Here is a 57,671-nt window from a genome sequence, read left to right on the forward strand (position 1 = left end):
GGTGGCCGATGCCGGGGCAGATGTTCTGGTGGCAGGGTCCGCAGTGTTCAAGGGCGGATCAGTGCAAGCCCCTGAGGTTTATGGCGCGAACATGCAAGCGATCCGCGACAGCATTTCTAGCTGATGATTTGTGCCTGCCGAAAAGCCGCGCTCAGTCGCGGATTTCGTCAGGCATAACGCCCCAAAGGTGATCTTTGGGCGTCCAGCCCTTGTACCCGCCTGCATTGAGCTTGCACCAGTTGATGGTGCATTCTTCCAGTCGGGCAATCACGCCCAACTCCAAGTTCGCAGTGACCGGTGTGTTTTCCGCCGGGCGCGCCTTGAGTGGCAGCATGTCTGCTTGCACGATCACGGTGCGCACGCCCGATAGAAGTGAATAATGCACCCAGCCGCCCGCGCCTTCGATGTCGCGTACGCGGCGCCAATGTTGGTATTCAGCGGTAATCTGAAGTGGCATGTTGCGTCGGGTAAACACCCAGTCGATGCGGTGGGTGCTGGACGGGCCGCGCCGCACGTTGGCTTTGGGAGCTTTGAGCGACACATAGCGCGGCAGGGGCAGGTTTGTGATCGGTCCACGTTTTTCCTCTGCCGCCACGGCAGAACAAAGCGCCGAAATCAGCGCCGCACTTAGAATTGTGCGCAATATTCGACCTAACAAAACCATCCTGCCTGACATTTTCTGCTCTGGACCTCGCGGGGGTTCTTGTGCCCCGTCGATGTGTGGGGCACTGTGACAGCAACGCGCTGATTTGGAAAGACCGGGAGGCCAATCTATGCCCAAGCAACGTCTGAGTGTTGTCGTGACGCGACGCTTGCCAGAAGCGGTTGAAACGCGGCTGAGTGAACTCTTTGACGTGCAATTGCGCGACAACGATGTCCCGATGAGCCGCGAAGAGTTGGCCGAGGCCATGCGCCGGGCCGACGTATTGGTGCCGACGCTGAGCGACAAGATCGACGCAAATTTGATCGCGCAGGCTGGTGAGCGGCTTAAGTTGATTGCCAACTATGGCGCCGGGGTGGATCACATCGATGTGGCGTCGGCTCGGCAACGTGGGGTTCTGGTGTCCAACACGCCGGGGGTCTCGGCGGATGACACGGCGGACATGGCGCTGGCGCTGATCCTTGGGGTCACAAGGCGGATTGGCGAAGGTTTGTTGCGGATGCAAACCGGCGAATGGGACGGCTGGGCGCCAACTGCATTGCTTGGTGGACGCGTCAGCGGCATGCGGTTGGGTATCCTTGGTATGGGGCGTATCGGCACGGCGGTTGCGCGGCGCGCGCAGGCTTGTGGGATGCAGATACATTACCACAATCGGCGACGTTTACGTCCTGAAATTGAAGAACAATTTGACGCCACCTATTGGGAAAGCCTTGATCAGATGTTGGCGCGGATGGACGTGATTTCGGTCAATTGCCCGCATACACCGTCGACCTTTCACTTGCTGAACGCGCGTCGACTGAAGTTGATGAAACCCGGTTCGGTGATCATCAATACATCGCGCGGTGAAGTGATTGACGAAAATACCATGGTGCGCCTGCTTAAATCCGGCGAGATCGCGGGTGCTGGGCTGGATGTTTATGAACATGGTGCGGAAATTCATCCTGACTTGCGCGGGCTGCCCAACGTGGTGTTGATGCCTCATATGGGGTCCGCAACGATCGAGGGTCGGGTCGAGATGGGTGAGAAAGTGCTCATCAATATCAAGACCTTCGATGATGGGCATCGCCCGCCGGACCTTGTTGTGCCGGCCATGCTCTGAGCCTTTGCGGGCCTTCGTTGCCATTGACCTCAGCGGGCCGGAAGCGGATGCGTTTCTGGACTTGCAGGAGCGGATGGCCGTGGGGCGCGCGGTGCCGGTTTCCAATTTGCATTTGACGCTGGCGTTCCTTGACGAGCAGCCCGAAGCGCTTCTTGAGGCGTTGCATGAGGAGCTCGAGGACTTGCGCTATCCAGCGTTTGATCTGGCGTTTAAAGGCGTGGACCTTTTTGGCGGGGTACGTACCCGTGCGCTGGCGGTTCTGGCGGAACCAGACCCGGTTTTGCGCGACCTGCAATCGGCCGTAAAACGCTGTCTGCATCGCGTCGGTATTGCGTCTGCATCGCGTCGGTGGCGTCCGCACGTCACGCTGAGCCGCCTGAAGGACAGCGGACAGTCGCCCGAGAGGCTTCAGGCCGCTATTTCGCGTGGGGCCACAGCGCAGATTGGGCCGCTGGATGTCACGCAGTTTTCGCTGTTCCGCTCAACGCTCACACCGTCCGGCGCGGTGCATGAAGCGTTGTGTGACTACCCGCTTTTGTCGTTTGAGAATGAAGGTTTTGAAGACGGCTGATCCTGATCTAAGCTGGCCGGGTATTCTTCAGGAGCTTTGTCATGATTTTACGAATTTCAGCAATTGCTGCAGCGCTGGCGATGGGCGCGGTGGCTGCCACGGGCGTGTGGGCGCAGGAGGCGGCAGACGGTGTCGCGCCGGAGGTGTCGACCCAGTTGGGGGCCAATGTGCCGCCGATGCTCAGAGGTTCGGCTGAACGCAAACTAAAAGGCCAGCCGAAGAGTGCCGCGAAGTGGATGATTTCTGCAGCGCATCCGTTGGCCGTTCGGGCAGGTTCAAGAGTGTTGGAGAAAGGCGGCAGCGCGGCGGATGCGATGGTCGCTGCGCAGGCCGTATTGGGTTTGGTTGAACCGCAAAGCTCGGGGCTTGGCGGCGGGGCGTTTCTGGTCTGGTATGACGCGGCCACAGGCGAAGTCACCACGCTTGACGGGCGCGAAACCGCGCCGTTGGCGGCCACGCCGCGCCTGTTTCAGGACGACAAAGGTGAACGGCTGAAATTCTTTGAAGCCGTCGTTGGCGGGCGCAGTGTTGGTGTTCCGGGCACGCCGATGTTGATGCAGGAAGCGCATCGAAAATGGGGGCGCAGCGCGTGGCCAAGCCTGCTTACACCCGCCATTCGTCATGCGGAGAAGGGCTTTCCTGTGTCACGCCGAATGGCGGCCTCGGTGGCGCGGGATGCGGAGCGTTTGGCGTCCCATCCGGTGACGGCGGCCTATTTCCTGCCCGGTGGCACGCCATTGGCGCAGGGCGATATTTTGTTCAACTTGGATTATGCCAAGAGCTTGCGGATTTTGGCCAATGAAGGCGCAGCCCCGTTTTACTCTGGCGAGATTGCCGCCGACATTGTGGACGCGGTCCAAGAGGCCAACAATCCCGGCGTGCTGAGCGCGGTTGATCTGGCGCTGTATCAAGTCAAGGAGCGCGCCGCGGTGTGTGCGACGTATCGCAGGCATGACGTTTGCGGGATGGGGCCTCCGTCTTCTGGTGGTCTGACGGTTGGGCAAATTCTTGGCACGTTGGACAGTTTCAACCTGACCAAGATGGGTCCGGACAGCGCCAAAGCGTGGCGGTTGATCGGGGATGCGTCGCGTTTGGCGTTTGCAGATCGGGGGCGCTACATCGCTGATAGTGATTATGTGCCGGTGCCGGTCAAAGGTCTGTTGGCCGCGGAGTATCTGGAGGGTCGGGCCGAGCTGTTGAAACAGCCAAAGGCCTTGGAGAACGTTGAGGCGGGAACGCCGGAGTTTGATCATGCTTTGAACTTGGCGGACGGTCCAACCTTTGAGCAGCCGTCGACCTCGCACATTTCTATTGTGGACAGCTATGGCAACGCGTTGTCGATGACGACCACAATCGAGAACGGTTTTGGCAGCCGCGTGATGGCGCGTGGGTTCCTACTTAACAACGAGCTCACGGATTTCTCGTTCAGATCCCATATGAAAGGTGTTCCGATCGCCAACCGCGTTGAGCCGGGCAAGCGGCCACGCTCGTCGATGGCGCCGACGATTGTCTTGAAAAACGGCAAGCCGGTTCTGGTTGTCGGGAGCCCCGGTGGTAGCCGGATCATCGGCTATGTTGCCAAGACCATCATTGCCCATCTGGATTGGGGTATGGACGTGCAGGCTGCGATTGACCTGCCCAATAGGGTGAACCGGTTTGGCACCTATGACCTTGAGGATGAGGCGATGAAAGCCGCGCTGGAAGAGGCCGGTTTCGAGGTCAAAGTGCGCGGGTTGAACAGCGGCATTCATGCGATTTCTATTGGAGAAACGCTGCTGGGTGGCGCGGACAATCGGCGCGAAGGGCTTGCCTTTGGGCAGTAGCCTGCTTGACCCAGAGTGAGCGGACGCTTACCCCTTTCGATGAAGCATCGAAAGGGGAGGTTGGCCATGGGGTCTGCAGGGAATTTGCCGCGGAACGAAGACGGCATAAGCGCTGCGCTGGGCGTGTTGAAGCAACAGTTCGGCGAGGCCTTTCACACCGGTCAGTCGATCCGCGAGCAACACGGCCACACCACCACCTGGATCGAGACGCAGGCGCCGGATGCGGTGGTCTTTGCCAAGTCGACGGAAGAAGTCGCCTCTATCGTCAAGGTTTGCGCTGCGCATAAGGTTCCTGTGATTGCCTATGGCACCGGCACATCGTTGGAGGGGCATGTGAATGCGCCAGCGGGGGGCGTGTGTATCGATCTGACCGAGATGAACGCCATCAAAGAGGTGCACGCCGAAGATCTGGATTGTGTGATCCAGCCGGGTGTGACCCGTGAGCAGCTAAACACGTATCTGCGCGATCAGGGGCTGTTTTTCCCGATTGATCCGGGTGCGAATGCGTCATTGGGCGGCATGGCGGCGACGCGGGCCAGCGGTACCAATGCGGTGCGCTATGGCACGATGAAAGACAACGTTCTGGCGCTTGAGGTGGTGTTGCCGAGCGGTGAGGTGATCCGCACAGGCACGCGGGCAAAGAAATCGAGCGCTGGCTATGATTTGACCCGTCTGCTGATTGGGGCCGAAGGCACGCTTGGGGTGATCACCGAGGTCACATTGAAGCTGCAGGGGATTCCTGAGGCGATGTCGTCTGCGCGGTGTTCGTTTGAAACCATCGATGCGGCCTGTCAGGCGGTGATGATGACGATCCAGTACGGCATTCCAGTGGCGCGGATTGAATTGCTGGACACGCTGGCGGTGCAGGCGGCCAATGCCTATTCCAAATTGGATTTGCCAGAGGAGCATTTGTTGTTGCTGGAGTTCCACGGATCAGAGACCGGCGTGGCGGAGCAGGCGGAAATGTTTGGATCTATCGCCGAGGAGTTTGGCGGCAGCGGGTTTGAATGGACCACCAAGGCGGAGGACCGCAATAAGTTGTGGCAGGCGCGGCACGACATGTATTGGGCGGCCTTAGCGTTGCGGCCTGGCACCAAAGGGATTTCCACAGACGTTTGTGTGCCGATTTCGCGGTTGGCTGAATGTGTGACGGCTGCGAAAGACAAGGCTGACGCGCTGGGGTTGATTTCGACCGTGGTGGGCCACGTCGGGGACGGCAATTTTCACATGCTGCCGTTGGTGGATATGGACAACGCCGAGGAAGTGGCGAGCGCGCAAAGCTACGTCAGTTGGCTTAATGAACTGGCAATTTCTATGGGCGGCACTTGTACTGGCGAGCATGGCATTGGTCAGGGCAAGAAGCCGTACCTGCGCAAGGAACTTGGTGGGGCTGTGGACGTGATGGCGGCTGTGAAAGCAGCGATTGATCCGGATGGGATCATGAACCCGGGCAAAATCTTCTGATTGGCGTGATGCGCAAGTCGCTTGGCGCGATTGGCAATTGGCTCGAAGCGCAACCGTGCAATATTGGCGTTAAGAAGTAAAACCAAGGAGCGCCGTTATGTCCGGACGGACGTTTACTGTGAACACCACCAAACCCGTGCTTGTGACAGGCGCGACGGGCTATGTCGCTGGCTGGATTGTCAAAGATTTGCTGGACGCTGGCGCACCCGTACATGCGGCCGTGCGCAATCCCGACAATGGCGCGAAGGTGGCGCATTTGATCGCCATCGCAAAGGACGCGCCGGGGACCCTGAAGCTGTTCAAAAGCGATCTTTTGACAGAGGGGTCCTATGCCGAGGCCATGTCCGGGTGTGAGGTGGTGTTTCACACCGCGTCGCCATTCACGACCTCGGTCAAAGACCCACAGGCAGAGTTGATTGAACCGGCGGTGACCGGCACACGCAATGTGCTTGAGCAGGCCAATCGGTGTGACAGTGTGCAGCGCGTGGTCCTGACCAGTTCCTGTGCTGCGATATATACCGATGCGATTGACACCCAGAACGCGCCGGGTGGGCCGATCACCGAGCAGGTGTGGAACAGCACGGCCACTCTGGATCACCAACCTTATAGCCTGTCAAAAACCTTGGCTGAAAAGGCCGCATGGGAGATTGCCGAAGCGCAGGAGCGCTGGAAGCTTGTGGTGAAAAACCCGTCGTTGGTGATTGGTCCGGCGCTGCAGAAAAGCCCGACGTCGGAGAGTTTCAATCTGGTGAAAATGCTGGCGGGCGGTGCCATGAAAAGGGGTGCGCCGCGCATCGGGATTGGTGTTGTGGATGTACGCGATCTGGCGCGGGCGCATTTGGCGGCGGCGTTTGTGCTGCAAGCCGAAGGGCGGCATATCATTTCAGGATATGACACCGATTTTCTGGAGATGGGTCAGGCGTTGATGGCACGTTTCGGGACGGAGTATGCGCTTCCGAAACGGGCAATGCCGAAATGGCTGGTCTGGTTGGCGGGGCCAAGTCAGGGGATCAGCCGCAAGTTTGTCGCTGGCAATGTGAATGTGGTGTGGCGCGCGGACAATTCAAAAGGCAAAGCGGCGCTGGGCGTTCAGTATCGCCCGATGCAGGAAAGCATGGAAGATATGATGGCGAAGATGATCGAAGACGGAGCCTTTGGCGACCCGTCTTGATGGCACGAAACCAGAGGCGCATGGATCGGGCAGGCGCCTCCGGCGGAGGTATTTTCAGGAACAGAAAAGTGCGGGCGCAGGGCTGGCGGTAGATGTGGTCATCGCTTAGAAATCTGCGCGACTTGGCACGTTAGCCAAGCGTGGCGAGGTATGCGTTACACTCCTCGGCGGTCAATTCAGCCTTCAGCGTTGTGTTGGTGTAGTTGAACTCATAAGAGATCGCCTTTAGCCCTGCCTTGAAGTAGCCTTCCAGATCGACGCAGATCTCTCGACTGGAGTCTGTTTCAGTGGAAAAATCCCAGTCCAAGTGTTCCTGCATCAAGTCATCCGCCTCAAACTCAACGCGTACAACATAGTTCAAAACGTCCTCTCTCAGATCGACGTCAGTCATAATAGTGGTGTCGTCCATGCGTTGGGGGAGTTGCTTTTTGAACTCTCGCAGCTCCGCTTGGAGCATGGACAATGGCGCATAGGTGCTTGGAAAATACACCGTGATGGCAGCGTAAGAAGTGTAGAGGACATTTAGCGACGCAAGAGCAATCGCAATCCAGCCCCAGCCGCCGGGCGTGCGGTTGTTGTAGGCGGACTTCACAAGCGCGCGAAGAAGAATGCAAACCCAAAGAAGGTTCACAGCAATCAGCGCGTAGTGGGCGGTTTCGACCCGATCCCAATTGTCGCCTGGCGTCGTCAAAAAAAGCGTGTTGATGTGTTTGTAGGCTGCAGTGAAGCCAAGGCCGGTTAGTACAAAGCCGAACCAGTAGACTTGAGCAACACTGAATTGCCCATTCAAAAATCCGCGCATCTATCTCTCCCACCTCAGTTTTTTGGAGACCATAGGCGAGAAAGACGGATTTCTAAACACTTTTTACGTGTGCTGATAAAAAACGCCATTACACTTTAGGGCTTAGCGGTAAACTTCGTCGTCGCTCGGAAAGCTGCGGGATTTGACGTCTTCGGCGTATTCGCCAACGGCGCGTTCAATGGCGGGGCCCAAATCGCCGTAAACTTTGACAAACTTGGGTGTCCATTCGTTCAGACCCAGCATGTCCTCGAGCACCAGAATTTGGCCATCACAATCAGCGGATGCGCCGATGCCGATGGTCGGGATTGGCACCTGTTTGGTGATTTTGGCCGCCAGCGGTTCGACCATGCCTTCGAGCACAATGGCAAAGGCGCCGGCCTCTGAGACTTCGGCGGCGTCCGCTTCGTGGATCGCCCATGTGTCCTCATTGCGGCCTTGGGTTTTGAAACCGCCCATGACGTGGCTGGATTGGGGCGTCAGGCCGATGTGGGCCATGACGGGGATGCCGCGCTCGGTCAGGAAGCGGATGGTTTCGGCCATGCGTTTGCCGCCCTCAAGTTTCACCGCGCCGCAACCGGTTTCTTTCATGATTTTGGCGGCGTTGCGGAAGGCGACGGCGGGGCTTTCCTCGTAGGTGCCAAACGGCATGTCCACGACCACCAGCGCTTTTTGCGTGCCGCGCACCACCGCTTTGCCGTGCATGATCATCAAATCAAGCGACACGCCAACGGTGCTTTCCATGCCGTGCATGACCATGCCGAGGCTGTCGCCAACCAAAATGAAATCCGCGTATTTGTCGACAATGGCCGCAGTGTGTGCGTGATAGGAGGTCAGCGAGACAATCGGCTCGCCACCTTTGCGGGCGGCGATCTGGGGCACGGTGGTGCGGCGGATGGGGGTCTGTTTGCTCATGGTGTGACAACCCTTTGGTCAATCAGGAGAATGTCGCCAAACGCGACGGAGATCATGATGGCGGTGGGGCCTTGGAGGGCCCCGTCGATGGCATTCAGCGTTTCGGCCTCGACAATGTCCAGCCCTTTGAGAGAGGCGCGCGGCTCGGTGCCGATGGTGTTGGCGATGATGCTGTGTAGATCGGCGACAGTCGCACCGGTGGCGGCCGCTTCGGCGGCGTCGAGCGAGTGCGAGAGCACCAGAGCGGCGGTGCGGTCCGCGGGTGTCAGGCGCACGTTGCGCGAGGACATGGCCAGCCCGTCGGCCTCGCGCACAGTGGGCGCGCCGATGATGGTCAGGGGCATGTGCAGATCAGCAACCATGCGTTTGATGATCTGGAGCTGCTGGTAGTCTTTTTCGCCAAACACGGCGACATCAGGCGTCACGATGTTGAAGAGCCGCGTCACAACTGTGGCCACGCCGCGAAAATGGCCGGGGCGGACGAGGCCGTGCAGCATGTTGGCCATGCGGGTGGTTTCCACGATGGTTTCATCACCCGCCGGATACATGGTGTCCACGTCCGGCATAAAGACCAGAGCGACGCCAGCGTCCTTTAGCATCGCCAGATCGCGTGTCTCGTTGCGCGGATAGGCGTCAAGATCGCCGGTGTCGCCAAACTGGCTGGGGTTCACGAAGATCGACACCACTACGGCGTCGGCATTGTCTTGCGCGGTGGCCACAAGGCGCATGTGGCCTGCGTGCAGGAACCCCATTGTGGGCACCATGCCGATGGTCTGGCCTTTGGCGCGCAAATCCGCGATGGCGGCGCGGCAGTCTGCTACAGAGCGGCAAATCAGCATTCTCGCCTGTCTCCCTGAAAGTTGGTTTCGGGGTCTAGCGCCCACGCCGCGACGCAGCAAGGCTTTTTGCTGCAACGTGGCGTCGCAATTGCGATATCAAGCGTCGGCTGGACCCTGAGATTTTGCGCCAATCCGGTAATGTCGGCCCAAAGACCACTTTGCGGGGAGTCGCCGAAGCGATGAAAACCAATGTAAAAGCCCTTGTTGTTGGCGGCGGCGCCGTTGGCACGTCGATTGCGTATCACCTTGCCAAGGCGGGTTGGGATGATGTGATGTTGATCGAACGCGACGAGTTGACGTCCGGCTCGACGTGGCATGCTGCCGGCTTGCTGCCGCTCTTTAATATGTCTTATGCGACGACCCACATTCATCAGTATTCTGTGGATTTCTATAAGCAACTTGAGGCGGAGACCGGGTTAAACGCGGGCTTTGCTGTTGTGGGAAATCTGCGCATGGCGCAGACGCAGGAGCGGATGGACGAGTATATGCTGTATGCCTCGACCGCCGAGACCTGTGGCGTGGCCTATGAATGGTTGACGCCCGACCAAATCAAGGGCCGCTGGCCGCTGATTGAGACCGGTGATCTTAAAGGTGCGATTTACCACACAGAGGACGGGTATATTAACCCCGCCGATGTGACGCAGGCGATGGCCAAAGGCGCGCGCCAGCGGGGCGTGATGATCGAGCGTAAGTGGCAGGCGGACGGGTTCCATTGGAACGGTGATGCTTGGGAAGTGACCCTGACCAAGATGGTCGAGAAGGGCGGCAACCTGATTGCCAGTGACGAGCAGGTTGTTGTGACGGCAGAGCATGTTGTGACCGCATCCGGTAACCACGCACAGCGTACGGCGAAGATGCTGGGCGTCAAGATGCCCGCCATTCCGGTAGAGCATACCTTTATCGTCATGGACAAAGACCCTGAGTTGGTGAAATGGCGGGAGGCGGGCAATCCGGAACATCCGGTGGTGCGCGATGCCGACAATGAATCCTATGCCCGCGAAGAGCGTGGCGGTTGGATCCTTGGCATCTATGAAAAAGGCGCGCCTGCGCGGTTTGAACACGGCGTGCCGGACAGCTTCCGTGCCGATTTGTTCCCGCTCGATCTGGACCGGATTGCAGATCAGTATATGGCGATGGCCGAACGTGTGCCGTCTTGTGCTGATAGCGGTCTGAAAGACGATTTCAACGGACCGATTTGTTACACGCCCGATGGCAACCCGTTGGTTGGACCTGCACCGGGCTTGCGCAACATGTGGCTGGCGGAAGGATTCTCGTTTGGCATCACCGCGGCGGGCGGCACAGGCTATTACCTTGCGCAGATGATGGTGGATGGCGAAGCTGAAATCGACATGGCGTCGCTTGACCCCAAACGGTATTCGCAGGGCTGGATGACCACCGAATTTGCGGCGCGCAAGAATGAAGAGTGCTATGAGCACGTTTATATTCTGCACCACCCTGACGAAGAACGCCCAGCGGCGCGGCCGTTGCGAACAGCGCCGGCGTTTGATCGGCAAAAAGCGCAGGGCGCGCAGTTTGGCTGGGTGAACGGTTGGGAGCGTCCGAACTACTACGGGCCGCTTGATGCGCCATCAAATTTCGACCATGACGCGCGCAGTTTCCGCCGTGGCGGATGGTGGCAACACGCCGTTGATGAGGCGAAAGCGATCCGTGAGGGCGTTGGTCTGATTGATGCGACGGCGTTCACCAAACACGTTGTCAAAGGCCCCGGTGCGACGGCGTTTCTGGATTGGTTCACCTGCAACAAACTGCCGAAAGTTGGACGTATCAACCTGACTTATGCGCTGACCAGTCATGGCACGACGCGCACGGAATACACCATCGTGCGCAACGGCGAGAATACCTATTACCTCGTGTCTGCGGGCGCGTGGACGGAATATGACGCGGATTTCCTGCGCAAAGCTGCCGAAGATAAGATGGAAGAGTTCGGTTACATCGAAATTCAGGATGTGACGACGCAGTGGGGTGTGTTTGCCATTGCTGGCCCCAAAACCCGTGATGTACTGAATAAGGTGATTGTTGATGCGGACCCCGCAACAGCGCTGACCAACAAACGGTTTCCTTGGTTGTCGGCGCGCCAGATCGAGTTGGGCATGTGCCCAGTGAATGCGATCCGCGTGGCTTACACCGGAGAGCTTGGCTGGGAGTTGCATCACCCGATCGAGATGCAGAATTATCTTTGGGATCTGCTGGTTGAGGCCGGTGCCGAATTTGACATGAAACTTGTTGGAGCGCGGGCACAGAACTGGTTGCGGCAAGAGAAGAGTTATCGTGCGTTTGGCAACGAACTGGGCCGTGATGCGACCCCTGCCGAGGCTGATTTGCCGCGGTTTATCGACCTGTCCAAAGAGTTCCACGGCAAGGCCGAGATGGAAGCCAAAGGCATCCGCAGCAAATGCATGACGGTGCTGATCGACGGGCCAGAAGACGCGGATCCGTGGGGGCGTGAGGTGCTTTATACCGAGGACGGCACGCGCGTAGGACGTTTGACATCGGGCGGCTATTCGGTGGCGTTCGAAAAATCCATCGGCATGGGTTATGTGCGGCCTGATCTGGCGGTGGAAGGCACCAAATTGAAGGTCAAGATGCAGGACCAGCTGTGGGATGCGGTTGTGACTTGCGACAGTCCGTATGATCCGAAAAACGAGACCATCCGCAAGGACGGGTGATGTTGTTTTTAAAGACTGAAAAGGCGGCCTTGAGGGTCGCCTTTTTTTGTGGGGTTGAGGGAGGGCGCCGCCAAGGCTCGGCTTTGGCGCTGGCATACAGCGCGACACCTAGATGAGAGGGGGGTAGCTTTGCGGGGCAAAGCTGCCGTTCCAAAACGAACAATCAAGGACCGCTCCCAGCCCTCTTGAGACATTCACACCAGGCTCAGCACGCACTCCGCTGCAGACGCAAAATGAAGGGGCGTATTCCCGGAAGCGGACCTTCGGTGAGGCAATTTGGATTTTTCTGATGCCGCAACCTCACCGACGTCAGCTCTGCGCAGATAGCGGAGTTTGCAAAGTCGGGTTTAGCAAGAGCCTGGATCAGGTTGATCGGCCCACTTCGGACCTTGGCGGTCACCGCAACGAATGACGGCTTGAGCCTTTTCTGACTTCCTGCGATCTGCTGGCCTCGAATTGATGCAGTCCGCGGCGAACGCTATTTGGACTGCCGTGAGCTTGTCTTCTGATCAGGACTTTTTCTCGTCCGCATGCTCGGCGATGAACGCGTGCACTTCTTCGAAGAATAGTTTGAAGCAAGGCTCACTTTCCAACGCCACGTGGCTGTTTCCCGGCAGTTTTACAAACTGGGCACCGGGGATTGCCCGGGCCAAAAGTTGACCTTCCTCAATGGGTGCGACCTGATCGCCCTCGATATGGAGAACGAGTGTAGGTACGTCGAGTTGGCGTGCCACCTCGAGAAGGTCCATTCGACTATTCATGTCTGTTATACGTAGCGCGTTTTCGCTGGAACAACTCATCCGTTGTAATTCGTCGAAACTATCGCGAATATCTTTAGAAGCATCGGGCACAAAGCCTGATGCGAAGAATTGGCGATAAATTGGATTGGGCGATCCCCAACCTTCGCGCATCATCATCCGCGACGTTTCGCGATAGGTTTCGTACTCAGGGTTACCGCGCATCGCCGTTCCGCGGCCAAACCCGCCAAACAAGACGAGGCAGGAAACCCGTTCCGGGTGTTTGGCCGCATAGTTGATAGAAAACCCCGCCCCCTGACTGATGCCGAAGAGCGCAAACCGGTCTAGGCCAGATGCCGCTACAACAGCTTCCATGTCCTGCGTCATTGCCTCAAATGAGATCGTCTCGACGTCCCAATCCGACAGCCCATTTCCACGTTGATCAAAACGAACCATCTGGTTCTCTTGTGCGAACTTGGCAAGAAACGGTCCCCAGAACGGGCTACCCCATTCATATTCGATGTGATTGAGATAGTTAGGCGCCTTCAATACTGGTGGTCCTTCGCCAACACAGGCCCACGCAATCTGCGTTCCGTCCTCGGAACTGCAGTACTTCACACGCTGTTGCAGGGCGATCTCAGGCTTTTTGCGCTCTATTGGCGCATCTGGCGTCCACTGCCAGACCCGAATGGGCCGCGAGATGTTCTTGACTCTTTGTCCACCCATGTCCCGAAAAATTTCTGACCCTGCTCGTTTACGGCCTGATGGACTATATAAGAAATACACACGCCGCCCGGCTCTGCCAGCCCCTCAAGGCGTGCGGCCACATTTACGCCATCCCCGAATATGTCATTGTCATCGAAAACAATGTCACCAAGATATATGCCGACCCGGTATTTGATCCGCCGCTGTTCATCTGCATCCGTTTCTCGCTGCGTCATTTCCGTTTGGATATCGATGGCACATCGCACAGCATCCTGGGCCGAGGAAAACTCTGCTAGCATCCCATCGCCGGTCGTTTTGATGATCCGGCCCCGGTGGCGTGACATTTCTGGATCAATCACTTCCCGTCGGTGAGTTTTCTGTCGGGCAAGAATGCCATCCTCATCGGTTTCCATTAGGCGCGAGTAACCGACCATATCAGCTACAAGTACTGCGGCTAGACGACGTTCCATATGAAGCCTCCGAATTTCAGATAACAAAGGGCGTATGCAAAAAGAAAACAAGGCATGATAGCAGATCTCCCGCGGTCGAGCACGCTACTGCTGCGTAAACCGCTCTTCAGAGCGTCGGCGGCTGAGTTCCACACCGGGCATTCGTGCTGACCGCAGCGAATGTCTGGAAACCGCCCTTTCGTGCTCGAAACGCCCACCATGCTGCACTCCGAACCGATGTCGTAGAAGGGCTGGCACCTGCCGGTCGGTGTAGCCGCGCCAGCACGTCCAAGACGAAAATTTAGTGCTGCAGCGCCGCAAGGTAACTTCGAGCCCATGTTGCCAACTTGATCCTTGTTACACGCCGAAAAAAACGGTTGCAGTCACCGGTCGATCATTGCCCTTGGCAAATAGAAAGCAACCTCTTGGTCATTGCAGATGTATCATCATGGCGAACACATCTTCGTTGCCGATTACCTCCGCAGTATGCCCCTTTCCAACGGTGTCCTCCATCAAAACCACATCACCTGGTTTCAAATTCATGCGTGTGCCGTCGCTGGTGCAGCCACTAAAATCACCAGACAACGTGACAAACAGTTGGCGGCGCGGTGTGGGATGCAGTTCGCTCGTCCATCCCGCCGGAAAACGCACGTAAATAGTTCCAGTGACTTCTGTCCGATCAGAAATTCCAAAGGCTGGGGCGGGCGGCGCGTAGTCAACGGGATTGAAATCTACAGACATTTCTTCGACGCAGCTTTCGCCATTTTCGTCTGCGTACAATCTTAAATACTTCACTGGACCTCTCCTTTAATAATTCTCTAAGTTGGGCGCAGGACGAGCAGTTCGGGATCAACCGGACATCCCCCTTTGGCACCATTCAATTGAGACTAGCAAAGTATCGTTGAGAGGTCGCGGCTTGATCCGCGGGCCATTCCTCAAACGGTGTTCCGTCCGCACTGCTGCTCCCCAACCCCCAAGTTTCGCTGCAACTCCCATCGATGACCGCTTCTCACGCGGCATCGCAGCGATCGCGAGCTGTGCTCCCAGGCCGTTCGCCAGACTTTGCAAAGTACGCTATCTGCGCAGAGCCGCCATTAAGGCTTGTCGCAGCTAATGGCCGCTAACCGCCCAAATGTCGCTTGGCCATGTCCGCTTCGGGCTGGGAGCCGCCATTAGACGAGTTTTGAGCCATCGTCAGTTCAGGGCCGTTCGCGACGTCCGGGGTCCTTGACGTAGATGGCGGCTATGCGCAGCAAAGCTACCTTTGCAGAGTTTCGCAGGCGGCCCATTCCGGACCTGGGTGGGCGTGTTGTCTTGTTCTCAGCAAATGGATTGAATGAAGGGCGTTATTATTCGCTTCAGTTACAGGCGGCTGCGGCCGTCCTCATCACCTCATCGGCGATCGTTGAAACCTTGTCACGTAACCAAATGTGGGCCGGATCGTTGGTGCTGCATTGATGCCAGCTTATGTATATTGTCATTGGATCTGAAGACTTTGGTAAAGGCGCCATTTCGAGCTCGCTCAGGACACTCAGTTTCATGAGGTTCATTTCCGTTGCAAGAAACTCTAACCCTTTGACGAATGAGGGATTGAGTTGAAGTTTGGCACTGATATGCGCGTCGCGAATTCCTGATTTATCTATTCCGGAAAGTGCCCTTAAAGATGTCCCACCATCCGCAAGCCGCGCTGCAAGGTGGTCCGCCTGACAATACGCCTGCCATGTCCCAGGAGCATTTCGAACTGACCCGTCGAAAAAACACATCATCTGTCCGTGCAGAATCGGCTTTTTCACAATGTCCGTTGCGTCGGGTGGGAACGGTGTCAGCGCAAGATGACAGCGACCTTCGCGCACCACACCCGCAGTTGGATGACCGGAGAGTATAATCTCGAACGCGGCCGACACACCGTCACCACGCAGTTCGCGCAACAACTGCGGAAAAATCAAATCGCGTTGCATGTCATTTGCCGCCACTATGAAAAAGGGGTCTTCAGTCTCTGGTTTGAAGTCGCGCTCGAAAGTGAGTTTCTGGAGGGTCTCCAGTGCATTTTGCACCGGAATCCCTAAAGAGTTCGCGGGTTTCGTTGGCTGCATTGCCTGACCCGAACGTACAAAAAGAGGATCGTCAAAAATTCCCTGAGGCGAGCGAGCGCATGGCTGATCGTTGATTGAGCAACCCCAAGGTGATTGCATTCTTAGGAAAGTTCAACGTCCTCATACGCCATTACGGACCCAGCCAAATGGTCAGCGACGGCGAATACGGCCACGATTTGACCCAGTCTATCCGAAAGGTGGAAGAGGTGCGTCAAGCACAAGCTCTGCCATGGGGATGTTCAACAATCTCAACTCGGGAGCTTGAGCCTTTTTAGGCCTCCAAGCAAAGTTTAAAACTAATGTTGAGCAGGTTGGAACGCATAGGAGACCTTGCTGCAAAACGCGGCGAATTCTCACTTACCGCCCGTTTTGCAGAGTGTCACGAACGGCCCAATCCAGAAGTCCAATTCCGCGACCTGCGCTGCGGATTCACTGTAGCGGACATTGAAATTACCTCTGTTTCCGCAAGGATCGCAACTCTTTCGCCAGAAAGTCCACAAATCGTCTAACGCGGACGGTTTTTCTCAAATCCGAGTGCAACAAAATCCACAGAGACGGACCAGACGTTAATGCTGTTCCGGGCATTCGACGCAGGTTTGGGAAAACCGTTTCGAACAGTACCGGCATATGGGCCATGCCTAAGCCCAGCGTCACCAAACGCGTGCGCATGTAGCCGTCGGCGACTTCGTGGCGGATGGTCGCATTTGGGAATGGCTCAGCAGACAATCCACCAAATGCGGCGCCACTGGCTGGCAAGCCAATCCATGTAAGGCCCTCGCCATCAAGGCCGGCGTGCGGAACGACCTGTTCGAGATACTCCTTGCTGGCATATACGCCCAGATCAAATTGAAGGACCTTTTGCGCAACGACGTCATCAGCCACATCACGGGCGGCCCGCAAAGATACATCGGTTTCATCGTTCAGGATCGACTCGACCTCTGTGGTTAGGCGGAGTTCGATGTCGATTTCCGGATAGCGATCACTGAAACGCGTGATCATGGGGGCAACGATGTCGTAAGCCAAGGTGGGGGTCAGGGAGAAGCGGATCTTGCCCGTTTCGCTTCGGTCCAATCCTTCCACATGCTTGCGGGCCGCGATGACCTCGCGTTCTGCGGCCTCTGCCATAGGCAAGAGTGCCTCACCAAACTCGGTCAGCGTGAACCCGCGTCTGGACCGGTGGAATAGGCGCACGCCATAACTTGCCTCCAGCGTCTGGATGTTGCGGTTGATTGTGCCGTAATTCGCGCCGATCAACTGTGCGGCGGCCCGTAGGCTTCCTGCGCGCGCCACAGCAAGAAAGTGGGGTAGGAGTTCCCAGTCAAAAGTTCTCATGTTTCTCTCATGTAACATGGTGTTCAATCTGTTTCATATCAGGTGTGATTGAGGCTTGATATAGAAAGCTCAAATGTCCCGTCGCGCACGGGCGTGATCCCTTCAGGAGTTGAGATATGAAACGCTACCATCCCGTTCTCGTTGGTCTACATTGGCTTGTTGCGGCCATGATCATCATCGCCTTGTTCATTGGCGGTCCCGGATTGGTCGCCTTGGAGAACGACGACCCCACCAAATTATTTGGGCTGACAGGTCACATGATCTGGGGGCTGGTCGTCGGAGCGTTCATGCTTGTTCGATTGACCATGCGGCTGCTCTCCAGCAATCCGCCCGCTGCGGATGCTGGAAAAAAAGTGCTGAACTCAGGCGCGAAGGCGGCCCATCTCGGCCTCTATGTTCTTGTCCTTGCCATGGTCGCCAGCGGTATTGGCATCGCAATATCAGCTGACTTGTTTGAAATCGCTTTTGGTCAATCCGGCGCGCCTTTGCCTGCTGATTTCAGTGTGTTCAAGGCCCGGATGGTGCATGGGGCCATCGCGACGTTGCTGATGATCCTGATCGCTATGCATGTTGCGGGTTGGGCCTATCACCAGTTCTATCTGCGTGACGGCTTGATCCGCCGGATGTGGTTCGGGAAACGTATGTGACACACGACACCGATCCATTCCGGCCGGTTAATGCGTCGCAGAGCTCGTCGGTGCTGGCAGGGACTTTCGAACAATGTCCTTGAAGCGCCGGACGACTTCATGTTCACGTTTGCGATAAAGCGGGAGAAATAAAATGGAAATATTCCAAATAGTCGTACTGGTTGCATCGGGGGCGTTGTTGGTCTTTGCGGGGATGGGACGCCTTGTAAAGCCTGAGGGGTCCGTTTGTCTGGACACCTATCTTGCGGATGCTGCGAACGATCTGCGCAGTGACCCGGACCTTATTAGTGAAATGCGCGGCGCGGGTGTGATTACCGCAGTTTTCGGCGCAATCATCTTGCTTGGCGTGGTGAGCCCGGATTTCAGGCTGACATCGTTTGTTTGCGCAACGGTGTTTTATCTGGGCTATGCTTTTGGACGAGGCTTTAGCTGGATCAAAGATGGCAAGCCGACCAAACGGACTAGATTGGGATTTGGTTTTGAAGCTGTCCTGGGCACCCTCAGCGCAATTTGCCTCATCAACATTCTGGGCTGACTGACCTATCAGCCGCGGGCGTGGTCTAGAACGGCCTGCGCTGGTTAAATCGACGCCACATTTTAGCTTCGTCGAAGCCGACATCCGCGTGTTGCGCGGAAATCCCAACCGTCGAAGGTTTGCTATTTGGGCGACTGCAGCCCGGGCCAATGCCAGCGATGCGCATTGCTTTTCTGCTTCACTAGCCCCGTGTGTTTGATGCCAGGGATGGGCCTCTTACGGTTCATCTGGAATTGGTTTTGGAGGTCCCGTGGGTGCTCCTGCTGCTTCTTGTGCCGCACCTGCAACCGCGGCTCTTTGATCTTCGGTCAAATGTTCGCCACCGTCGATTTCGACTTTAACGTTGCGCTCTGCCATCCGAATTCCGTTGGCCTCAAACACATCTCTGACTTTTTGATAGGCGTCGCGGCGGACCAGCCATTGTTCCCCCGGTTTGGTCATGAACTTCACGCCGACCACCATGTTGAACTCTTCCATACGACGCACGCCCTGCGATTTCAGCGTGCTCAGGATCGATTGGCCATAATGCTCGTTTGCCTGCAGTTCTGCGCCCACCTTTTTGACCAGCTTTTTGACAAGCTGTAGATCGGTGTCGAATGGCACCCGGAATTCGAGCTTCATGATCACCCAGTCGCGACTGTGGTTTGTCAGGCTTTTGAGCTCCCCATAGGGCACCGTGTGTACCTTGCCACGGTGGTGGCGGATTCGCATGGAACGCACCGAAATGCTTTCGACCGTGCCCATCAGGTCTCCGACTTCGATGTATTCTCCGAGCCGGAATGCGTCGTCGATAAGAAAGAAAATGCCCGCCACAATATCGCGTACCAATGATTGGGTGCCAAAGCCGATGGCGATGCCGACAATACCGGCGCCGGCAAGGATTGGCGCGATGTTCACGCCGGACGCGCTGAGCACGCTCAGGACGACCATGATCAGAAGTGTTACCATCAGAATGGTGCGCAGTAGGGGGAGTAGTGTGATCATGCGGGCTTCGGGACCGGGGGCTTGCCCGTCCACCGGCGGCTCGTAATCCGCGATCCGCTTGTCGATCACTGTCTTCGCCCATGTCCATACGAGATCAGCCAAAAGCAGCGCCACAATGCTGTCGATCAATACTTCGAGCGCACGCCCAACGAAGCTGCGGTCTGAGGACAGATCAAAGATGTTAACGCCCCATGCATTGGAAAGCGTCAGAACGGCCGTCATGATGAAGACGAAGCGCGCGGCACGTTGCACGATTGGGCGGGTGGCCACGTATGGATCGGCAAATTCGGGGACGTTGGGCTGGGGCTCCCCCTCCAGCGTCTCGCTGGCGCCTTCGGCAGCTGCGAATTCATCCAGAGCTTTCTGAGCCTCTTCCATGTGTTGGGAGTGCAGGGCAGCGGTTGACTGATCAAAGAAATGATCAATCCAGCCTCGCAATAGCTTCAATCCGGGAACCGTGAGACCGATGACAAGCACGGCCCACATCAGGGCAAATAAACCAGCCAGCCAAAGTGCGAAGACAACGCCGGTCAGGATCAGAAGGAAGTTGCGCCAAAGCAGGACGGTTTTGGGGGGCGTCTGGAGATCGCACATTGACGGGATACGCTTGAATGCGACCCAAATGCAGGCCCAAACCACCAAGACAACAAACAGCGCCAATACGATGGTCTGCGCCAGTGCGACCGTGGCAAGGCTGCTGTCTATGTCCATGCCATGCTGTTCAACAACGCGGTTCAACAAGAAGGACATCGCAAAGGCCAGCACGACAGCGAAAGATAGAATGCAAACCAGTCTATGCAGGAACATCGCGGCTTCTGTGCCATAGGGCACGAGCCTTAGTTCCGGGGCCCGCGGGGCCTGAAAAAACAGCGATATGGTTATCAAAATTCGGAACATGAGCACAGCAACCAACAGGTCCAGCACGACACTTTCCAGCAGCGGGTGCCAGTCGAAGCTGTCAAAGGCGCCGATACTACCGATGGCGAAGATACCGAGGCCCGCAAAAATGATGGCGGCCCGGATCGACGCGCCGAGCAGTTTCTCGGAAGGGGCGTCTTTTGGGGACTGTTCCAGCCGCAAAAGCGGATAGCGCAGGAGCTGACGATACAGCCATTCAACCCCAAAACCAATCAGCAGGAAGATCAGAATGTAGGTGACGGTTCGAACTTTTTGTCCATTGGACAGTTCAGTGTTCCAGACATCGGCCAGCACAGCCGGCATTTGAGGCAATACTTCCCACGCCAGCACCAACGATCGGGCGCGGGTGGCAATCCGTTCCAGCTGTGCGTCAACTTGTTCTCGTAATGTCAGGGCCGGTCCGGCGTCGAGTGTCCCATCCGAGTTGGCGCTTTCGCTTATCCATGTCTGAATGGTGGGGTCACCCAATAAGCGAAGGAATTCTTTCACGTCATTGGGGGAGGGGTCGGGAACCACGGCGGACTGGGAACTGCCGGAGCTTGGCACAAATTGAGCGTGCGCGGTTGCCGCGAAACCAGAGAGGACAAGAACAGAAAGTGCAATTCGAAGCCACCCCATCAAACTGTCCCCTCCGATTGCTCAAGCGGGCGTCGTTTCTCCGAATAGTCCAAATTCGAATAGTCCGGCTCAATGACCCGTTCGACCTCTAGTGCGCCACCTGTTGGCTTTATCTGACATGCCAACCGTTCGTTTGGTCCGGCGTTCCAGTGGGCCAGAACTTTGGCCTCCATATCTGTGGGTGGCGCAAGGTTCTCTGCCCCCGCGAAGACTGTGACACGACAGGTGCCGCAGCGGCCACGCCCGCGGCAGACGCTCGCGTGTGGCAGGTTGTTGTTCCTCGCCGCCTCAAGAAGGGTTAGTCCGGCCTCCGCCTCAAAAGTCTCAGTGCGCGCGCCTCTGTAGGTTACCTGTGCCACGCCTTTTTTCAGGCTGCGCAAACGGAGCCAACGTGCGAGGAACGCCAAAGCGATGAAGCCCAGAGACAGGCGGGTTGCAAATTTCTGACTGTCATTTGCCTTATCAATGATTGCCTGGATCGCTTCGGGCGCAGCCGTGGGGCCAGCTGCATTTGGGTCAGTCGTGAGAACAAAGCCCATGCCACCTTCGCTAACCGGAATAATCTGGCGACCTGCTTCAACATAACCCAGCATCGCGAGCGTCGGCAGAGCGACAACAAATGGATAGAAAAACCGCATTATCCGCGTTGATCCGTCCCGCGACTGAAGCCAAGTGTAAACTCCGATCGCGCCGTGTATCCATGCAACGACCAGCATGACCACCTGTTGCAATCCGTCAAAGGGCGAGACCACCCAGAATTGGCCGAGCACCAGAGCGTAAGTTGGCTCAAGACCAATTTCTTTCGCAGCCATCACGCCAAAAACATGCTTTGCCAACAGGGGGATGATCAGAATGCCCGCGATCATCTGCGCCATATCATAAGCGGGAACACGAAGAGTGTTACGCCAGTAAAGCGACAACAAAGCCAGCAGGAAATGCAATATCAGCGACACTTGCAGCAGGATCTTGAGCGGCAAAATACTTGACCAAACACCGCTGAGTGCCCACCGCCAATCTTCCATGACTTGAACTGAAATCAGTCCCAGAGCCAGATTTGCAAGGTGCATGGTGATAAATACGAACATCACAAGGCCTGTGACGATCATTGCACGCAACCGGAATGCAGCGAGCCAGGGAGTGGCGTTAGTTGTCGTGGCCATGATGGCATCCTCTGGTGTGCTTAAAGCTACGCGGTCAAGCATTTCAGTGGATTAGGAGCTTCTATAGGTTATACATTTTCGTCAACCCAACTTCAGTGTTCGGGTATGGCAGTTTTGTCAGTCAAGGCGGTCTTGTTCATGTGCGTTCTTGGTCCGGAGCCTGGGCGAGAGTAGTGCCAAGCGACATCCTTCACGTTGTCGGACCTGTCCCGCTCTTATGCGGCCCAAGTGCGCATTAAGCCATTTTTCGGTCGAAGGCGACAGAGCTTTTCCAGCCTGTTTCTTAGCGCGATCCGTACGGCATCCTGGCAGAATTCGCTCTTCCTTTTCAGTCCCATAGTCTGTCTCCTTTGCTGTGGTAAAATCACTCAAAGGAACGGCATCAAACCGCGACAGGTCCCGTTAGTTCAGCTACGCCGATCTGCCTGATTGGATCAATACGGGGATTGCTTTGCCTCATCGGCATTTCAATTTGCCGTAACTTCACGACAATCTCTTCGGGTTTGGGTCTCTTAATCGCCATCTATGGTCCGCCCCGATTTTCCAATCCTCGGGGCGGACCATTTCAAAGGGAGAGGCTCAAGCCATTGCGCTATGCGATGTCGGTCATGAGATCACTTCAATCCGCGCGTCAGGAAACCGTTTTACCATGTCTTTCGCCAGTTCGGTGGTCAGCAAACAGGCAGCAGTAGACAGCCCGTCAGCAAGCGCGGCGGAGTTCGCTGAGATACAAGCCAGAGAGTGATGCGATGCGGCCCCGATCGGGTGGAGGATGTGGCTAGAGCCATCGGGCAACGTCATGCCAGCAGGGGATGAGGTTGCAATCGCTCTGTCATTTAAGGCAATGCGCCGGAGTACAGTGCCAGAAGGTTCGGCGATGCCAACCCGCCACGCCGCCCCATCCATTCGCCGACCTATTGCGGTAATTTCACCCATATCAATCAACACATTGCGCATGCCTTTTGCATGCAGCAGGCGACTTATCCTGTCAGTGATGTAGCCCTGAGCGATGCCGTTGAGAGTTAGCGCCATGTCAGGTCGTTTGAACCTGACTTCTGAGGCGCTAAACGCAACGTTTTGCCAGCCGACATTTGATAGCGCAGCTTTTGCGTCCCGGTTTTCGGCATGGGCCCGCCACAGTGGTTGCACGCTAGGATCAAACACGCCGCCCGAGGCGTCATGCACGCGCGAACACAAACTTAGAACCTCAAGCAATTCGGGTGGCGGCGCAGTTAGGGACCCGATGCGATTGAGTTTTGACAAGGCGCTGTCGCGGTAAAGAGAGAAAATATCTTCGAGCCGCCGAAGTTCTGCTTGGACATGGGCGTAGAGGTTGCCCGCCTTGTGGTCCGGCAAGTCGGCAAATTGCATGCTGGCGGCAGCGCCAAGGGCCTGACCACGCCAAACAGCGGTGTCTGCCCAAGCGCGGCCAGCCGGCATGGCAACGGCTGCGCTGGCTGCAATTGACAGAAATCGACGGCGGGTCACGAGTGTCATGTCGGGCTCTCTAGGTTTTGGGTCAAGTCGGCAGGGCCAAGCGCTGCGCCGTCAGGGATTGTATCCAGAATTTCAATGGTGCCCCCCCATTTGCTGGCGAACGCGACGGCGTCCTCTGATGACAAAAAGGGAACGATTTCTTGCGCGCCCATGCCACCGGCCACCTTTGCGCCAACAACGAAGTGGGCCGTGTCCGCTGGGATCCAGTTTTCGATGCCCGGCTGCGCCCAAGTGGCAGCGGCCCCCATGTCGCTGACGTAAACGCCGACAATTTGGGCATCCCGTTCGGGGCTTTTGAGATACGCCACCAAATCACGGACTTGCGCAAAAAACAGAGGCGCAGGGAAACCATCAAGATGAATTTGTCCTTTGGGCCCGCCATGTTCCGCGACATTCATCTGGCAAAAAAAGCTAAGCGCCTCTTGGGTGAGTGGTACCGGAGGCGGCGGGGCCTTGGCCTGGTCTTCCTTGCAGGCGGAGAGAGCCAAAGCCGAACACAACAGAAGCGTCGATGTCTGTTTCATGGCTCAACCCGACGAAACGCGGCCCGCGCTAGGCCGAAGCCCAGAAACGGCCAGACCAAAAGCGACAAAGGCGCCGCCCAGATCGGCAATGCGGAGGCTGCGCCGACCATGCCGGAGGACAAAGCGACGCCTTCCGAGCCTGCGATGTTCCACAACCGAAATGCGTCAGCTGGATTTGCAACCATGATCCAGGGAAATAGGGTCTGGGTGAACCATCCCCCGCCGTCCATGACGACCGCGCCCAAAAGGCCCAGGTCAAACAACACAACAAAAATCAGCCACAGACCAGCCGCCATTCCGGCCGCTGCGGTGGCACTGTTGGCGAGAGACGACACCAAATAGCCAAGTGTAAGAAAGACCCCTCCCAAAACCACCGAGGTGAAGATCAACCGGAAAAGCGCAACCAGACTGGCCGCCCCTGCGCCGCCACTATAGGCCGCCACAGCACCGGCCGATCCAAATCCCACAATCATGGCAATGGTCAAAGCACCCAGATGTGCCGCGAATTTTCCCAACAGGATTTCGCCCCGTCCGGCAGGGTATGTCAGCAACAATCCAAGGCTGCCTCGTTCGGCCTCGCCCGCAACCGCATCAAATGAAATCATCAACGCCAAGAGCGGTGCGAGGTAAACCGAAAGTGTTGTCATAGAGGTGACCGAAACCGTCAGCATATCCACACCCAAAGTACCGGTGGGTGCGCTACCGGCAAAGGTCAGCGCCAATGCAAACAACACCATGATCATGGTCGCCATCGCCAACCAGCGGTTTCGTTTTAGGATGCGCATCTCGGCGCCCGCAATCGCTAGAAACCGGGTCACTGGCTGTCCTCTCGTGCGTAGTATCGATACAGGTCTTCGAGCCGAGGCGGTGTGATGTCGATGTCCGACACACTGTCGCCCAACTCAGTGATTTTGCGCAATGTCCGCATTTTGTCTGCGGCATCGATTTCCAATTCGACGGATGCACCGTTGATACGCTGACCACCGGTTTGCAGGGCAATTGCGCTCGCATTTTCCGTCGCGCGAATGCGCAGACGTGTGCGCAGTCCGGCGCGGGCGCTGAGCCCTTGCAGCGTGTCATTGGCGACCAACTGGCCTTTGCGCATAATGGCGATACGATCGGTGCGCGCCTCCATCTCCGTAAGCGCATGGCTGGCAATCAGAACCGCGCAGCCTTCTGCGGCGAGTTCGTCGATGATTTCATAAAGGTCCTGACGCGAAATCGGGTCGAGGCCGCTGGTCGGTTCATCCAGTAGAGCCAGTTTCGGCCGCCCCAACAAAACTTGCGCCAAGCCAAGTCGCTGACGCATGCCTTTGGAATAGGTGCCGATACGGAGGTCCAGCGCATCACCGAGACCCACCCGCTCAAGCAGTTGAGTGATATCGGGCTTCTGCCCGGCCAAGCGGGCAAAAAGCGCCATTTGCTCGCGTCCCGTTAGCGCGGGATGAAAGCTGACAGCTTCCGGCAGAAAGGCGGTGGCGGCGCGCGCTGCGGCGGTACCTGGCGTGTGGCCGGCGATGTGCACGGATCCGCCATCCATCGTAATCAGCCCCAAAACAGCTTTGATCAAGGTGGATTTTCCGGCGCCGTTGTGACCCAAAAGCGCAACGCGCTCGCCGGACTGCACCGCCAAGGATACGTCGTTCAGCACGCGGTTCTTGCCGCGGTCTTTGCAAAGCGATTGGATGTCTAAAACTCTATCCGTCATTTTCTACCTTTCCGGCGGCGGCCGGTTTGACGGGTTTCATGAGGGGAAAACTGTCAATAACCCCCCCCGGTAACAGGGCCGGGAAGGTGGACTGTGACCAGCGAAGCAATTGTACCGCGGGCGACCCAAGAAGCAATTTTGCGGAAGGCTGGCTCCATAAAATGTGATCCATGCTGTCATTTGGCCGATACGGGCTGTCTGCGATTCCGTCACCGTTCACGTCATAGGCGGCATTGTCGCTCCAATAATTGCCACGGCCTTCTTCGGACCATTCGTGCCATTTTGTGCTCACCAGCTTCACTTGCGTTCGATTGCCAACAAAGGCATTGCCGACGATCTGATTGTTGGCGCTGCCGGCGGTGAAATGTATGCCGATGCCGCAGCTTTCAAACCAGTTGCCGGAGAACTCATTTCGATTGGAGTTGTAAAGGAAGCTGCATTTTTCCTTTGCGCCGCGTACGTAATTTCCGGTGACGACGCTGCGGTTGGTATAGTTGAAGGCCACGCCGTGTTCGCGGTCGTTGATTGAAACGTTGTCAGCGACAACCACGTTTCTGGAAAACATTACGGCGTAGCCCAGATCATTGCCGATTGACGTGTTGCCGATGACCTCGGAGTCATTGGCGTACATATAGTGCACTGCGAAACGGAGATCGCGAAACAGGTTGTTGGTGAAGCTGTTGCGGCGGCTGGAGTTTACAAAGATGCCGTCTCGTCCATAGCGAATGTCGTTATTATCCACGACCGCACCCGGGGCGTTCCACACGTAAACACCGTTGCCTCTCGAGTTTACATGGCGATCAAGTCGGCCTTCAATACGATTGCCAGCCACCAGCGCATCTTTGGCGCCGTGAATGTCGATCCCGTAAAGGTTACCAAGAGAGACATTGTCCAAAATCTGCGGTGCGAACGCGGTCTTTTTTAGCTGGATGCCGCTGTCAATTGTCTCGTGGCTGCTGCCAGAACCGATGACGGTGATCCCTTTGACCGTCACATCGTCCGCGGTCACGGTGATCACGCTGCCAAAACCGTTGGCATCGATGGTCGCATGACCTTGCCCATCCAGAACCATCGGGCGATCCAGTACCACGTTTTCACGATAAATGCCGGCACGCAGGCGGAGGGTGTCCCCATCCGCCGCCTGCGCCAATGTTTTGGCAATGGCCCCGTCCTGCAAAGGCACGTCCCATTCCGCAGCCCATAGAGCCGAGGAAAACAGGCCGAAAACCAGAGAAAGGGGCCAAAGCTTCATCGTTATGCGTCCCGAGGTTCGACAAACATACGGCCGCGCATTTCCATGTGCAGCGCGTGACAGAACCACTGGCAATAGTACCAGTGTACGCCCGGACGTTCCGCAACGAAGGTCACAGAGGCGGTTGCCTGAGGGCCAATCTCCATCGCGACACCAAAGTTTGCCATACACAGACCGTGGGTCAAATCGTCGATGTCATCGAGGTTGGTCACGATGATCGTCACCTCATCACCTTGCTTGACGGTGAAGCTCTCCATCGAAAAGGTCGGCGCCTGGCTGGACATATAGACCCGGACTTTGTTGCCGTCGCGGATGATCTCTTCTTGCCAGTCATCCAGATCGACCCCGTCGGCTTCGGCCTGTTTCCGCGTGTCGGCCCAGATTGGGTCGTTGCGGTCATAGACATCAGACGGGTTCACAATATCGCGCCGCACAAGGATGCTGTCATGTGGTTCGGCAAATGTCGGACCGTCATGCACAAGGTTCATGCTACCATCAGAGATGTCGATGAGCTGTTCGTTCTCCGGCTTGAGCGGGCCCACGTTCAGGAACCGGTCTTTGGAGAATTTGTTCATCGAGATCAGCCACTTGCCGTCGGCCTCTTTGGTTTCACCCATAGAGGTCGAGTTGTGGCCCGGCTGATAGTGCACATCCACTTTCTCAAGGATCGGATCGACATCTTCACCGGCGTACTGTTTCACAGCCGCTTCGAGGTTCCATTTCACAACCTGGCTGTCGAGGAACAAGGTGGTGAAACAGTTGCCCTGACCGTCATACGCAGTGTGAAGCGGGCCAAGACCCAGTTGAGGTTCGGCCACAATTGCCGAGCGTGGATCGGCGTCGCTGTCAAACAGAGCGTCCAGTTTGGTGACGTCCATCACCGACACGGTTGGCGACAGTTTACCAGCAATACAAACGTGTTTGCCGTCTGGTGCGGTGTTGATGCCGTGCGGGCTGTTGGGGATCGGGATGTAGCGGGTGTATTTCTTGTTGGAGCCTTTGCGGCCGTCCAAGACTTTCACACCGTTCAGTTCCTGATAGTCGCCTGCGGCCACACCTGCTTCGATTTCCTTGAGGTTGAACACCACCACGTGGTCGAGTTCGTTCTCGGTCATCTCGGCGAGGTTCATGCCCATTTCGGAGTTATACGACGTCGAGAAGGAATACTTCCCCTGATAGTCACAGTCCGTGTTATCGAGGTTGCCCGAGACCATCACCTGCCAGGCGATCTCCATCGTGTCGCCGTCAATCGCGGTATAGATGTTGGTGTACTGGCTGGGATCGTCCAGGATTTTCCCGTCGTTAACCAGCGGCGCTTCGTGTTCGCCATTGGCAAAGACATAGCCGGTGCGTGGGAATTTTTGCGGACGCAGGCCGTGGATGTCATGCGCGTTCGGGATCTCGATGATTTTGTCGCATTTCATCACGTCACAACGCACACGTGCCACACGGGTGTTGGCTTTGTCGTTCATGAACAAATAGCGCCCATCATAGGTGCCATCCGTGAAAGACATATGCGGGTGGTGCAAATCGCCGTTGTCATAGGTTTTTTTGCCGTTGGCTGCGAGGAACGCTTTGGTGTCCTCTGTCAGGCCTTCGGTCAAAACCTTCAGCGATTCATTGGTTTGCCCCCAACCGGTTGCAGAACAACGGTTGAACACTGGAACCCGCATGAATTCGCGCATAGACGGCACGCCCAGAATGCGGAGTTCGCCGGTCTGGCCAGAAGACCAGAAGCCGTAATATTCGTCCAACTCGCCAGGCGCCAAATGCGCATTCGCGGCGGCCATCGCTGGCTTGGCCGTCAGCATCGATGCGCCAATACCAGTTGTCGCCAGAACGGCGCCGGTGGCGGTCGCGCCCAGCATGCCGCGCCGGGTGAGGTTGAGAGTGTTTCTGGTTTCTTCAGACATTGTTCCCTCCTTCAGAGTTTATGTCGTCTTAGCGTTGGGATGGTTCTTGGGAGCGTCCTTTGTGGGGATCTTGATCTCCGCTGAGCCGGTTGATGCCCGCCGTTTAAGTTGGCGGATGATAACGGGACATTTGTCTTCACTCTGGTAGAGCACCTGACAGTGAAGACAGTTCACGCATTCGTTTGGGTTGATCTCACCTGTTGGGTGAATCGCCTGCACGGGGCATTCGTTGGCGCAGGTCTGGCAGGGGCTGCCACATTCCTTGTAGCGGCGCAGCCAATCAAACATTCGCATCCGCGCCGGGATCGCCAGTGCGCCTCCCAGAGGGCAGAGATAGCGACAGTAGAACCGTTCGATGAACAGTCCAGCCACCAGAAGCGAGACTGCAAAGACCACAAACGGCCAGTCGCGCACAAATTTGAGGATGATCGCGGTCTTGAACGGCTCGACTTCTGCCAGCTGCTCTGCGGTTTCCAGTGACGCCAGAGACACGCCGAACAGCCCGAGGAAAATCATGTATTTGATCGGCCACAGACGTTCGTGCAGGCCCCAAGGCAGGGTCCATTGCGGCACTTTGAAATAGCGGGCGATCTGATTGGTCAGTTCTTGTAAGGCGCCAAACGGGCAAAGCCAGCCGCAATAGGCGCCGCGTCCCCAAAACAGCAGCGCGGCGGCGATGGCGAACCATTGGATGAACACCAGAGGATCCATTAGGAAGGCATCCCAAGTGAAGCCCGAGCGCATGCTATTGGCCAAAGCCATCACGTTCACCACCGACAGTTGCGCGTTGGCATACCAGCCAATGAAGACCAGGGTCAGCGTGAGATACCCGATGCGGAACCAATAGAACCGGCGCGCTTTCCAGGTGGCTTGGAATTGAAAGAAGAAGGTCGCGGTCAGCACCAGAAGCATGCCACAAAGTATGGTGATTTCTACAGTCTTGGCCTTCCAGATGCGTTGCCAAAGCGCTGCTTTGGCAGCGGCCTCGTCGCTCGCGTTGTCTACCACTGTTGCAACCGGCAACGGCAAAAGGAACCTTTCGGGCAGGCGATAGCCCAGATCCCATGTCAGGAAGACGCGGTCCAGCGCCCCAACTGACCGTTGCACCAACAGTTGCAAACGGAATGGCTCTGCCGGGTCAAAATCTGCATCCGCAGGGATCTTGAACAGGTCGAGTTCGACGAAGGACGGGCTGTCTGTGGTTGCGAGCGCGCGCACACGACGGTGCTGTTTGTCAAAGAAACGTACGGAATTGTCGCCTTGAATCAGTTGAATGCGATCGAAAATGCCGCCACGTACATAGCCGGATCCCTTGAAGCTGTATTTGCCGCGCCCCACCACCAGTATGGCGTGCTCGCCCTCATCTAACCAGTCGACAAGGTTTTGGTATTCGTTGTCACCCAGCAAAGAGCGCCCGATCGATGGCACGCTAACCAGCGCCATGTTCATGTCGATGAACGTGTCACCGGGTTCGCCCTTTTCCGGGCGTTTGGCTGCGCGTTTATCGCCCATTCCGGCAAAAGCTGCGTTCACTTGCCCGAGGTCCAAGGTCATACGTCGAACCGACCCGTCGCCGGCCAACGTGGTCCAGCCCTGAGCGTCTTGAATTTCCATATTCAGTTCGCGTTTCGGCCCGACCTGCAGCGGCGCCAATCCGCCCAGACCCAGCGCGCGGGACACACGGATACCGCCCCTTACAAGGCTGTCGTCAATCACCATAATGGTGACCGTCGCGCCGGAAATGATATCCAGGTCGTGGCCCTCGCCACCAGTTTCAGCCTCAACTTTTAGGTCAAGCCCTGCGTAGCCTTCGGTCAAGGCAACCATTTTGGAATTGGGAATGCCGATTAAGACAATTGGTTCGCTGTGCTTGACCAGTTTTACGCCAGTCAGAACCGCGTCGGTATCAATGGCGGCGACAACATGGATTGGCTTACCGGAGTAGCCAGTGGTCCCGACAAAATCAGAGGTTAGAAATGCCCATGCGACGGTTTCGCCTGCTTTTAAAACCGGAGCGACCGGAACATCTTCGCGGATCGGGCCGTAAGCATCGGCGCCGGGGACGAGTTCGTTTGGCGGAATTTCAGGAAGGAAACTGGCGAGGCTATCTGCATGCGCTGCGCCACCCAAAAGAGTGCAAAGCACGAAGAGGGAGGCGGTCAGATGGCTGAGTACTGCGCGCTTTAATCTCACAGCGCACCTCCTTTGAGCGAAGGAAACGCCGACGAAGCGCGGAAAACGCGGCCCATTGTTTCGAGTTTGGGGGCGATTGGCGGGCCACGCGTTTGCGGCCTTTCAAACGAACGTTCGATCGAGGGGCGGGCCCAAGAAGGCAAGGTAGCACGAGCCAATGCTTGGCCGTCAGTCGCTGCCGCAGGCACTACGACCCAATCCGCGCCACTCTGGCCTGTACAGGTGATGCAGTCCGGGCAATCTGCGCAATCGCTGCGTTTGCCGTCATCAGCCGGTGCCAAGAGATCCTCAAGGCCAGTGCCAATTTCGATTTGGACGCGCTCAACGCCATCCTCTGCGCAAATTTCTATCCAAAAGCCATTGACCTGAGTGGTCGCATGGATTGGCGCAGTGTTCAAAAGCTGCAGCACCAGTGCGCATATGGCAAACGTCCCCTGAATCGGGAGGCGAAAGTGGCGCGGTAAGGATTTGTGGTCCATCAGATCAGGACTCTGGCATGTGACATGCTTGCCAATAAGCGTGCCTTGGCCGTTTGCGACCATGATCGAAATCAAGGAATTTGGAAAAAGATCGACCGTTTCAGTAAGAGTGTGGTGGCAGGTCTTGTTATCGCTCTCAGGGTTTGGTGGCGCGCTGAAAAGATCACAGCCCGACCCGTGCTTTAGTCACGATCCTGCTCACGCAGGAGAATCCCCCGACACGTCGCAAATTGCGAAAGCTTGGATAGCGATTGTCCCCGCACAAGTTGGCCGAAATCCAGGTGGTACCTTGGTTTGGTTATGATTTGCGTTGAAAGACAATCATCACGAGCGCGAGACAGGAGGAGCCGACCATGAGCAGCAACGACACCGCGTTTAGCAATGGGGTCGAGCCTTCCTTGAGGCGGTCGAACATGGCTATGGTTAGCGGTGCGTCAGAGCCCACCAACATCAGGGTCGTGTTGAAATTCTCAAAGCTCATCAGGAATGCGACCACGAAGGCACCGATCATGGCGGGGGCCAGATAGGGCAGGGTCACAGTGCGAATGGCGGTCAAACGTCCGGCCCCGAGGTTCAACGCGGCTTCCTCTAGTGTGCGGTCAAACTTTTGCAGGCGCGCGCCAATCACCAGCGTGGCGATGGTTGTTATGAAGGAAAACTGCCCCAGTATCACCAGCCACAGACCCGGACGCAGGGCCTCGACGTCGATTGAAAAACCGTCCCAGAGGCCGTTTGCTACCCGGCTGGAAAACACCAGAATGGAAATGCCCAAGACGATGCCCGGAATGACCAGCGGCAGGAGCATGAGGACATACAGCAAGCTTTGGCCGCGGAACTTGTAGCGGTTGAACAGGAAGGCGTTGGTCATGCCCACAAAGACAGACATGGCCGACACGATCATGGCCACCAGCACAGAAGTGCCGATCGCGCTCAGGATACCACGTTCATGAAACACACCGATCATCGGGCGTTCCGAGCCAAAGAACCAGTTCCAGGTGAACCCCTCCCAAGGTAGCGAGGGGAACTGGCTGTCGTTGAAGGCAAAGACAGCGACCACGATCAGCGGCAAAGCCAGAAAGACAAAAAACAGGGTCACGTAGGCCGTGTAGGCGGCGGTCACAAACCGTGGTTGCGGGATTGAAGGGATCATATGCTGTTTCCTTATCCCATGGTCTTTTCAAGCGATTGTCCGGTCAGCTTGAGCATGCCCCAGACAATTGCGGACGACAGGATCAGCAGCATAAAGCCAAAGGCGGCACCGAGTTCCCAGTTAAAGCGCACGATGAATTGGGAATAGATCAGTTCCGTGAACCACAGGCTTTCCTTGCCGCCAAGCATCGTGGGCGTCAGGTAGTTGCCGAGGCTCAGCATAAAGACAACAATACACCCCGACACGATACCTGGCATGGCGTGGGGAACGATGATTTCGCGCAGCACGCTGATGCCATTGCCGCCCAGATCATAGCCGGCCTCGATGACTTCGTCGGGCAAACTTTCGAGGGTCGTGACGAGCGGAACCACCATGAACAACATCGAGGTGTAGACCAGCCCGATCATTATGGCGCCGTCGTTGTACAGCATCTCGACCGGGCCATCGACGAGCCCGAGATATTGCAACACGTTGGAGATCACGCCGGTTTCACGTAGCAAGATCATCCACCCGAAGGTGCGCACGAGTTCCGACACCCAAAACGGCACCAGACATAGCAGGAAAAGCGCCGACTGCGCCCGTCCTTTGATCATTTTGGCGATATAGTAGGAGACCGGAAAGGCGATGATCAAGGTCATCACTGTGGCAAGTGAGGACATGACGGCCGTCCGCAGGAAGGTCCACAGATAAAGTGGTTCCTGAAAGAAAGTCAGGTAGTTGGCAAAGCTGATTTGATACTGTCCAACGCCCACGCGCTCGCGCAGCGAGACGAGAAACACGTCTACATGCGGAATGAAGATCAGCAGGGACAGCCACATCAAGAGCGGCGTCAGCAGAAGGGCGAGCCCCAATTTGGCCTCGGCGCGCATTCAGCTCGCCTCCGCAGCAAAGCAGTTGCCATGATCGCTGCCCCAGCCGATGTGCACATCAGAGCCTTTGACCAGATCGGCAAACTCGCCGGATTGCGGCAGGTTCACTTCGACTTCGCCGTGGCCGGTGTCGGTTGCGACGATGACGCGGCTGGCGGCCCCGTTGAACAACAGCGAGGTCACCTTGCCGGAGAGTTGGTTGTCAAAATGGGACAGATCGTCTTTGGCGTGAGCGATTTTGATCGCCTCGGGCCGGACGAACACGTCGGCCACATCGCCGAGATTCAGGGTGCGGCCCTGTATGGCGCCCCGCAGAGGCATGCCGGTGTCGGACTGCAATTCAAGGTTCTGGCCGTCAAGTTTGGTGACGCGTCCGCGCCAGCGATTGCTGTCGCCGACAAATCCGGCGACGAAAGCCGTGTCGGGGCGATAATACAGGTCGCGCGCCGTGCCGACCTGTTCAAAGCGGCCTTCGTTCATAACTGCGATATTGTCGGACATCACCAGAGCTTCGGACTGGTCGTGGGTGATATAGACAAAGGTCGTGTCAAAGGCGGATTGCAGCGCTTTGAGTTCGACTTTCATACGTTCGCGCAGCTTTAGATCAAGCGCGCCGAGGGGTTCGTCCAGCAACAAGACATCGGGTTCAAGAACCATGCAGCGGGCAATTGCCACGCGCTGCTTTTGGCCACCGGATAGCTCGTCCACTTTGCGTGCGCCGATCCCGGGCAGGCCAATACGATCAAGCGCTTCGTCAACTTTGCGGCTGATCTCGGCTTTGCCCATGCCCGCGCGGCGCAGGCCGTAGCCGATATTGTCGGCAATGTTCATCATCGGGAATAAGGCGAGGTGCTGAAACACCATGTTCACGGGCCGCTTGTTCGGGGCCACGTCGAGCACAGATTTCCCTTTGATCAGAATGTCACCGTCGCTGGGGTCTAGAAATCCTGCGATCATCCTCATGATCGTGGTTTTGCCGCAGCCCGATGGGCCCAAAATGGAAAAGAAGGACCCTTGCGGGACAGAAAACGAAACACGGTCCACAGCAGTGGTGTCTCCGAACCGTTTTTCCAGGTCGATGCATTCAAGATCTGCTGTCACGCGAGAACTCCCAGATAGACAAGAGCGCCCGCCGTTGGTGGCGGGCGCTCAATTGATTTTCAGCGCTTAGTTGGCTGCTTTTACGCGATCAAGAACACCACCTTCGATGGCTTCCAGACCGGCAGGTACTGGTGGATACCATTTGATGTTGTCGATTGCTTCCTGCGGGAAGCTGGCCTGATACTTGGCTTTCAGCGCATCATCGGCAAACTCGGCGGCGCCATCGGACGCTGTGAAGTTGCCCGCAGCTGCGGTGATCATCGCAGCGACTTCGGGCTGCATCACAAAGTTGATCCAGGCGTAGGCTGCATCGTCGGCTTTGCCTTTGGCTGGCAGCACGAATGTGTCTACCCAACCCAAAGCGCCAGCTGCGGGGGCAACAAAGGTGATGTCAGCATTGTCGTCGTTCAGTTTCCACCCGCCGGTGTCCCACGCCATAGAGGCGACAACTTCGCCGGAGCGCAAGAGGCCCATCAGCTCGTCACCGCCACCCCAGTAGGTTTTGACGCCGGGCTTACATTCGATCAGCTTGGCCTCAACCTGCGACATGATGTCGGTATAGGCGGCTTCGTCGCCATAGGCGGCAAACGGGTCAAGACCCATCGAGAAAGCAAAACCGATCAGCGTTGGGCGCTTCAGTCGGTAGGAAACTTTGCCCGCGACGTCTGCGCCGCAGAGGTCGGTGTAATCCTTGACCATACCAGCGTTGGCCGTGTCGACCACCAGACCGCTGGTGCCCCAAACGTGTGGAACGCCATAAACGTCACCGCCGACGGTGGTGTTGCCTTTGGTGGCTTCCAGCATCGAAGGAATGAACAGACTCATGTCGATTTTGGACATGTCCATCGGCTTGTAGATGCCGAATTCTTCCTGAGGGCCCGCGATCCGGTCCTGGCTTGGCTGCGCAAGATCGAAACCGCCGCCGCCGGTGGCGCGCAGCTTGGCGATCATTTCTTCGTTGTTGGATTTGGTGACTTTGACTGTGTGGCCGGTTTCGGCTTCAAACTTGGCCACCACATCTTCGGGTGCATATCCGCCCCACGTCAAAAGCCGCAACGTGTCGGCGTTGGCAACTGTCGCGCCGCCCATGAGAGCGACGGTAACCGCCGCCGAAATTGCAAAGGATTGTTTGGTCATTTTCTAATTCCCCGTTTTTGATTGATTGGCTAAAGTGCCAGTTTCCTAGAGTTTGATCGTTCGGTCAAAGGTTCTGTGTTAAACTTTGGCCGAACGCGTGATCGCGGAGTTTTGGACCCTGTCAGGCATTCCTGTTTCCGCTTTATTGATGTTAAATAACAACGGCTTACGTAGAATTTGTGACAGGCTTCTTGACCCGTCACACAATCTTTAACAACAGCTCTCGTGTGTTGTCTTGTGTCATCTCAACGGGGTTTCCGCCTGTGCTTGGGTCCTTCAGAGCGCCTTGAACGATGCGGTCAATGTCCGGGTTTTCGATGCCGAGGCCTTTGAGAGTCTTCGGAATTCCAAGTGAGTCGTTCAGCTGGTCGACATAGGCGCAGAAGCCGTCAAAGCCACCCTCGATGCCAAGGTAGGCCGCAGCTTGGGTCAGCACGCCTTCGGCAGCGGGCCTGTTGAATTGCAGAACAGCTGGCATGCAAACGGCGTTCGTTGTGCCGTGGTGGGTGTGATAGATCGCGCCGATCGGGTGCGACAGTGCGTGGATGGCCCCAAGCCCTTTCTGGAAGGCGGTCGCGCCCATGGCGGCAGCGGACATCATGTGCGCGCGGGCCTCGATGTCGGTGCCATCCGCATAGGCGCGGGGCAGGTAGTCTTTGACCAAACGCATACCTTCGAGCGCCATGCCTTGCGACATCGGGTGGTAGTGCGGCGAACAGAAGGCTTCGACGCAATGGGCAAAGGCATCCAGACCTGTGCCTGCGGTGATGAAGTTGGGCATTCCCACGGTCAATTCCGGGTCACAAATCACCACGGACGGCAGGAATTTAGGGTGGAAGATGATCTTTTTCTCTTCAGTTTCGGAATTGGTGATCACCGAGGCACGCCCGACCTCTGATCCGGTGCCAGCCGTTGTCGGCACGGCTACAATGGGCGCAATCGCATCAGCATCCGCGCGTGTCCACCAATCGCCGATGTCCTCAAAATCCCATAACGGGCGTGTCTGGCCGGCCAAGAAGGCCACCAGTTTGCCAAGGTCAAGACCGGAGCCGCCGCCAAAGGCGACGACGCCATCGTGGCCGCCGTCGTTGAAGGCCTTAACGCCAGCTTCGGCGTTCTTCTCGTTGGGGTTGGGGTCGACGTCGGCAAAGATCGCGCGCCCCAATCCGGCCGCTTCCAGCAAGTCCAGAGTGCGGGTGGTGATCTCCATGTCGGCCAAGCCGCGATCAGTGATCAGCAGCGGCTTGGAGATACCGGCAGCGGCACAGGCGTCGGCAATTTCCGAGATGCGGCCAGCGCCAAAGCGCACGGCGGTAGGATAGGACCAGTTGGCAGTAAGTGACATGGGTCAGCCCTTTTTCAGGTGGTAAGATTTTGGACGGGTCAGGTTGTGGTAGCCAATGACCGAAAGGCCACCGCCGCGTCCGGTGTCTTTGCAGCCGGTCCAGCACAGGCCGGGATCAAGATAGTCGGCGCGGTTCATGAACACGGTGCCGGTTTCGATCTGATCGGCGATGGCTTCGGCGCGATCAGCATCTTGGGTCCACAGCGACGCGGTCAGGCCAAAATCGCTGTCGTTCATTAGGGCAATCGCCTCGGCATCGTCTTTGACCGGCATGATGCCAACAACAGGCCCAAAGCTTTCTTCGCGCATGACGCGCATGTCGTGGGTCACGTTGGTCAGGATTTGCGGCATCAGATAGGCGCCGCCATCCTCTGGGAAAGCTGCCGGATCGATATGGGCTTTGGCGCCCGCCGCCACGGCCTCGGCCACCTGCCCGCGGACCTCGTCGGCAAACCGCACATGCGCCATTGGGCCCATTGTGGTGTCTGCCTCAAGCGGGTTGCCCAGCTTGTAAGTGTTCACCACGGCAACGGCTTTTTCGACAAACGCGTCAAACAGGCTTTCGGCTACGTAAATCCGCTCGATCCCGCAACAGCACTGACCGGAGTTGAACATCGCGCCATCAATCAACGTGTCGACAGCGGCATCCAGATCGGCGTCGTCCATGACGTATCCGGGATCTTTGCCGCCCAGTTCCAGACCCAATCCGGTGAAGGTGCCGCTGGCAGCAGCTTCCATAGCTTTACCGCCGCCGACAGACCCCGTGAAATTCACAAAATCAAAGGCGCGGTCTGCAATCAGGGCTGATGTGGTGTCATGATCGAGAAAGACGTTTTGAAACACGTCTTCGGGAATGCCGGCCGCGGTGAAGGCCGCGACCATGCGCTCGCCGACCAGAGGTGTTTGAGAGGCATGTTTCAGAATGACAGAATTGCCCGCAATCAAGGCTGGTGCGACCGTGTTGATCGCCGTCATGTAAGGATAATTCCACGGTGCGACGACAAACACGACGCCATGCGGCACACGTTTGATCACGCGGCGGAAGGCGGTGCTGTCCTCGACCTCGATAGGTGCCAAGGCATCGGTGGCGATGTCCGCCATATAGCTGGCGCGCTCGTTGAACCCGCCAAACTCGCCGCCGTAGCGCACTGGACGACCCATTTGCCACGCAATTTCGGGGACGATATCGTCGTTCATAGCACCAACGCGGGCAACGCCGTCGCGCACGAGGGCAATACGGTCCTCAAGCGGGCGTGCGGCCCAGTCTTTTTGAGCAGCCTTGGCGCGGGCGACGGCAGATTTCGCGTCAGCCGCGTTTAGAGTTTCGCGGGTCGCGTAGACCGATCCGTCAAGGGGGGAGATACAGGTGATAGTCATGCCTTAGGCCCTTTCAAAGCCGCGTGCGACTTCCCAGTCGGTGACCACGCGGTCAAATTCTTCCTGCTCCCATTCGGCAGCGCGGGTGTAGTGATCCACAACGTCATCGCCAAAGGCTTCTCGCAAAAACGCGGAACCATGCAGTGTCTCGCGGGCCTTGCTCAATGTGCGCGGAATGTCTTTTGCTTTCTCGTTCCCATAAACGTCCCCTGCGGTCGCAGGCGCCAGTTCCATCTTGTCTTCGATGCCTTTGAGGCCTGCGGCCAACATTGCGGCCTGCGCAAGATAAGGGTTCATATCCGCCCCGCCGATGCGACATTCAACCCGAATTGCCTTGCTTCCATCGCCGCACAGGCGGAAACTTGCTGTCCGGTTGTCGACTGACCAAACCGCCTTGGTTGGGGCGAAGGATCCTTTGGAAAAGCGCTTGTAGCTGTTGACGTAGGGCGCCAGAAAATAGGTGTAATCCGAGGAAAACGCGATCAGACCCGCCATGTAGTGCTTCATCAGCTCTGACATGCCCAGTTCGGCGGTTTTGTCATAGAAAAGCGGTTCGCCATCTTTCCAGACAGATTGATGCACGTGCGAAGACGACCCAACGCGATCATGATGCCATTTAGGCAGGAAGGTCGCAGCGTGGCCTTTCTGCCATGCGATTTCCTTGATCGCGTGTTTCGCAATCGTGTGGTGGTCAGCACATTTCAGCGCTTCGTCGTAGCGGATGTTCAATTCTTCCTGACCAGCCTCGGCCTCGCCCTTGCTGTTTTCGATGGGCAAGCCAGCGGCATAAAGGTGATTGCGGATCGGCCGCATCACATTTTCTTCCTTGGTGGTCTGGAGGATATGGTAATCCTCATTGTAGCCGCTGATCGGCTCCAGATTGCGGAAGTTTTCCTTGCGGATCTGGTCAAAGCTTTTCTCGAACAGGAAAAATTCCAACTCGGTTGCCATCATGACATCTAGACCCATCGCCTCGGCGCGAGCGATCTGTTTTTTCAAAATGGCGCGTGGGGAATGCGGAACAGGCTCATGTGTGTGGTGGTCGATCACATCACAGAGCACCATCGCCGTCCCTTCAAGCCACGGCACCGGACGGATCGTGTCCAGATCGGGTTTCATGACGTAGTCGCCATAACCTGATTGCCAGCTGGTGGAGGCATAGCCATCCGGCGTTGCCATCTCGAGGTCAGTGGCAAGCAGGTAGTTGCAGCAATGGGTTTCCTTGTATGAGCTTTCTACAAAATTGACCGCATGGAAACGTTTGCCCATCAGGCGGCCCTGCATGTCGATCAGACACACCAGAACCGTATCAATCGTGCCGTCTGATACGCGGGATTTCAAATCGTCAAAAGAGAGTGTGCCGGGCATGTCGTATCCACTTGCTGAGAGGGTTGGGGGCGGCGCAATACCGCCCCCTGTAGGTGATTATGAGTAACGGTACGGACGGCCAGCTTTGACCATGTCCGCGTTGTATTTCTTGATGATGTCCACGACCCGACGCTTGGTGTCGGATTCTGCGGCGATCTCTTCCCAGAATTCCAACGCTTTGGCTTCGACTGTGGCCCATTCGTCGTCTGGGATCGAGGTCAATTCCATTTTAGGTCCGTTGACGCGCAGGTTGGCTTCTCCGCCCCAATACCACCACTGACGATAGTAATGCGACTGATCACAGCAAACGCGGAACAGCGTTTGCAGATCTTCAGGCAGCTCGTTCCAGCGTTCCATGTTGGCAAAGAAAGAGCCAGCCCAAGCGCCAGAAATGTTGTTGGTCAGGAAGTAGTTTGTCACGTCAGCCCAGCCGACTGTGTAGTCTTCGGTGATACCTGACCATGCGATGCCGTCCAGTTCGCCGGTTTGCATGGCGACTTCGATGTCTTCCCATGGAAGGTTGACAGGGATCACTCCGAATTGGCTCAGGAAGCGGCCTGCGGTTGGAAAGGTAAAGACGCGTTTGCCTTTGAGATCCTCAAGGCTGCGGATTGGGTCTTTGGTGGCAAAGTGGCAGGGGTCCCATGCGCCGGCGCTGATGTGTTTGACGCCGACCTTGGAATACTCTTCGTCCCAGATCTCGTTCAGGCCGTACTGGTTGAACAGCACTGGCACATCCAGAGAGTAGCGCGATGCGAAGGGGAAATAGCCGCCAAAAACTGTGACGTCAGTCGGGGATGCCATTGAGTCGTCATCAGATTGGACTGCGTCGATGGTGCCACGCTGCATGGCCTGAAACAGCTCTCCAGTTGGGACAAGCTGATCCGCAAAGAACAGCTCAATCTGCATCCGGTCGCCCGCGATTTTGTTGAACATCTCAATTGCTGGAACCAGCACATGCTCTGCAAGGGCAGCACCCGCGTAGGTCTGCATGCGCCATTTGATGGTGCTTTGCGCCAAGGCTGGTGTGGCCAGGGCCGCTGGGGCCGCAACTGCGGCGCCTTGAATGAACTTACGTCTTGTCGTCATTGTCTTTCTCCTTTGTTGGAAATACGGCCACTTTTTGCGGCTCTTCTAGGGCTTGTTGTAAATGTAGTCGGGCAACCAGGTTGCGAGACCCGGAAAGACCATCACAAGGATCAGCGCGAGCACCATGACCAGCACAAATGGCGTAATCGATCCGTAGATATCGCGTAGCGAAATTTCCGGAGGCGCCATGGCCCGCATCAGGAACAGGTTGTAACCAAACGGCGGCGTCATATAGGCAATCTGTGTCGTGATCGTATAAAGAATGCCGTACCAGATCAGGTCAAATCCCAGCGCGCCGACCAAAGGCACATAAAGCGGTGCCACGATGACCAGCATGGCCGTGTCATCCAGAAATGTCCCCATCAGAATAAAGCTCAGCTGCATCAGAATCAGGATCATCCAAGGGCTTAGGTGAAGTCGGTCCGTAAAGAGGGTTTCTATGGCTTTGACGGCACCAAGTCCGTCAAACACGGCCCCGAAGGCAAGTGCCGCCAGAATGATCCACATGAACATGCAGGTGATGCCAAGTGTGTTGCGCACGGAATTCTCGAAGACCTCGCGGGTCATGCGACCTTTGAGAACCGCCGCCAAGAAGGCCGTCAGAGCGCCAATCGCTGAGCTTTCCACCAGCGATGTCCAGCCATTAACAAACGGCACCATCATTGTGGCGAAAATCACCACAGGGAGTAGGCCCGACCGCAACAGGCGCAGCTTTTCGGCGCGGGGCATGTCCCGATCTTCGGCCGGCAAAATCGGACCCAGCGACGGGTTCATCCGGCAGCGCACCACAATGTAGAGAATGAACAATCCTGCCATCATCAGGCCGGGGACCACGCCCGCCAACCAAAGCTGGCCCACAGGCTGACGCGCGATCATGGCATACAGTACAAGAACAACCGAAGGCGGCACCAGAATACCAAGGCTGGACCCAGCCTGAATAACACCGGTGACCATGCGTTTGTCGTAGCCGCGTTTGAGCAGTTCAGGCAGTGCAATTGTCGACCCGATGGCCATGCCGGCCACACTCAGCCCGTTCATCGCGGAAATCAACACCATCAGGCCGATTGTGCCAATTGCCAATCCACCGCGTAAGCCGCCCATCCAAACGTGAAACATCTTGTAGAGATCGTCGGCGATTTTGCTTTCGGAAAGGACGTACCCCATGAAAATGAACATCGGCAGCGTGAGCAGAGGGTACCATTTCATCAGCTTCATTGCGGCAGAAAAGCCGAGGTCAAAACCGCCTCGATCTCCCCAAAGCAGCAAGGCAGCCACAACAGCAACAAATCCGATCGCCCCAAACACGCGCTGACCGGTTAGAAGCATCAACATCAGGGTCGAAAACATCAGTGTTGCGATCAGTTCATACGACATCAGTTGCCCCATCCGTGAGACGCAGCACGTCTTTCAAAAATTCCGAAAAACACTGCAAGATCATCAGGATCATGCCAAAAATCATCACAACTTTGATTGGCCAAAGATAGGGACGCCATGCGGTTGGCGACCGCTCCATCCGCCCGACCTCTTCGGTTCCGAAGACAATCCCGGCAAGAAAGGAGACCGGCTCGGATCCCCAATAGCCCAGCGAATAGGCGGTTGAGCTGACGGCGCCATAGAGCAGCACACACAGGTAGAAAATCAAGAGAAGAACCGTGGCCAGATCGAACCACGCTTTCTTGCGCGTGCTCCAGTTGCCGTAGAGCAAATCCATGCGCACGTTTGACCCCATCTGGATCGAATATGGGCCACCAAGAACGTAGTAGCTGACCATGACAAACTGGGCCATTTCCAATGTCCAGAGCGACGGCAAAAAGAACGTCTTGCTGATCGAAGACCAGAGGAGAATGCCCATCAGGACAAAAATGCCGTACATCGTGATGCGCCCGATCCGGCGGTTCATCGCATCCACTGCGCCGATATAGCCCCGCATTACGCTTTGCATTGCACAACTCCCTCGGCGCCCGCCTGAACGCACGCCTCGGCTACCCAAGGTGCCAGCATCTCGGACATTTGCTTTTGCTGCTCCGCGCTTTGGATCAGGTCGTTGCGGATTTCCAACATGACATTGAGGTGTCCCGCTTTGATGGCGTGTTCTTTCAAGGTGTGCGTCACACCGTTCTGTGGCCCGTAAGGCTGATTGCGCTGCACGTCTGCTTGTGTGTAGCGCGGCGCAAGCGTCAGCATCGCGTCGGCCAGTCGGGTATCCGTGTCGTGCAAAACCCCAATTTCGACCGATCTTGAGGCCCCATTGTAGACGGGCGTAAAGCTGTGAATTGTGACGATGATCGGCGAAGACACGCGCGCGATCGCGGTCTGAAGGCTTGTCTTGAATGGCGTATAGACCGCATCCACGCGCTTGCTGCGCTCGGCCTCGTTGAGGTCCGCATTGCCAGGAATTTCAAAGATTTCACTTCGCTGTGGCATTGCATCGGGCGCATCAGGCGGTCGATTGCAGTCATAAATCAGCCGCGAAACCTGTCCCGCTACCAATGTGGCATCCAAAAGGGCTGCCATATGTTCGGCAACGGACAAAGCTCCGGGATCCCATGCCACGTGGTTCTTTCGTACAGCTTCATCTAGCCCGAGGGTTCCAAATTCAGCCGGGAAAAAGTCAGATGCATGCTCGCAGACCAGCACCACCGAAGAGCATCCCTCGGAGGTCTTAACAGAAATGAAGTTTTCACCCGAACCGCTGCGGTCCTTTGGTTGTCTATTGGTCAATTTTCCGTCCCTCGCCGCAACAAACTGGTGCTCCGAGGTGGATTCTGTCAATCAAATTCTGTAAAAGATTTCTCAATAGGCAGCATTATGTAATTTTATCGATCAAAATGAGGGCGTAAATGTCGGAAGCCACAAGCACCATTTCGGATCGCATCCATGAAAAACGTGATGAGTTGACGCGGGCTGAGCGCCAACTCGCTGATTCTATTCTTGAAAATTATCCGGCATCAGGTTTGGGTCCGCTGGCGTCACTGGCTTCAGAGGCTAAGGTTTCCGTGCCTACAGTGGCCCGAATGGTGCAAAAATTGGGTTTCAAAGGTTACCCGGAGTTTCAAGCTGAGCTTCGCGAAGAGCTTAAGGCAACAGCGCGTGACCCGGTCGCAAAGCACGATGCTTGGGCTGAGGGCGTGCCTTCCGGCCATATGCTAAACCGCTTTACAGATGCGGTCATGGACAACATTCGCAATACTTTGGGTCAGATTGATCCTGCCCTATTTGATGAGGCATGTGAGATGGTGGCCGCGACTGAACGGCGGCTTTACATCGTTGGCGGAAGGATCACCCACACACTGGCGGAATACCTTTTTTTGCATATGCAGATGATCCGCTCGGAGGTGGTGCATATTCAATCAACCTCAAACGGGTGGCCGCACTATCTGCTGGACGTTAAAGAGGGGGATGTTTTTGTGATTTTCGACATGCGCAGATACGAGAACAACACGCTGAAACTGGCTGAAATTGCGCATCAAAAGGGCGCGAAACTCATTCTTTTTACAGACCAGTGGCGCTCTCCCGTGCACCGGCTTGCCAGTATCAGTTTCAGCAGTCGCATCGTCGTGCCTTCCGCTTGGGACAGCATTAGCGCAACACTGCTGCTCACAGAGGCCATGGTCTCAACGGTGCAAAATCTCTGTTGGGGCGACACAAAAGACCGTGCCGAAGAGCTTGAGGCCTTGTTTGACAGCACGCGGCTGTTTCGGAAGTTCACGTAAAGGTTTGGGTGTTTTTGTTCGGTGGGATGTCCCTGCGGATCGCGTCCAAGGCTGACTTTGGTGCGAGCTTTTAGAGCAATTGGAATTCTCCGCCGATTTGACACAATGCCAAACCGCCGAACGGGGATACGGTTGGCAACCTCAACTGTTGGCGGTGAGGTCAGCTAATGCCAGCCGTGACAGCCGCGGTTTCTGGAAAATCGGTCTACTCGTCGGTGTTACGATGGGGGCTCAGTTGGAAAGTGGTTTTGCCCGCTCCGTCGCATAGAGAATCGTTCGCCCGCATTCGAAAACAAAAAAAGGAGCGCTGCTGAGAGCGCTCCTTCCAATGGTTCAATGTCTAATCCCGTCAGGCGGATTTGAGCAGAGGCTGGGCCGCATGGCTGGTTTTTGGTGAAGCGGTCCGATTGGTTGCCGAAGGGCGGAAGCTTGCCACCAATTCCCCAAGTTCTCGCGCGGCCGTTTGCAAAGCACGTCCCTGGTCGCTGGAGCGTTCCACCAGTCCAGCGTTTTGTTGTGTGACCCGATCGAGATCCATCACACCTGCGTTGATCTCGGTGATCGCAGAAGCCTGATCGCGCGAGCTTTCGGCAATCTGCGCGGCCAGCTTGCTAACGTCTTGTATCTTTTTAGTAATTTCTTCGATGGCTTGGCCAGCTTTGTCGACAAGGTTCACGCCGACCTGCACCTGATCGGCCGATGTTTCGATCAACCCTTTGATTTCGCTGGCGCTGGTTGCTGAGCGCAGCGCCAACGAGCGGACTTCGGAGGCTACGACGGCAAACCCACGACCACTGTCCCCGGCGCGGGCGGCTTCGACACCGGCATTGAGCGCAAGAAGGTTGGTTTGGAATGAGATGTCTTCGATCAAGCCGTTGATTTCGCTAATTTTCACCGCACTGTCTTTGATGTCCTGCATCGCTTCGATCGCGGATTTTACGATCTCACTACCACGCACGGCTTCGGTTTTTGTGTTGCCGACTGTACGTTCAACAAGCTTTGTCTGATCAGACGCCGATTGGACGCCATCTGTGATTTGGCTGATGGCCGCAGCGGTTTCCTCAAGCGTTGCAGCTTGGTTTTCCGTGCGTTTCGCTAGGTCATGAGTGCCTTTTGCCATTTGACCGGTTTCGTCTTCGATTTCGGAGATTGTGCCCAAGACACGGCCGATGACATCATCCAGAGCCGCCGCCGTCTTGTTAAAGTCCGCGCGCAGCATTTCGTAGTCCGATTGGAATTCGGTGGCAATGCGATAGCTCAACTGACCTTTCGCCAATTGGTTCAAACCCTCGGCCAACTCAGAAACAACTTCGGCTTGTTCGCGGGCGTCCTCATGGGATTTTTCTTCGAGTGCCTTGTTTTCCTTGATGGTTTCGGAAAACGCGGCGACGGCACGCGCGAGGCGTCCAAGTTCGTCTTTGCGGTTGATTTCAGGAACTTCAGAGCTCGTGTCGCCTTCGCGCAGTGTGCTGATACGTTCGACAATCCGCGCCAGAGGCCGTGTCACGCCAGAGGCCGCTACATACACAATGCCGGAAATCAGCAAGCAGATGATCGTGACTGCGAAAGCTGATTGGGTATAGAGGGAGTTAACCACTGCAGCGATCACGCCGCCGTTAAAGCCCATCACCATTGTGGCGACGACCGTACCGTCAGAATGGTGAATCGGGAATTTCACGTATTCTACGCCGTTTGACACGAGATGCGTTGATGTGGCTTCGGTGGCAAGAATTTCCGCAACACCTGCGTCCCAACCTTCGGGGTTGGTGCCCTCGACAGCCAATTCGGCAAAGACTTCGCCGTCCACGAACACTTTGGCAAAAAGAGCATTCTTCATTTCGCTCACACCGCCAATCGCGCCGCTGACGCCTTCTGCGTTGAAATCCCAAACTGCAGCAGCAACAGGAGACTCAAGGAAGGTTTGGGCCAAAGTCACTTCGTTTTCAAAAGCTTTCACCAAGGTGGAGCTTTGCTTGGTCACCCAAAACACGGTCGTGGCAACAAAGGCGACCAGAATGCAGGCCACGATCGGCAGCAATAGTCGTGACATTATCGAAAGTCCAAAGGACCGTTTTTTCTCAGCGTTCATTCCGTGCTCCGATTAGACGGTGACCAATTCCTTGGCTGGCCTATTGTGTTGCGCCAGTTCAATGGCGCGTCTTGATTTGGTTCATCCCGCAGTCAGCCCACATTGCGCGCGCCTCATGCAGCGGTGTCCTGAGCAGCGATGGATAGCCTCTGGGACAGATGTTTCTAATCCTTCGACGCAAGTTCCTGTCGATACGGACGCGTTTTGCTTGCAGTTGGCGACGCGTGCCCAAAAGACTCAGTTGTGCTGTGAAGTCTCTGAAGTCGAAGTGTTTGTATGCGTCCCGCGTTAATAGAGGCTTACTGAAGAACGGACGGTACCAGCCGCCTTTTCGGAGAGGGCATGGTGGCGCGTCGCGCATTGCGCATCCAATTGAGGTGTGATTGGCGACGCACTTGCGACGTTGGGTCAAAAATCAGACGTTTTGGCAGAATGAATTGCACCGCCGGCACCGAGCGGTAGAGCATAGGGCAACAGAAGCGTATGCCCGCGGGCAGCACGGTTCGCAGTCAAAGGAAAGCTAAGATGAGCCGCCAAGATATCCTGTTCACGCCTGTTGATCTGGGCAAATTGCAAGTGAAGAACCGCGTCGCGATGGCGCCGATGACACGCATGTATTCGCCCGGCAACGTTCCGAATTCCAAAAACATCGCGTACTACAAGGCGCGGGCTGAAGGAGGCGTGGGTCTGATCATCACAGAAGGCACATTTGTTGGTCACAAAGCGGCAATCGCCTATCCGAATGTGCCAGCCTTTTCTGGTGAGGATTCGCTGTCAGGCTGGAAAAAAGTCGTCGACGCGGTGCATGGCGCGGGTGGCAAAATTGCCCCGCAGTTGTGGCACGTCGGAGGTATCCGTCGCCCCGGTGTGAACCCGGGCGGCGATGAGCCGGGCCACAGCCCGAGCGGCATGGCCAAGCCGGGCAAAGTCACCGGTCACGCGATGGAGCAGCTCGACATTGACGAAGTGATTGCTGCCTTTGCCCGAGCCGCGGCTGATGCCAAGGAGATTGGGTTTGACGCGATCGAATTGCACGGCGCGCATGGCTATTTGATCGACCAGTTTTTTTGGGACGGCACCAATGTGCGTGAAGACGCCTATGGCGGCGATTTGGCTGGTCGATCCAAGTTTGCGCTGGAACTGGTGAAGGCCGTCCGCGCGGCCGTCGGTGAAGAATTCCCGATCATCTTCCGCTTTTCGCAGTGGAAACAGCAGGATTACAGCGCCCGTCTGTGCGAGACGCCGGAAGAGTTGGAAGGGTTCGTCAAGCCGCTGGCAGATGCCGGTGTGGACATCTTCCATTGCTCGACCCGCCGCTTTTGGGAGCCGGAGTTTGAGGGCAGTGACCTGAACCTTGCGGGTTGGACACGCAAATTGACAGGCAAGCCGACAATAACGGTGGGCAGCGTTGGCCTCAATCAAGACTTCCTGCCGGAAAGCGGTATGGCTGATTTCAACGCGGCGGAACCTGCGAGCATCGACAACCTGCTGGAGCGGTTTGAGAAAGATGAGTTCGACATGGTCGCGGTTGGCCGTGCGCTGATAGCGAACCCGGATTGGGCCAATCAGGTGCAAGACGGCAAGTTTGCCGATCTGGCGCCCTATGAGAAAGACATGCTGCAAAAGCTTGTCTGACCGTAAGCGACATCTTCAAGCTAAGGCCATGCATTGCATGGCCTTTTTTTGTGGCTTGGTGGATGTGGTTGGCAATCTTGCGCGGCTGACGCCCATTGGGTGTTGTTTGCACCTGCATAAGCGGACTAAAAGGCGATAACCCCATCATGCGATCAGGGTTGCGGGCAGGGCCCGTTCAACCCGAGACAAGGAGATCAACGTGGCGAGCGTTTTGAACCAATTGAGAGAGATGACCGTGGTTGTCGCCGATACCGGCGAAGTCGAGGCCGTCAAAACATATCAGCCGGTGGATTGCACCACCAACCCGTCGCTGGTGCTGGCGGCCTTGAGCGATGCCGGTTCCGCAGAGATGGTTACGGCTGAGATCGAAAAGGGTCGCGCTGGCGGCTTGTCGGCAGAGCAAGTGGCCGATGCGCTGACTGTGGCTGTAGGCGCGCGCCTGACGGCCTTGGTGCCGGGTCGGGTGTCGACCGAAGTCGATGCCTGCCTGTCGTTTGACACGGACGCGTCGGTAAAACGCGCACAGGCGATCATTGCGGATTACGCCGAGCGCGGCATTGGCAAAGAGCGCATCTTGATCAAGCTGGCTTCGACTTGGGAGGGTATCCGCGCGGCGGAAATCCTTCAGGATCAAGGTATTGACTGCAACCTGACGTTGCTCTTCAGCATGGCGCAAGCGGTGGCGTGTGCGGATGCCAAGGCGTTCCTGATCTCGCCATTCGTGGGCCGTATCACCGATTGGTACAAAGCGGCAGAAGGCGTGGAAAGCTATGCGCCGAATGACGATCCAGGCGTGAAATCTGTGCGCGGCATCTATGACTATTACAAGTCCAACGGCATCAACACCGTTGTGATGGGGGCGTCGTTCCGCAATGTGGATCAGATCAAAGCCCTGGCGGGTTGTGACAACCTGACAATTGCGCCGGCATTGCTGGATGCGCTGGAAAGTGAAGAAGCAGAGTTGCCACGCGTGCTGTCGCCTGAGACCGCAAGCGGTGTTGCGCCGGTCACGATGGACGAGGCGATCTTCCGTTGGGAGATGAACCAGGACCCGATGGCGACCGAAAAACTGGCCGAAGGCATCCGCAAGTTTGACGTCGACCACAAGAAACTGATCGCTATGGTTTCGGAGCGTTTGCAGTAAGCTGCAATGCGTCGGTATCGCGTCGGTATTGCGTAGGTGCCGATTTGACGCCGTATTAGGCCCGATCCGAGAAGAAAATGGACGGCAATCGCAGGGATGCGGTTGCCGTTTTTTTGGGGGGCGGGAACGCACGAGTTGCGCTTGCAAAGGCGTCTTGCATTGAGATCGGTGTCTCGGGTTTTGCGTCCAGCCGTTCGGCAGCGGTGCGAAGGAAGAGGGGTTGGCAAAGCGTTGAGCGGCCCAAACCGGACCTTTGCCCAGTCGTCTTTACTGTGCCGCAGCTTCCTGAAAGCAGACGTTGGTTATTCCCGCAGCATTTTACGGGCCCAGATGGTAGCCACGCGGACTTTGCTCTCACTCACCACAAAGTTGGACCATAGCAATGCAACAATCCAGATGAGCCAAACTCTCTTTTAGCTTCAGCCGCCTTTGGATCCAAAAACCTGACGACGGACGCGGCTACACGACGATGCTAAACAGTTTTTACGTGCCCCAGGGGCAGAGTGCCTCGACCTGTCGACGACCAAGTTTATTCAATGTTTCTATGTTATCCATATAGATCTTCTGGGGATCCAAAACGTGAGCAAGGACTTTAGTCATCTGATCTTGACGCAGAAGATGTATGGTTGGATAGGGCGAACGATTGGTAAAGTGACTAAGGTCGTCTGCCGCCACACCCTCAAATTGATATTGAGGATGAAATGATGCCAATTGCACATGCTCTGTCAGTTCTGCTTGCTCCAATAGCTGCTGAAACCAATCGAGCAAGTCGAGGTAATCATCGAACTCTTCTAGACCTTGGGTAAACATGAGCAGGCTAGTGGCAACGTCTTTTTCGTTGGACCCAAGCAGGCGCTGTAATTCCTTCACATAGAACTGCTTTAGTTGTGCATCGGTGGTGGCTTCACATACGGCATAATACACTTGGTCTCGGGCTATGACGCTAGAGGAAAATGGGCATAGATTTAATCCTACTACCATTTGTTCAAGCCATCGACGGGTGTTTTTGACCACGTCTTGATGAGCTATCGGTAGCGTTTTGAGGTCAAACTTATCGATGCGATAGATCCTTCTTTGTTTGAATAGCTTAAAGAATATTTTGCCTATATTCCGATTTGTTTGCAAAAACCAAGACCATCGACTTGGCGCAGTCACAACCGTCTGTGTACCTGACTATAAGCCTCTCATTGTACGTCGAGACTCCCATGGGCTGTAAAAGTTTCTGACGAACATCGATGAATTTCCGAATTGTGATCCTAAGGTCCGCTTAGCCCTATACCATTGGCAAGCTTCCCGCCCAACACGTCGCTTGGTCACGTCCAGTTCGGGTTGAGAGCCGCCGTTGAGGGGCGCGAGGTCATGGCGGCTTCGCGCGCAAAATAGGTTCAGATTGCGGACATGTTTTGGCGGGCTGGCCCGGTGGAGTGTTTTCCGCTCCGGGCCAGCGGCGGTGCGTTAGGCGGCAGAAGCTATGGTTGATTTCTGCTTCAACTGCGCATGGAGCTCGACGATCTGCACGGCGGCGTTCGCGGCCTCGCAGCCCTTTTTCACAAAGTGATCGTGATAAAAGGTCATGTGTTCTTCAGACGGCTGAAAATGATGCGGAGTCAGCGAGACCGACAGCACCGGCACTCCGGTTTTTTGACCAGCCTCCATAAGGCCGGTGACCACGGCCTGGGCCACGAAATCATGGCGGTAGATGCCACCGTCCACCACAAGCGCGGCGGCGGCGATGGCGGCGTAGTCGCCAGTTTCGGCCAGCTTTTGCGCCAAGAGCGGCATTTCAAACGCGCCGGGCACGTCAAAAACGTCTACGTCAGCGGTCACGCCAAGTTCGGCCAGTTGGGCTGTGAAGCCTGCATAAGCCTGATCAACGATATCAGCGTGCCAGCGCGCCTTGATGAAGGCAAATTTAGGGGATTTTGTCATTGCTCTGATCCTTTCTCAAACGACAAGATCCCAGAGCGCACAGAAAGCGCAGGCCATGCGGCCCGTTCCTCCCATTCTCTATCATCCGGACTTTAACCGTCGGCCCCGGAATTACACCGGTGTCTGCTGACCCACATTTGTGGCGCTCGCGGGCTTTCACCGCCGGTGGGGAATTTCACCCCGCCCCGAGAATGATGTGGTTCTAAATCCTGTTGCGTGGTGGCGTCAAAAGGAATTGTCGGAACTGACGCAACGGTGGTTTTTGTCCGTTATTTTATTTGAGGCTCGAAATAATACTTGGCGCGGCGCGGAAAGCTTGGTTGAGTTGACGCTAATACTTGGCTTTGGGAGGAGCGCGGCATGACACAGATCGAAAACCCGATCCTGAGAGGGTTTCATCCCGACCCATCGATTTGTCGTGTTGGGGATGACTACTATATCGCGACCTCGACGTTTGAGTGGTATCCCGGTGTGCAAATCAGCCATTCGCGCGATCTGGTGCATTGGCGCACGCTGAGCCAGCCATTGCGGAGGGCAGAGCAGCTTGATTTGCGGGGCAATCCCGACAGCTGCGGTGTCTGGGCGCCGGCGCTGTCTTATGCGGATGGGATGTTCTGGCTGATTTATACGGACGTCAAACGGCTGGATGGCAATTTCAAGGACGCTCATAACTATCTGGTGACGGCTCCCAGTATTGAGGGGCCGTGGAGCGATCCGGTCTATCTGAACTCCAGCGGGTTTGACCCGTCGCTGTTTCACGATGCCGATGGTAAAAAGTATCTGGTGAACATGGTGTGGAACCATTTGGCGACCATGGGCAATTCAGACCGGCGGGGCGCGCCGTTTTTTGCAGGGATTTTGTTGCAGGAGTATTCCGTTGAAGAGGCGTGCCTGGTGGGGGAGATCACCAACATCTATCCCGGAACCGATCTGGGCCTGACCGAGGCGCCGCATCTGTTTTCCAAGAACGGGTATTACTATTTGATCACGGCAGAGGGTGGCACAGGCTATGAACACGCGGTGACCTATGCGCGGTCCAAAGATTTGCGCGGACCTTATGAAACCCACCCCAACAAGCATCTTTTGACGGTGCGCGACAACGATGACAGTCCGCTGCAGCGCACGGGGCATGGGCAATATGTCGAATTGCCGGATGGGACGCCTTGGCACACCTATTTGTGCACGCGCCCCCTAGAAGGGCGGCGGTCCCAGATGGGACGCGAGAGCGGGATTGCGCGGTGTGAATGGCGTGAAGACGACTGGTTGTATCTGGCCAACGGGGGGATGGAGCCGAGTCTGGTCGAGGATGCGCCCGCGTTGGCACCGCATCCGTGGCCCGATGTGCCGGCGCGGTTTGATTTTGCCGAGCAGACGGAATTGCCACCGCAATTGCAGTGGCTCCGCAGTCCGGACACTGCGCGATTGTTTGAGCTGCGCGAAGATGCGTTGCGGCTGTTTGGGCGCGAGTCGATCGGGGCGTGGTTTGAGCAGGCCTTGGTGGCGGCGCGCCAAACGGAATGGGTGTGTGCGGCGGAGACCGAATTGGCGTTTGCGCCCGATAGCTATCAGCAGATGGCGGGGCTGGTGGCGTATTATAACCGGACGCAGTTTCACTATTTGGCGATGACAATGGATCCGGACACAGGTGGACGGGCGCTGACGATTTTGTCCTGCGCAGACTGGCCAGAGGGGCGGTTGACCTATCCGGTTGGCGAGCTGATCGCGCTGCCGGATCAAGGCACGGTTCGGATGCGGATTGAGATCGACCACGCGGATTTGCGGTTCTTTTACGCCGTCGGCGACGGCGATTTTCAGAGCATTGGTCCGGTGCTGGACGCGTCGATCCTTTCGGACGAAGGCGTGCGCGGGGAGCATTCAAATTTCACCGGCAACTTTGTCGGCGTTGCCGCGCAGGATTTGACCGGCCGCGCGAAGGCCGCGGATTTTGCCTATCTTGAGGTGAAGAACGGGTGAGGAATGTCAAAGGGTGAGTGGCCCTTTGTCATTCGGGCTTTACGCGATGTCTAGCGTGACCGGAAAGTGGTCCGAAGCCCCCAGGAGGCTGGATTTCAACGGTTTGGCCGCGTCCAGTTGGTAGGGATTCCAGACCATTGCCGGAGCGCTGCCGGTCAGGGAGAAATGACTGGACGCCATTATATGGTCGATAAGCGCATTGACCCTGTCGCCAGTGTAATTGTCGGTGAAGCGGGCTGTAGAGGGTTCCCAACCGTAGCGACCAAACTTGGGGCGGCCAATCGGGTACGACAGAAGCGTGGCGCGGTCAAAGACGTCCCCGAGGATGATTTCCACTGCACTGCGGCCAAAGCGGCTTTCATAAAAATCAAAGCCGGGGCCATCGTTGATGTCGCCCATGACGATGGTTGGCCGGTTGTCTTCGAGCCAGTCTTCGACGCGACGGCGGATCGAGCTGCATTCCGCAAAAAGCTTGCGGCGGTTTCGATCAGAGGTGCGGTCAAAGTTCAGCCGGTCCATGGCGGAAAAGATGCCTTTGGATTTGGCATGCGCCACGATCATCCAGAAATCAGCGCCGCCGTCTGCCCGCACGACCTTGGCCTCAAGCGGGGGGCGGTAGTGTTTGTAGACCTCTTTGATGCCATCCTGATCGCTGTCAATCTGGAACTGTTCTTTGAAGGGAGGGTTGGATTTGCTGCCCGCGCTGCCGCCAGCATCGTGGGTGACAGAGGCAACGGTGGGATCATAGAGCACAGCAATTTCTTGGCGACCGCCGGATGGAAAACCGATCATCGCCTTGGATTGGCGCAGGCTTTTGGCGGCGGCGAAGCCCTCGAGCGCGGCAACCGTGCTGCGATTGCCGGTTGTGGTCGTGGTGTTGGGGCCTTCGGTGATGCCGATAACGTCGGGATCAATTGCGGTGAGCACGTCGGCGATGGCGTCGAATTTGGTGATGGCCTCGGCCGAGGTTTTCATCGTGTTGTCGTCGCTAAACCAGTCGTCGAACCATTCAATATTGTAAGACATTAGGCGCATGGTGTTCCTTTCCGGATCTGAAAATGGATTGGGCAAAAATCTGGATGGCAATTATGGCGGTTGTTGTGGGGCGAAAATGCTCCCTATGAGAGCATATCACAAATTTGCAGGCGCGGGGACCATATCGCGAAGTGTCCGTCTGGTGGCATAGTGCGCAAAAAATGATGGAACGCGTCTTTGTTGCAGTGTGCCTGCCCATGCACTTGCGTGGGGCAACAGCGGTTCCACTTTACGTATGAGGGCACGCCAAGTAGAAAAATCACGGGATACGCGTGGGCCGAAAAGGGGAGGGGGTACGGCAGCTTTGCCGCCCGCCGTGGTTGGCTTTGCCGCAATAAGGTCATAAACAGCCCTAATAAAGTCCAGAAGCGCCCAAAAACTTGTCCCATTTACCTTTCATTAACCTTTTCAATCACCGGCAGATTTCGAATGAGCCAATTGACGGCATCGGAGGTTAGGGGTTGCTATGGGACGAAACTGGAGACTTGGAGACTTTGGAGAAACCGGGCCATTTATGCCCGAGCGGGACGCAGAAAAGGCGCCGTCCAAAAGTCGCAAAGACGTACATCGGTTAATGATTGAAGCCGCGCGCCGAATGGTCGGCAGGCCATCAGTCGACGACTCTGATCCCAAAATGTCGCCGGTCGAAGCTGCCATGCTTCGCAACGCGCCTGAGTTGGCTGGCGCACCCGCCGCTGAGTTGGCGATTCTGCAGGCGGAACGGGATGCGTTGATGGAGCGGCGCTGGCCGCGCCCGCGTTTGGTGTCGTTGATTTTCGTGGGAACTCTGGCAGCCTTGATGCCCACCGTTGTATTGCGCCTAGTGATCTGGTCGCTGGTGCTGTTCATCGTGGCGGCTGTGGCGGTTGGTCCAGAGCGTGTACGGGATGGATTGGGCGGCTTTGGCGCGTGGTTTTTGCGCTACTGGCGGCATGAGCTTAAGCTGGCACAAAAATTGGTGGGCGGCGGCCACTGAGTCTGGCGCCTCACGAAACCTGTATTCTCTCGACTTTAGGCTGAACTGGCGCGACGCAGAGGCAAGGAATGGGGCATTTGCCTCAAAATTGCCACATCTGCGCCCGCGAGAAACCCTAGTCTCGGTCAACCATCAATTCCCAGATTTCAGTCTCGATTCTGCGCGGTCAAAGGCGGCCGCACTGCTTGAGTATTTCCGCGCACGTTTTGCGCTGGCAACAGTATGGTGATGGGTATGAGCAATGATGATCCGACGCTGTATGAGGATCCCGAGATCCCGCAGTACGGCGAAGACATAAAAGAACCTGGTGAGCCTTTCGGCGAGGGAACGCTTGATGCGATCCGAACGCTGGTGGCCGAAGATGACGCGGTTGCGGGGGTGGCGCAGAACGTGGGCCCGAAACGCACAGCACCTGCGGTAGGGGCGACACCAGAAGAGCCGGAGGCACCCGTTCTGCTGGGAGCAACAGCCCTGGCCAACGCAACGGCCGCGGATTGGCATGAATGGGTCGATGCACCGCGAGCGCGTCAATGGCGCAAGATCGAGATTGTCGAAGGCGGTCCGGGTCGCGCGTTGCGCCGTTTTTTAACGACGCCTCGGCTGCTGTCGATCGCCTTTATGAGTGCGGTGGTTTATTGGCAGCCGTATTTCATCCCGATGCTTGTGCTTGTTCTGGTTTGCATTTTGCTATTGGTGGGTGCGTTGATTGGCCAAGACCGCATGGCGCGCTTTGTTTTGCGTCGCATTCAGAGGTTCATATGGGCCGACCCAGCCTTGGCGCGCGCCCTTGAAAAAGTGGCACCTTACCGGATGCGCCGTTTGCTCTATCGGCCTGCGTCGGAAGAGGATGTCTGGGACGGTCCGATCGATCCGTCTTTTGCCGCGCGAATTTCAAGAATCGGTAGCTGATCCGCCTGGAACACATTAGTACGCGGATTGGCCTTGAAATTGTGCGGAGACCCAAGTATGTCAGCCTCTGATCAAGGCAAAGAAGAAGCGTCATGGCGAAAACCAATCCGATCACCTTTATTCAGCAAGTCCGCGCGGAAGTGTCCAAAATCGTTTGGCCAACCCGTCGCGAAGTTCTGCTGACCACGGTCATGGTGTTTATCATGGCGGCGCTGACGGCAGCGTTTTTCTCGTTGGTGGATATTCTGATCCGCGGCGGGCTGAACGGGGTTCTGTCGCTGTTTGGCTGATCTGCACGGGGTCGCTTGTCGGCCTTTGGCTCTTGAAATCATGATGGTTCGGCGGTAACTCACTGCCTACTTCGGGACTGTGGCGTGTGGCGAATCAAGTTGCACGCCGATTTTGTGTTCCTGAAAGCCCCTGCCGGGGCACGTATTGAAATGACATCCGGCAAAAGCCGGTAAGACGGGAAAGAACGGTCACATGGCAAAACGGTGGTATTCGGTAAGCGTGCTTTCGAACTATGAAAAGAAGGTCGCCGAGACAATCCGCACGTCGGTCGAAGAGCAAGGGCTTGAGGACCAGATTGACGAAGTGTTGGTGCCAACCGAGGAAGTGATCGAAGTGCGCCGTGGCAAGAAAGTCACCACAGAGCGCCGCTTTATGCCCGGTTACGTTCTCGTGCACATGGAAATGAGCGATCAGGGGTATCACCTTGTGAACTCGATCAACCGCGTTACAGGCTTCCTGGGCCCACAAGGTCGCCCGATGCCGATGCGTGACGCCGAAGTGCAAGGCATCCTTGGCCGTGTCCAAGAAGGTGAAGAAGCGCCGAAGCTGCTGATCAGCTTTGAAGTGGGCGAGAGAGTCAAAGTCAACGAAGGTCCGTTTGAGGATTTCGATGGCATGGTCGAGGATGTCGACGACGACAACCAACGCCTCAAGGTTACGGTGTCGATCTTTGGTCGCGAAACTCCGGTCGAGTTGGAGTTCACGCAGGTCAACAAGCAGAGTTAAATTCATCTGCATATGGATGAACAAAAAAACCGCTGCGGGCC

51 protein-coding genes and 1 riboswitch (1 of these 52 running past the window's edge) are annotated in these 57,671 nt (G+C 56.5%); of the genes, 17 read left to right on the forward strand and 34 right to left on the reverse strand.

Features of this window, described 5'->3' with window-relative positions:
• A protein-coding gene (gene rpe, locus SHIM_RS01155) for a ribulose-phosphate 3-epimerase (RefSeq protein ID WP_054000781.1) crosses the window boundary here: on the forward strand, positions 1-124 show its 3' portion. 560 nt of this gene lie to the left of the window's left edge; only the last 124 of its 684 coding nucleotides appear in the window; its start codon lies beyond the left edge, outside the window; its stop codon occupies positions 122-124.
• Positions 125-151: 27 nt separating this feature from the next.
• On the opposite strand, the gene SHIM_RS01160 is transcribed toward rpe, so the two are convergent.
• Entirely contained in the window at positions 152-664 is a 513-nt protein-coding gene (locus SHIM_RS01160; protein ID WP_054000782.1) for an SH3 domain-containing protein, read from the reverse strand.
• Positions 665-773: 109 nt separating this feature from the next.
• Here SHIM_RS01160 and SHIM_RS01165 point away from each other — a divergent pair, with 109 nt between their 5' ends.
• From SHIM_RS01165 to SHIM_RS01185, 5 genes are all read left to right on the forward strand, one after another.
• Positions 774-1,760 carry a 2-hydroxyacid dehydrogenase gene (locus SHIM_RS01165; RefSeq protein ID WP_054000783.1) on the forward strand — a complete coding sequence of 329 codons (987 nt, stop codon included), beginning with the start codon at positions 774-776 and terminating at the stop codon, positions 1,758-1,760.
• A 4-nt stretch (positions 1,761-1,764) separates the two neighbouring features.
• Positions 1,765-2,331 carry an RNA 2',3'-cyclic phosphodiesterase gene (thpR, locus tag SHIM_RS01170; protein ID WP_193749841.1) on the forward strand — a complete coding sequence of 189 codons (567 nt, stop codon included), beginning with the start codon at positions 1,765-1,767 and terminating at the stop codon, positions 2,329-2,331.
• Positions 2,332-2,372: 41 nt separating this feature from the next.
• A complete protein-coding gene (gene ggt / locus SHIM_RS01175; protein WP_054000785.1) occupies positions 2,373-4,154 on the forward strand; it encodes a gamma-glutamyltransferase in 1,782 nt (593 codons plus the stop codon).
• A gap of 66 nt (positions 4,155-4,220) precedes the next feature.
• Positions 4,221-5,618: an FAD-binding oxidoreductase gene (locus SHIM_RS01180; protein WP_054000786.1), complete on the forward strand. Its 1,398-nt coding sequence runs from the start codon at positions 4,221-4,223 to the stop codon at positions 5,616-5,618.
• A gap of 97 nt (positions 5,619-5,715) precedes the next feature.
• A complete protein-coding gene (locus tag SHIM_RS01185) occupies positions 5,716-6,789 on the forward strand; it encodes an NAD-dependent epimerase/dehydratase family protein (RefSeq protein WP_054000787.1) in 1,074 nt (357 codons plus the stop codon).
• A 130-nt stretch (positions 6,790-6,919) separates the two neighbouring features.
• Here the strand turns inward: SHIM_RS01185 and SHIM_RS01190 are convergent, their stop codons facing one another.
• The 3 genes from SHIM_RS01190 to panC all read right to left on the reverse strand — a co-directional run bounded on the left by SHIM_RS01190 (position 6,920) and on the right by panC (position 9,342).
• A complete protein-coding gene (locus SHIM_RS01190; RefSeq protein WP_054000788.1) occupies positions 6,920-7,591 on the reverse strand; it encodes a hypothetical protein in 672 nt (223 codons plus the stop codon).
• Between the two features lie 102 nt (positions 7,592-7,693).
• The gene (panB, locus tag SHIM_RS01195; protein ID WP_054000789.1) at positions 7,694-8,503 is read right to left on the reverse strand and encodes a 3-methyl-2-oxobutanoate hydroxymethyltransferase; all 810 of its coding nucleotides are present in this window, start codon (positions 8,501-8,503) and stop codon (positions 7,694-7,696) included.
• Positions 8,500-9,342 carry a pantoate--beta-alanine ligase gene (gene panC, locus SHIM_RS01200; RefSeq protein WP_054000790.1) on the reverse strand — a complete coding sequence of 281 codons (843 nt, stop codon included), beginning with the start codon at positions 9,340-9,342 and terminating at the stop codon, positions 8,500-8,502. Before panC ends, panB begins: the two co-directional genes overlap by 4 nt.
• A gap of 179 nt (positions 9,343-9,521) precedes the next feature.
• On the opposite strand from panC, the gene SHIM_RS01205 reads away from it, so the two are divergent.
• The gene (locus SHIM_RS01205; protein ID WP_054000791.1) at positions 9,522-12,029 is read left to right on the forward strand and encodes a GcvT family protein; all 2,508 of its coding nucleotides are present in this window, start codon (positions 9,522-9,524) and stop codon (positions 12,027-12,029) included.
• 509 nt (positions 12,030-12,538) lie between these two features.
• Here the strand turns inward: SHIM_RS01205 and SHIM_RS20480 are convergent.
• The 5 genes from SHIM_RS20480 to SHIM_RS01230 form a co-directional block, all read right to left on the reverse strand.
• Entirely contained in the window at positions 12,539-13,315 is a 777-nt protein-coding gene (locus tag SHIM_RS20480; RefSeq protein ID WP_054000792.1) for an alpha/beta fold hydrolase, read from the reverse strand.
• Between the two features lie 104 nt (positions 13,316-13,419).
• Positions 13,420-13,941: an adenylate/guanylate cyclase domain-containing protein gene (locus SHIM_RS20485; RefSeq protein WP_241488759.1), complete on the reverse strand. Its 522-nt coding sequence runs from the start codon at positions 13,939-13,941 to the stop codon at positions 13,420-13,422.
• A 408-nt stretch (positions 13,942-14,349) separates the two neighbouring features.
• The gene (locus tag SHIM_RS01220) at positions 14,350-14,715 is read right to left on the reverse strand and encodes a hypothetical protein (protein WP_054000794.1); all 366 of its coding nucleotides are present in this window, start codon (positions 14,713-14,715) and stop codon (positions 14,350-14,352) included.
• Positions 14,716-15,278: 563 nt separating this feature from the next.
• Positions 15,279-16,013, reverse strand: coding sequence for a hypothetical protein (locus SHIM_RS01225; RefSeq protein WP_054000795.1), 735 nt, complete (start codon positions 16,011-16,013; stop codon positions 15,279-15,281).
• A gap of 450 nt (positions 16,014-16,463) precedes the next feature.
• Positions 16,464-17,345: a LysR family transcriptional regulator gene (locus SHIM_RS01230; RefSeq protein WP_054000796.1), complete on the reverse strand. Its 882-nt coding sequence runs from the start codon at positions 17,343-17,345 to the stop codon at positions 16,464-16,466.
• A 116-nt stretch (positions 17,346-17,461) separates the two neighbouring features.
• Between SHIM_RS01230 and SHIM_RS01235 the strand changes: the two genes are divergently transcribed.
• Both SHIM_RS01235 and SHIM_RS01240 read left to right on the forward strand, forming a co-directional pair.
• Positions 17,462-17,992 carry a cytochrome b gene (locus tag SHIM_RS01235; RefSeq protein WP_054000797.1) on the forward strand — a complete coding sequence of 177 codons (531 nt, stop codon included), beginning with the start codon at positions 17,462-17,464 and terminating at the stop codon, positions 17,990-17,992.
• Between the two features lie 133 nt (positions 17,993-18,125).
• Complete coding sequence (locus SHIM_RS01240) at positions 18,126-18,527, forward strand: DUF4345 domain-containing protein (RefSeq protein WP_054000798.1); 402 nt, start codon at positions 18,126-18,128, stop codon at positions 18,525-18,527.
• Positions 18,528-18,743: 216 nt separating this feature from the next.
• Here the strand turns inward: SHIM_RS01240 and SHIM_RS01245 are convergent, their stop codons facing one another.
• The 21 genes from SHIM_RS01245 to SHIM_RS01345 form a co-directional block, all read right to left on the reverse strand.
• Entirely contained in the window at positions 18,744-21,047 is a 2,304-nt protein-coding gene (locus tag SHIM_RS01245; protein ID WP_054000799.1) for a mechanosensitive ion channel family protein, read from the reverse strand.
• Positions 21,047-22,207 carry a 2Fe-2S iron-sulfur cluster-binding protein gene (locus SHIM_RS01250; protein ID WP_193749842.1) on the reverse strand — a complete coding sequence of 387 codons (1,161 nt, stop codon included), beginning with the start codon at positions 22,205-22,207 and terminating at the stop codon, positions 21,047-21,049. The genes SHIM_RS01245 and SHIM_RS01250 overlap by 1 nt, the downstream gene beginning before the upstream one ends.
• 606 nt (positions 22,208-22,813) lie before the next feature.
• The gene (locus tag SHIM_RS01255; RefSeq protein WP_054000801.1) at positions 22,814-23,704 is read right to left on the reverse strand and encodes an FAD:protein FMN transferase; all 891 of its coding nucleotides are present in this window, start codon (positions 23,702-23,704) and stop codon (positions 22,814-22,816) included.
• Positions 23,701-24,228: a nitrous oxide reductase accessory protein NosL gene (locus tag SHIM_RS01260; protein WP_054000802.1), complete on the reverse strand. Its 528-nt coding sequence runs from the start codon at positions 24,226-24,228 to the stop codon at positions 23,701-23,703. Before SHIM_RS01260 ends, SHIM_RS01255 begins: the two co-directional genes overlap by 4 nt.
• A complete protein-coding gene (locus tag SHIM_RS01265; RefSeq protein ID WP_054000803.1) occupies positions 24,225-25,046 on the reverse strand; it encodes an ABC transporter permease in 822 nt (273 codons plus the stop codon). Before SHIM_RS01265 ends, SHIM_RS01260 begins: the two co-directional genes overlap by 4 nt.
• Positions 25,043-25,936: an ABC transporter ATP-binding protein gene (locus SHIM_RS01270; RefSeq protein ID WP_054000804.1), complete on the reverse strand. Its 894-nt coding sequence runs from the start codon at positions 25,934-25,936 to the stop codon at positions 25,043-25,045. The genes SHIM_RS01265 and SHIM_RS01270 overlap by 4 nt, the downstream gene beginning before the upstream one ends.
• Positions 25,926-27,188, reverse strand: coding sequence for a nitrous oxide reductase family maturation protein NosD (locus SHIM_RS01275; RefSeq protein ID WP_054000805.1), 1,263 nt, complete (start codon positions 27,186-27,188; stop codon positions 25,926-25,928). Before SHIM_RS01275 ends, SHIM_RS01270 begins: the two co-directional genes overlap by 11 nt.
• Before the next feature lie 2 nt (positions 27,189-27,190).
• Positions 27,191-29,101: a TAT-dependent nitrous-oxide reductase gene (gene nosZ / locus SHIM_RS01280; RefSeq protein WP_054000806.1), complete on the reverse strand. Its 1,911-nt coding sequence runs from the start codon at positions 29,099-29,101 to the stop codon at positions 27,191-27,193.
• Positions 29,102-29,119: 18 nt separating this feature from the next.
• Entirely contained in the window at positions 29,120-31,294 is a 2,175-nt protein-coding gene (locus SHIM_RS01285) for a NosR/NirI family protein (protein ID WP_054000807.1), read from the reverse strand.
• Entirely contained in the window at positions 31,291-31,836 is a 546-nt protein-coding gene (locus SHIM_RS20690) for a DUF2946 domain-containing protein (RefSeq protein WP_054000808.1), read from the reverse strand. The genes SHIM_RS01285 and SHIM_RS20690 overlap by 4 nt, the downstream gene beginning before the upstream one ends.
• 235 nt (positions 31,837-32,071) lie before the next feature.
• Positions 32,072-32,923: an ABC transporter permease gene (locus tag SHIM_RS01295; protein WP_054000809.1), complete on the reverse strand. Its 852-nt coding sequence runs from the start codon at positions 32,921-32,923 to the stop codon at positions 32,072-32,074.
• Positions 32,924-32,934: 11 nt separating this feature from the next.
• On the reverse strand, positions 32,935-33,792 hold the full coding sequence (locus tag SHIM_RS01300; protein WP_054000810.1) for an ABC transporter permease: 858 nt from the start codon (positions 33,790-33,792) through the stop codon (positions 32,935-32,937).
• Positions 33,793-34,893 carry an ABC transporter ATP-binding protein gene (locus SHIM_RS01305; protein WP_054000811.1) on the reverse strand — a complete coding sequence of 367 codons (1,101 nt, stop codon included), beginning with the start codon at positions 34,891-34,893 and terminating at the stop codon, positions 33,793-33,795.
• A 66-nt stretch (positions 34,894-34,959) separates the two neighbouring features.
• Complete coding sequence (locus SHIM_RS01310) at positions 34,960-36,030, reverse strand: extracellular solute-binding protein (RefSeq protein ID WP_082358220.1); 1,071 nt, start codon at positions 36,028-36,030, stop codon at positions 34,960-34,962.
• Between the two features lie 199 nt (positions 36,031-36,229).
• A complete protein-coding gene (locus SHIM_RS01315) occupies positions 36,230-37,375 on the reverse strand; it encodes an iron-containing alcohol dehydrogenase (RefSeq protein WP_054000812.1) in 1,146 nt (381 codons plus the stop codon).
• A 3-nt stretch (positions 37,376-37,378) separates the two neighbouring features.
• Positions 37,379-38,752, reverse strand: coding sequence for an aldehyde dehydrogenase family protein (locus tag SHIM_RS01320; protein ID WP_054000813.1), 1,374 nt, complete (start codon positions 38,750-38,752; stop codon positions 37,379-37,381).
• Positions 38,753-38,755: 3 nt separating this feature from the next.
• Complete coding sequence (locus SHIM_RS01325) at positions 38,756-40,120, reverse strand: glutamine synthetase family protein (RefSeq protein WP_054000814.1); 1,365 nt, start codon at positions 40,118-40,120, stop codon at positions 38,756-38,758.
• A gap of 57 nt (positions 40,121-40,177) precedes the next feature.
• Positions 40,178-41,209, reverse strand: a complete 1,032-nt coding sequence (locus SHIM_RS01330; protein ID WP_054000815.1) for a TRAP transporter substrate-binding protein — start codon at positions 41,207-41,209, stop codon at positions 40,178-40,180.
• Positions 41,210-41,254: 45 nt separating this feature from the next.
• On the reverse strand, positions 41,255-42,583 hold the full coding sequence (locus SHIM_RS01335) for a TRAP transporter large permease (protein WP_054000862.1): 1,329 nt from the start codon (positions 42,581-42,583) through the stop codon (positions 41,255-41,257).
• Positions 42,573-43,151 (reverse strand): TRAP transporter small permease subunit, encoded by a 579-nt coding sequence (locus SHIM_RS01340; RefSeq protein ID WP_054000816.1) that lies wholly within the window; start codon positions 43,149-43,151, stop codon positions 42,573-42,575. The genes SHIM_RS01335 and SHIM_RS01340 overlap by 11 nt, the downstream gene beginning before the upstream one ends.
• Positions 43,139-43,930 carry an N-formylglutamate amidohydrolase gene (locus tag SHIM_RS01345; RefSeq protein WP_241488760.1) on the reverse strand — a complete coding sequence of 264 codons (792 nt, stop codon included), beginning with the start codon at positions 43,928-43,930 and terminating at the stop codon, positions 43,139-43,141. Before SHIM_RS01345 ends, SHIM_RS01340 begins: the two co-directional genes overlap by 13 nt.
• Before the next feature lie 119 nt (positions 43,931-44,049).
• Here SHIM_RS01345 and SHIM_RS01350 point away from each other — a divergent pair, with 119 nt between their 5' ends.
• Complete coding sequence (locus SHIM_RS01350; protein ID WP_054000817.1) at positions 44,050-44,922, forward strand: MurR/RpiR family transcriptional regulator; 873 nt, start codon at positions 44,050-44,052, stop codon at positions 44,920-44,922.
• Positions 44,923-45,271: 349 nt separating this feature from the next.
• Here SHIM_RS01350 and SHIM_RS01355 read toward each other — a convergent pair whose 3' ends face one another.
• Positions 45,272-46,972 (reverse strand): methyl-accepting chemotaxis protein, encoded by a 1,701-nt coding sequence (locus SHIM_RS01355; RefSeq protein WP_193749844.1) that lies wholly within the window; start codon positions 46,970-46,972, stop codon positions 45,272-45,274.
• A 564-nt stretch (positions 46,973-47,536) separates the two neighbouring features.
• On the opposite strand from SHIM_RS01355, the gene SHIM_RS01360 reads away from it, so the two are divergent.
• Positions 47,537-48,646 carry an NADH:flavin oxidoreductase gene (locus SHIM_RS01360; RefSeq protein WP_054000819.1) on the forward strand — a complete coding sequence of 370 codons (1,110 nt, stop codon included), beginning with the start codon at positions 47,537-47,539 and terminating at the stop codon, positions 48,644-48,646.
• Positions 48,647-48,845: 199 nt separating this feature from the next.
• Complete coding sequence (tal, locus tag SHIM_RS01365) at positions 48,846-49,790, forward strand: transaldolase (RefSeq protein WP_054000820.1); 945 nt, start codon at positions 48,846-48,848, stop codon at positions 49,788-49,790.
• A gap of 483 nt (positions 49,791-50,273) precedes the next feature.
• Here tal and SHIM_RS01370 read toward each other — a convergent pair whose 3' ends face one another.
• Both SHIM_RS01370 and SHIM_RS01375 read right to left on the reverse strand, forming a co-directional pair.
• Positions 50,274-50,804, reverse strand: a complete 531-nt coding sequence (locus SHIM_RS01370) for a DUF1415 domain-containing protein (protein WP_241488761.1) — start codon at positions 50,802-50,804, stop codon at positions 50,274-50,276.
• 441 nt (positions 50,805-51,245) lie between these two features.
• Positions 51,246-51,719 carry a 6,7-dimethyl-8-ribityllumazine synthase gene (locus tag SHIM_RS01375; protein ID WP_054000821.1) on the reverse strand — a complete coding sequence of 158 codons (474 nt, stop codon included), beginning with the start codon at positions 51,717-51,719 and terminating at the stop codon, positions 51,246-51,248.
• 69 nt (positions 51,720-51,788) lie between these two features.
• Positions 51,789-51,916, reverse strand: a riboswitch (FMN riboswitch).
• Between the two features lie 163 nt (positions 51,917-52,079).
• Between SHIM_RS01375 and SHIM_RS01380 the strand changes: the two genes are divergently transcribed.
• Entirely contained in the window at positions 52,080-53,693 is a 1,614-nt protein-coding gene (locus SHIM_RS01380; RefSeq protein WP_054000822.1) for a glycoside hydrolase family 43 protein, read from the forward strand.
• Positions 53,694-53,732: 39 nt separating this feature from the next.
• On the opposite strand, the gene SHIM_RS01385 is transcribed toward SHIM_RS01380, so the two are convergent.
• On the reverse strand, positions 53,733-54,728 hold the full coding sequence (locus SHIM_RS01385) for an endonuclease/exonuclease/phosphatase family protein (RefSeq protein ID WP_152926367.1): 996 nt from the start codon (positions 54,726-54,728) through the stop codon (positions 53,733-53,735).
• A 466-nt stretch (positions 54,729-55,194) separates the two neighbouring features.
• On the opposite strand from SHIM_RS01385, the gene SHIM_RS01390 reads away from it, so the two are divergent.
• The 4 genes from SHIM_RS01390 (at position 55,195) to nusG (ending at position 57,630) form a co-directional block, all read left to right on the forward strand.
• Positions 55,195-55,704, forward strand: a complete 510-nt coding sequence (locus tag SHIM_RS01390) for a hypothetical protein (protein WP_152926369.1) — start codon at positions 55,195-55,197, stop codon at positions 55,702-55,704.
• Between the two features lie 234 nt (positions 55,705-55,938).
• Positions 55,939-56,613 carry a hypothetical protein gene (locus SHIM_RS01395; RefSeq protein WP_152926371.1) on the forward strand — a complete coding sequence of 225 codons (675 nt, stop codon included), beginning with the start codon at positions 55,939-55,941 and terminating at the stop codon, positions 56,611-56,613.
• 92 nt (positions 56,614-56,705) lie between these two features.
• A complete protein-coding gene (gene secE / locus SHIM_RS01400) occupies positions 56,706-56,903 on the forward strand; it encodes a preprotein translocase subunit SecE (RefSeq protein ID WP_054000826.1) in 198 nt (65 codons plus the stop codon).
• A gap of 193 nt (positions 56,904-57,096) precedes the next feature.
• Positions 57,097-57,630 carry a transcription termination/antitermination protein NusG gene (gene nusG, locus SHIM_RS01405; RefSeq protein ID WP_054000827.1) on the forward strand — a complete coding sequence of 178 codons (534 nt, stop codon included), beginning with the start codon at positions 57,097-57,099 and terminating at the stop codon, positions 57,628-57,630.
• The last annotated feature ends 41 nt before the right edge of the window (positions 57,631-57,671 follow it).

The organism is Shimia sp. SK013 (assembly GCF_001292625.1).
Classification (GTDB): domain Bacteria; phylum Pseudomonadota; class Alphaproteobacteria; order Rhodobacterales; family Rhodobacteraceae; genus Shimia.

Bases quoted from the DNA above. Each gene is read 5' to 3' on its own strand.
- SHIM_RS01185 (WP_054000787.1), top strand. From the start codon at position 5,716: ATGTCCGGACGGACGTTTACTGTGAACACCACCAAACCCGTGCTTGTG.
- SHIM_RS01205 (WP_054000791.1), top strand. From the start codon at position 9,522: ATGAAAACCAATGTAAAAGCCCTTGTTGTTGGCGGCGGCGCCGTTGGC.
- SHIM_RS01390 (WP_152926369.1), top strand. From the start codon at position 55,195: ATGGGACGAAACTGGAGACTTGGAGACTTTGGAGAAACCGGGCCATTT.
- SHIM_RS01360 (WP_054000819.1), top strand. From the start codon at position 47,537: ATGAGCCGCCAAGATATCCTGTTCACGCCTGTTGATCTGGGCAAATTG.
- SHIM_RS01330 (WP_054000815.1), bottom strand. From the start codon at position 41,209: ATGACGACAAGACGTAAGTTCATTCAAGGCGCCGCAGTTGCGGCCCCA.
- SHIM_RS01325 (WP_054000814.1), bottom strand. From the start codon at position 40,120: ATGCCCGGCACACTCTCTTTTGACGATTTGAAATCCCGCGTATCAGAC.
- SHIM_RS01350 (WP_054000817.1), top strand. From the start codon at position 44,050: ATGTCGGAAGCCACAAGCACCATTTCGGATCGCATCCATGAAAAACGT.
- nusG (WP_054000827.1), top strand. From the start codon at position 57,097: ATGGCAAAACGGTGGTATTCGGTAAGCGTGCTTTCGAACTATGAAAAG.
- SHIM_RS01270 (WP_054000804.1), bottom strand. From the start codon at position 25,936: ATGACGGATAGAGTTTTAGACATCCAATCGCTTTGCAAAGACCGCGGC.
- SHIM_RS01320 (WP_054000813.1), bottom strand. From the start codon at position 38,752: ATGACTATCACCTGTATCTCCCCCCTTGACGGATCGGTCTACGCGACC.
- secE (WP_054000826.1), top strand. From the start codon at position 56,706: ATGGCGAAAACCAATCCGATCACCTTTATTCAGCAAGTCCGCGCGGAA.
- SHIM_RS01385 (WP_152926367.1), bottom strand. From the start codon at position 54,728: ATGCGCCTAATGTCTTACAATATTGAATGGTTCGACGACTGGTTTAGC.
- SHIM_RS01395 (WP_152926371.1), top strand. From the start codon at position 55,939: ATGAGCAATGATGATCCGACGCTGTATGAGGATCCCGAGATCCCGCAG.
- SHIM_RS01310 (WP_082358220.1), bottom strand. From the start codon at position 36,030: ATGACCAAACAATCCTTTGCAATTTCGGCGGCGGTTACCGTCGCTCTC.
- SHIM_RS01250 (WP_193749842.1), bottom strand. From the start codon at position 22,207: ATGGCCACGACAACTAACGCCACTCCCTGGCTCGCTGCATTCCGGTTG.
- SHIM_RS01260 (WP_054000802.1), bottom strand. From the start codon at position 24,228: ATGAAACAGACATCGACGCTTCTGTTGTGTTCGGCTTTGGCTCTCTCC.
- SHIM_RS20690 (WP_054000808.1), bottom strand. From the start codon at position 31,836: ATGGTCGCAAACGGCCAAGGCACGCTTATTGGCAAGCATGTCACATGC.
- SHIM_RS01275 (WP_054000805.1), bottom strand. From the start codon at position 27,188: ATGAAGCTTTGGCCCCTTTCTCTGGTTTTCGGCCTGTTTTCCTCGGCT.
- SHIM_RS01295 (WP_054000809.1), bottom strand. From the start codon at position 32,923: ATGATCCCTTCAATCCCGCAACCACGGTTTGTGACCGCCGCCTACACG.
- SHIM_RS01230 (WP_054000796.1), bottom strand. From the start codon at position 17,345: ATGAGAACTTTTGACTGGGAACTCCTACCCCACTTTCTTGCTGTGGCG.
- SHIM_RS01180 (WP_054000786.1), top strand. From the start codon at position 4,221: ATGGGGTCTGCAGGGAATTTGCCGCGGAACGAAGACGGCATAAGCGCT.
- SHIM_RS01235 (WP_054000797.1), top strand. From the start codon at position 17,462: ATGAAACGCTACCATCCCGTTCTCGTTGGTCTACATTGGCTTGTTGCG.
- SHIM_RS01300 (WP_054000810.1), bottom strand. From the start codon at position 33,792: ATGCGCGCCGAGGCCAAATTGGGGCTCGCCCTTCTGCTGACGCCGCTC.
- SHIM_RS01165 (WP_054000783.1), top strand. From the start codon at position 774: ATGCCCAAGCAACGTCTGAGTGTTGTCGTGACGCGACGCTTGCCAGAA.
- SHIM_RS01375 (WP_054000821.1), bottom strand. From the start codon at position 51,719: ATGACAAAATCCCCTAAATTTGCCTTCATCAAGGCGCGCTGGCACGCT.
- panC (WP_054000790.1), bottom strand. From the start codon at position 9,342: ATGCTGATTTGCCGCTCTGTAGCAGACTGCCGCGCCGCCATCGCGGAT.
- panB (WP_054000789.1), bottom strand. From the start codon at position 8,503: ATGAGCAAACAGACCCCCATCCGCCGCACCACCGTGCCCCAGATCGCC.
- SHIM_RS01355 (WP_193749844.1), bottom strand. From the start codon at position 46,972: ATGTCACGACTATTGCTGCCGATCGTGGCCTGCATTCTGGTCGCCTTT.
- SHIM_RS01340 (WP_054000816.1), bottom strand. From the start codon at position 43,151: ATGCAAAGCGTAATGCGGGGCTATATCGGCGCAGTGGATGCGATGAAC.
- SHIM_RS01315 (WP_054000812.1), bottom strand. From the start codon at position 37,375: ATGTCACTTACTGCCAACTGGTCCTATCCTACCGCCGTGCGCTTTGGC.
- SHIM_RS01255 (WP_054000801.1), bottom strand. From the start codon at position 23,704: ATGACACTCGTGACCCGCCGTCGATTTCTGTCAATTGCAGCCAGCGCA.
- SHIM_RS20485 (WP_241488759.1), bottom strand. From the start codon at position 13,941: ATGGAACGTCGTCTAGCCGCAGTACTTGTAGCTGATATGGTCGGTTAC.
- nosZ (WP_054000806.1), bottom strand. From the start codon at position 29,101: ATGTCTGAAGAAACCAGAAACACTCTCAACCTCACCCGGCGCGGCATG.
- SHIM_RS01335 (WP_054000862.1), bottom strand. From the start codon at position 42,583: ATGTCGTATGAACTGATCGCAACACTGATGTTTTCGACCCTGATGTTG.
- SHIM_RS01225 (WP_054000795.1), bottom strand. From the start codon at position 16,013: ATGCAGCCAACGAAACCCGCGAACTCTTTAGGGATTCCGGTGCAAAAT.
- SHIM_RS01160 (WP_054000782.1), bottom strand. From the start codon at position 664: ATGGTTTTGTTAGGTCGAATATTGCGCACAATTCTAAGTGCGGCGCTG.
- SHIM_RS01380 (WP_054000822.1), top strand. From the start codon at position 52,080: ATGACACAGATCGAAAACCCGATCCTGAGAGGGTTTCATCCCGACCCA.
- SHIM_RS01245 (WP_054000799.1), bottom strand. From the start codon at position 21,047: ATGGGGTGGCTTCGAATTGCACTTTCTGTTCTTGTCCTCTCTGGTTTC.
- SHIM_RS01190 (WP_054000788.1), bottom strand. From the start codon at position 7,591: ATGCGCGGATTTTTGAATGGGCAATTCAGTGTTGCTCAAGTCTACTGG.
- ggt (WP_054000785.1), top strand. From the start codon at position 2,373: ATGATTTTACGAATTTCAGCAATTGCTGCAGCGCTGGCGATGGGCGCG.
- SHIM_RS01240 (WP_054000798.1), top strand. From the start codon at position 18,126: ATGGAAATATTCCAAATAGTCGTACTGGTTGCATCGGGGGCGTTGTTG.